This is a genomic window from Acetobacter okinawensis (genome assembly GCF_002153655.1).
Lineage (GTDB): Bacteria > Pseudomonadota > Alphaproteobacteria > Acetobacterales > Acetobacteraceae > Acetobacter > Acetobacter okinawensis_A.
Genome location: NZ_JOPJ01000006.1, coordinates 396337 through 452981 on the forward strand (window position 1 = coordinate 396337; position 56645 = coordinate 452981).

The 56645-nt window shown below is 56.8% G+C and carries 55 protein-coding genes and 1 tRNA gene (2 of these 56 only partly in view); 19 read left to right on the forward strand and 37 right to left on the reverse strand.

Going from position 1 to position 56645, the window contains the following annotated elements; genetic code table 11:
* On the reverse strand, positions 1-546 hold the 5' portion of the coding sequence (gene metC / locus HK26_RS04630; protein WP_086638656.1) for a cystathionine beta-lyase. 669 nt of this gene lie to the left of the window's left edge; only the first 546 of its 1215 coding nucleotides appear in the window; its start codon is at positions 544-546; its stop codon lies off the left edge, out of view.
* Positions 539-1390 (reverse strand): sulfurtransferase, encoded by an 852-nt coding sequence (locus tag HK26_RS04635; protein WP_086638657.1) that lies wholly within the window; start codon positions 1388-1390, stop codon positions 539-541. The genes metC and HK26_RS04635 overlap by 8 nt, the downstream gene beginning before the upstream one ends.
* A gap of 218 nt (positions 1391-1608) precedes the next feature.
* Here HK26_RS04635 and HK26_RS04640 point away from each other — a divergent pair, with 218 nt between their 5' ends.
* Both HK26_RS04640 and HK26_RS04645 read left to right on the forward strand, forming a co-directional pair.
* Entirely contained in the window at positions 1609-2697 is a 1089-nt protein-coding gene (locus tag HK26_RS04640; RefSeq protein WP_086638658.1) for an AI-2E family transporter, read from the forward strand.
* Entirely contained in the window at positions 2694-3401 is a 708-nt protein-coding gene (locus HK26_RS04645) for an endonuclease/exonuclease/phosphatase family protein (protein ID WP_086638659.1), read from the forward strand. The genes HK26_RS04640 and HK26_RS04645 overlap by 4 nt, the downstream gene beginning before the upstream one ends.
* On the opposite strand, the gene cls is transcribed toward HK26_RS04645, so the two are convergent.
* Complete coding sequence (gene cls, locus HK26_RS04650; protein ID WP_086638660.1) at positions 3392-4819, reverse strand: cardiolipin synthase; 1428 nt, start codon at positions 4817-4819, stop codon at positions 3392-3394. The genes HK26_RS04645 and cls overlap by 10 nt on opposite strands.
* Positions 4820-4829: 10 nt before the next feature.
* On the opposite strand from cls, the gene HK26_RS04655 reads away from it, so the two are divergent.
* The gene (locus HK26_RS04655) at positions 4830-5270 is read left to right on the forward strand and encodes a YraN family protein (RefSeq protein WP_257640849.1); all 441 of its coding nucleotides are present in this window, start codon (positions 4830-4832) and stop codon (positions 5268-5270) included.
* 46 nt (positions 5271-5316) lie between these two features.
* Here the strand turns inward: HK26_RS04655 and HK26_RS04660 are convergent, their stop codons facing one another.
* The 9 genes from HK26_RS04660 to purB all read right to left on the reverse strand — a co-directional run bounded on the left by HK26_RS04660 (position 5317) and on the right by purB (position 12133).
* Positions 5317-5634 (reverse strand): hypothetical protein, encoded by a 318-nt coding sequence (locus tag HK26_RS04660; RefSeq protein WP_086638662.1) that lies wholly within the window; start codon positions 5632-5634, stop codon positions 5317-5319.
* A gap of 71 nt (positions 5635-5705) precedes the next feature.
* On the reverse strand, positions 5706-6044 hold the full coding sequence (gene grxD, locus HK26_RS04665) for a Grx4 family monothiol glutaredoxin (protein WP_086638663.1): 339 nt from the start codon (positions 6042-6044) through the stop codon (positions 5706-5708).
* 37 nt (positions 6045-6081) lie between these two features.
* Complete coding sequence (locus HK26_RS04670; RefSeq protein WP_086638664.1) at positions 6082-6312, reverse strand: BolA/IbaG family iron-sulfur metabolism protein; 231 nt, start codon at positions 6310-6312, stop codon at positions 6082-6084.
* 17 nt (positions 6313-6329) lie between these two features.
* The gene (gene purL, locus HK26_RS04675; RefSeq protein WP_086638665.1) at positions 6330-8534 is read right to left on the reverse strand and encodes a phosphoribosylformylglycinamidine synthase subunit PurL; all 2205 of its coding nucleotides are present in this window, start codon (positions 8532-8534) and stop codon (positions 6330-6332) included.
* Positions 8531-9232, reverse strand: a complete 702-nt coding sequence (purQ, locus tag HK26_RS04680) for a phosphoribosylformylglycinamidine synthase subunit PurQ (RefSeq protein ID WP_025825211.1) — start codon at positions 9230-9232, stop codon at positions 8531-8533. The genes purL and purQ overlap by 4 nt, the downstream gene beginning before the upstream one ends.
* Positions 9229-9600, reverse strand: a complete 372-nt coding sequence (locus HK26_RS04685) for a Rap1a/Tai family immunity protein (RefSeq protein ID WP_086638666.1) — start codon at positions 9598-9600, stop codon at positions 9229-9231. The genes purQ and HK26_RS04685 overlap by 4 nt, the downstream gene beginning before the upstream one ends.
* A complete protein-coding gene (purS, locus tag HK26_RS04690; RefSeq protein ID WP_025825212.1) occupies positions 9597-9839 on the reverse strand; it encodes a phosphoribosylformylglycinamidine synthase subunit PurS in 243 nt (80 codons plus the stop codon). Before purS ends, HK26_RS04685 begins: the two co-directional genes overlap by 4 nt.
* A gap of 28 nt (positions 9840-9867) precedes the next feature.
* A complete protein-coding gene (gene purC, locus HK26_RS04695; RefSeq protein WP_025825214.1) occupies positions 9868-10635 on the reverse strand; it encodes a phosphoribosylaminoimidazolesuccinocarboxamide synthase in 768 nt (255 codons plus the stop codon).
* A 148-nt stretch (positions 10636-10783) separates the two neighbouring features.
* A complete protein-coding gene (gene purB / locus HK26_RS04700; RefSeq protein ID WP_086638667.1) occupies positions 10784-12133 on the reverse strand; it encodes an adenylosuccinate lyase in 1350 nt (449 codons plus the stop codon).
* 164 nt (positions 12134-12297) lie between these two features.
* Between purB and HK26_RS04705 the strand changes: the two genes are divergently transcribed.
* From HK26_RS04705 to HK26_RS04720, 4 genes are read left to right on the forward strand one after another with little or no spacing between them, the layout of a single operon-like run.
* Positions 12298-12906, forward strand: coding sequence for a YjbE family putative metal transport protein (locus HK26_RS04705; RefSeq protein WP_086638668.1), 609 nt, complete (start codon positions 12298-12300; stop codon positions 12904-12906).
* Positions 12888-14960 carry a lytic transglycosylase domain-containing protein gene (locus HK26_RS04710; protein ID WP_257640850.1) on the forward strand — a complete coding sequence of 691 codons (2073 nt, stop codon included), beginning with the start codon at positions 12888-12890 and terminating at the stop codon, positions 14958-14960. Before HK26_RS04705 ends, HK26_RS04710 begins: the two co-directional genes overlap by 19 nt.
* Positions 14960-15442 (forward strand): phosphatidylglycerophosphatase A family protein, encoded by a 483-nt coding sequence (locus tag HK26_RS04715; RefSeq protein ID WP_086638670.1) that lies wholly within the window; start codon positions 14960-14962, stop codon positions 15440-15442. The genes HK26_RS04710 and HK26_RS04715 overlap by 1 nt, the downstream gene beginning before the upstream one ends.
* A gap of 15 nt (positions 15443-15457) precedes the next feature.
* Positions 15458-15973, forward strand: a complete 516-nt coding sequence (locus HK26_RS04720) for a CinA family protein (protein ID WP_086638671.1) — start codon at positions 15458-15460, stop codon at positions 15971-15973.
* A gap of 8 nt (positions 15974-15981) precedes the next feature.
* Here HK26_RS04720 and HK26_RS04725 read toward each other — a convergent pair whose 3' ends face one another.
* The 13 genes from HK26_RS04725 to HK26_RS04785 form a co-directional block, all read right to left on the reverse strand.
* Entirely contained in the window at positions 15982-16272 is a 291-nt protein-coding gene (locus HK26_RS04725; protein WP_086638672.1) for a hypothetical protein, read from the reverse strand.
* 50 nt (positions 16273-16322) lie between these two features.
* Positions 16323-16808 carry a type II toxin-antitoxin system RatA family toxin gene (locus HK26_RS04730; protein ID WP_025825224.1) on the reverse strand — a complete coding sequence of 162 codons (486 nt, stop codon included), beginning with the start codon at positions 16806-16808 and terminating at the stop codon, positions 16323-16325.
* Positions 16808-17782: a lipoyl synthase gene (gene lipA, locus HK26_RS04735; RefSeq protein ID WP_086638673.1), complete on the reverse strand. Its 975-nt coding sequence runs from the start codon at positions 17780-17782 to the stop codon at positions 16808-16810. Before lipA ends, HK26_RS04730 begins: the two co-directional genes overlap by 1 nt.
* A 139-nt stretch (positions 17783-17921) precedes the next feature.
* Positions 17922-19334 (reverse strand): dihydrolipoyl dehydrogenase, encoded by a 1413-nt coding sequence (gene lpdA / locus HK26_RS04740; protein ID WP_086638674.1) that lies wholly within the window; start codon positions 19332-19334, stop codon positions 17922-17924.
* A 30-nt stretch (positions 19335-19364) separates the two neighbouring features.
* Positions 19365-20621 (reverse strand): pyruvate dehydrogenase complex dihydrolipoamide acetyltransferase, encoded by a 1257-nt coding sequence (locus HK26_RS04745; protein ID WP_086638675.1) that lies wholly within the window; start codon positions 20619-20621, stop codon positions 19365-19367.
* Positions 20622-20633: 12 nt separating this feature from the next.
* On the reverse strand, positions 20634-21989 hold the full coding sequence (locus HK26_RS04750; RefSeq protein ID WP_086638676.1) for a pyruvate dehydrogenase complex E1 component subunit beta: 1356 nt from the start codon (positions 21987-21989) through the stop codon (positions 20634-20636).
* 6 nt (positions 21990-21995) lie between these two features.
* Entirely contained in the window at positions 21996-23006 is a 1011-nt protein-coding gene (gene pdhA / locus HK26_RS04755; RefSeq protein WP_086638677.1) for a pyruvate dehydrogenase (acetyl-transferring) E1 component subunit alpha, read from the reverse strand.
* Between the two features lie 128 nt (positions 23007-23134).
* Positions 23135-23611, reverse strand: a complete 477-nt coding sequence (moaC, locus tag HK26_RS04760) for a cyclic pyranopterin monophosphate synthase MoaC (RefSeq protein WP_086638678.1) — start codon at positions 23609-23611, stop codon at positions 23135-23137.
* Positions 23612-23614: 3 nt separating this feature from the next.
* The gene (gene trpC, locus HK26_RS04765; RefSeq protein ID WP_086638679.1) at positions 23615-24481 is read right to left on the reverse strand and encodes an indole-3-glycerol phosphate synthase TrpC; all 867 of its coding nucleotides are present in this window, start codon (positions 24479-24481) and stop codon (positions 23615-23617) included.
* Positions 24482-24498: 17 nt separating this feature from the next.
* A complete protein-coding gene (gene trpD / locus HK26_RS04770) occupies positions 24499-25608 on the reverse strand; it encodes an anthranilate phosphoribosyltransferase (RefSeq protein WP_086638680.1) in 1110 nt (369 codons plus the stop codon).
* A complete protein-coding gene (locus HK26_RS04775; protein ID WP_086638681.1) occupies positions 25601-26197 on the reverse strand; it encodes an anthranilate synthase component II in 597 nt (198 codons plus the stop codon). The genes trpD and HK26_RS04775 overlap by 8 nt, the downstream gene beginning before the upstream one ends.
* Positions 26198-26254: 57 nt before the next feature.
* Positions 26255-27787, reverse strand: coding sequence for an anthranilate synthase component I (trpE, locus tag HK26_RS04780; protein ID WP_086638682.1), 1533 nt, complete (start codon positions 27785-27787; stop codon positions 26255-26257).
* 8 nt (positions 27788-27795) lie between these two features.
* Positions 27796-29712 (reverse strand): SurA N-terminal domain-containing protein, encoded by a 1917-nt coding sequence (locus HK26_RS04785; protein ID WP_086638683.1) that lies wholly within the window; start codon positions 29710-29712, stop codon positions 27796-27798.
* A gap of 234 nt (positions 29713-29946) precedes the next feature.
* Here HK26_RS04785 and tpiA point away from each other — a divergent pair, with 234 nt between their 5' ends.
* The 4 genes from tpiA (at position 29947) to kdsA (ending at position 33670) form a co-directional block, all read left to right on the forward strand.
* Positions 29947-30687 carry a triose-phosphate isomerase gene (gene tpiA, locus HK26_RS04790; RefSeq protein ID WP_086638684.1) on the forward strand — a complete coding sequence of 247 codons (741 nt, stop codon included), beginning with the start codon at positions 29947-29949 and terminating at the stop codon, positions 30685-30687.
* Positions 30688-30714: 27 nt separating this feature from the next.
* The gene (gene secG / locus HK26_RS04795) at positions 30715-31059 is read left to right on the forward strand and encodes a preprotein translocase subunit SecG (RefSeq protein WP_086638685.1); all 345 of its coding nucleotides are present in this window, start codon (positions 30715-30717) and stop codon (positions 31057-31059) included.
* Positions 31060-31202: 143 nt separating this feature from the next.
* A complete protein-coding gene (locus HK26_RS04800; RefSeq protein WP_086638749.1) occupies positions 31203-32837 on the forward strand; it encodes a CTP synthase in 1635 nt (544 codons plus the stop codon).
* Complete coding sequence (gene kdsA / locus HK26_RS04805; protein ID WP_086638686.1) at positions 32834-33670, forward strand: 3-deoxy-8-phosphooctulonate synthase; 837 nt, start codon at positions 32834-32836, stop codon at positions 33668-33670. The genes HK26_RS04800 and kdsA overlap by 4 nt, the downstream gene beginning before the upstream one ends.
* Positions 33671-33761: 91 nt before the next feature.
* Here the strand turns inward: kdsA and gyrB are convergent, their stop codons facing one another.
* The 6 genes from gyrB to mutM form a co-directional block, all read right to left on the reverse strand.
* Positions 33762-36200: a DNA topoisomerase (ATP-hydrolyzing) subunit B gene (gene gyrB / locus HK26_RS04810; RefSeq protein WP_086638687.1), complete on the reverse strand. Its 2439-nt coding sequence runs from the start codon at positions 36198-36200 to the stop codon at positions 33762-33764.
* Between the two features lie 92 nt (positions 36201-36292).
* On the reverse strand, positions 36293-37441 hold the full coding sequence (recF, locus tag HK26_RS04815; RefSeq protein ID WP_374188218.1) for a DNA replication/repair protein RecF: 1149 nt from the start codon (positions 37439-37441) through the stop codon (positions 36293-36295).
* Positions 37442-37476: 35 nt separating this feature from the next.
* Positions 37477-38601, reverse strand: a complete 1125-nt coding sequence (dnaN, locus tag HK26_RS04820; protein WP_086638688.1) for a DNA polymerase III subunit beta — start codon at positions 38599-38601, stop codon at positions 37477-37479.
* A 118-nt stretch (positions 38602-38719) separates the two neighbouring features.
* On the reverse strand, positions 38720-40156 hold the full coding sequence (gene dnaA / locus HK26_RS04825; RefSeq protein ID WP_086638689.1) for a chromosomal replication initiator protein DnaA: 1437 nt from the start codon (positions 40154-40156) through the stop codon (positions 38720-38722).
* A 342-nt stretch (positions 40157-40498) separates the two neighbouring features.
* Positions 40499-40768, reverse strand: a complete 270-nt coding sequence (gene rpsT, locus HK26_RS04830; protein WP_025825259.1) for a 30S ribosomal protein S20 — start codon at positions 40766-40768, stop codon at positions 40499-40501.
* 107 nt (positions 40769-40875) lie between these two features.
* On the reverse strand, positions 40876-41745 hold the full coding sequence (gene mutM, locus HK26_RS04835) for a bifunctional DNA-formamidopyrimidine glycosylase/DNA-(apurinic or apyrimidinic site) lyase (protein WP_086638690.1): 870 nt from the start codon (positions 41743-41745) through the stop codon (positions 40876-40878).
* Between the two features lie 29 nt (positions 41746-41774).
* Here mutM and HK26_RS04840 point away from each other — a divergent pair, with 29 nt between their 5' ends.
* Genes HK26_RS04840 through HK26_RS04860 form a run of 5 tightly spaced genes read left to right on the forward strand, consistent with a single transcriptional unit; the run spans position 41775 to position 47426 of the window.
* Positions 41775-42557, forward strand: a complete 783-nt coding sequence (locus HK26_RS04840) for a class I SAM-dependent methyltransferase (RefSeq protein WP_025825263.1) — start codon at positions 41775-41777, stop codon at positions 42555-42557.
* A gap of 6 nt (positions 42558-42563) precedes the next feature.
* Positions 42564-43790, forward strand: coding sequence for a bifunctional phosphopantothenoylcysteine decarboxylase/phosphopantothenate--cysteine ligase CoaBC (gene coaBC / locus HK26_RS04845; protein WP_086638691.1), 1227 nt, complete (start codon positions 42564-42566; stop codon positions 43788-43790).
* A 40-nt stretch (positions 43791-43830) separates the two neighbouring features.
* The gene (gene dut, locus HK26_RS04850) at positions 43831-44310 is read left to right on the forward strand and encodes a dUTP diphosphatase (protein WP_086638692.1); all 480 of its coding nucleotides are present in this window, start codon (positions 43831-43833) and stop codon (positions 44308-44310) included.
* Complete coding sequence (locus HK26_RS04855; RefSeq protein WP_086638693.1) at positions 44307-46052, forward strand: ABC transporter permease subunit; 1746 nt, start codon at positions 44307-44309, stop codon at positions 46050-46052. Before dut ends, HK26_RS04855 begins: the two co-directional genes overlap by 4 nt.
* Positions 46053-46067: 15 nt before the next feature.
* Positions 46068-47426: an ABC transporter ATP-binding protein gene (locus HK26_RS04860; RefSeq protein WP_086638694.1), complete on the forward strand. Its 1359-nt coding sequence runs from the start codon at positions 46068-46070 to the stop codon at positions 47424-47426.
* Here the strand turns inward: HK26_RS04860 and msrA are convergent, their stop codons facing one another.
* From msrA to HK26_RS04885, 5 genes are all read right to left on the reverse strand, one after another.
* Positions 47427-47966 (reverse strand): peptide-methionine (S)-S-oxide reductase MsrA, encoded by a 540-nt coding sequence (msrA, locus tag HK26_RS04865; protein WP_086638751.1) that lies wholly within the window; start codon positions 47964-47966, stop codon positions 47427-47429. It abuts the gene before it with no gap.
* A gap of 56 nt (positions 47967-48022) precedes the next feature.
* Positions 48023-50719 (reverse strand): valine--tRNA ligase, encoded by a 2697-nt coding sequence (locus tag HK26_RS04870; RefSeq protein WP_086638752.1) that lies wholly within the window; start codon positions 50717-50719, stop codon positions 48023-48025.
* 135 nt (positions 50720-50854) lie between these two features.
* The gene (locus HK26_RS04875) at positions 50855-51475 is read right to left on the reverse strand and encodes a DUF2497 domain-containing protein (protein WP_086638695.1); all 621 of its coding nucleotides are present in this window, start codon (positions 51473-51475) and stop codon (positions 50855-50857) included.
* Between the two features lie 30 nt (positions 51476-51505).
* A complete protein-coding gene (locus tag HK26_RS04880) occupies positions 51506-52945 on the reverse strand; it encodes a TolC family outer membrane protein (protein WP_086638696.1) in 1440 nt (479 codons plus the stop codon).
* Positions 52946-53064: 119 nt separating this feature from the next.
* A complete protein-coding gene (locus tag HK26_RS04885) occupies positions 53065-53769 on the reverse strand; it encodes a protein-L-isoaspartate O-methyltransferase family protein (protein WP_257640851.1) in 705 nt (234 codons plus the stop codon).
* 148 nt (positions 53770-53917) lie between these two features.
* Between HK26_RS04885 and HK26_RS04890 the strand changes: the two genes are divergently transcribed.
* Positions 53918-53991: transfer RNA gene (locus HK26_RS04890), tRNA-Cys, on the forward strand.
* Between the two features lie 166 nt (positions 53992-54157).
* Positions 54158-55360, forward strand: a complete 1203-nt coding sequence (locus tag HK26_RS04895; protein ID WP_086638697.1) for a tyrosine-type recombinase/integrase — start codon at positions 54158-54160, stop codon at positions 55358-55360.
* An 8-nt stretch (positions 55361-55368) separates the two neighbouring features.
* On the opposite strand, the gene HK26_RS04900 is transcribed toward HK26_RS04895, so the two are convergent.
* Positions 55369-56184 carry a DNA adenine methylase gene (locus HK26_RS04900; protein ID WP_086638754.1) on the reverse strand — a complete coding sequence of 272 codons (816 nt, stop codon included), beginning with the start codon at positions 56182-56184 and terminating at the stop codon, positions 55369-55371.
* An 86-nt stretch (positions 56185-56270) separates the two neighbouring features.
* On the opposite strand from HK26_RS04900, the gene HK26_RS04905 reads away from it, so the two are divergent.
* Positions 56271-56645, forward strand: partial view of a LexA family protein gene (locus HK26_RS04905; RefSeq protein ID WP_086638698.1) — the 5' portion only. The gene runs 9 nt beyond the window's last position; 375 of the gene's 384 nt are visible here — the first part of the coding sequence; its start codon is at positions 56271-56273; its stop codon lies off the right edge, out of view.

Sequence of the window (56645 nt, forward strand, 5' to 3'; positions counted from 1 at the left end):
GACATCTGCCAGCATGGGAATGTCTTGCACTTCAAAGGTATGGCTACCCGGACTTTCCGTAAAAATGATGCGGGTATTGGGTTGAACATACTCCTCAACCTCGGCTCTGCTGGCGCAGGGCGGGAAGTAGGAAATATCCACCCCAAACCGCCTGAGCATATTCTCGGCAAAACGTCGGGTCGGGCCATAGATGCTGTCTACCAGCAGGCAGTGATCCCCGGCTTTTAAAAAGGCGAGTAAGGGGGTTGTGCACGCAGCAAGGCCGGAGCTGACAATCTGGCAGTCCGTGCCGCCCTCAATCTGTGCAATCAGTTTTTCCAGCTCATGCTGGGTGGGGGAGCCCATGGCGCCGTAGATGCTGGTGTGGTCATAGCGCTCCAGCCCCTTGCGGTTCATGCTCTGGATGGAGGGGAACAGAACAGTAGAGCCGCGCTCTACCGGCAGGTTGACGTAAGTCCCCGCTTCCGGTGCTTTTGCGCGGCCCGCATGGGTCAGGGATGTACCAAGTTTTTGCCATCCGGCATCCACGTTACGGCGGTCAGTCATGGCTTGTGTCCGTTGTTATGGGCGTATTGGGTGTGCTGCCCCATTCGGCCCAGGAGCCGTCATACAGGGCGTTGGAGGTAAAACCAGCCAGTTCCAGAGCAACGCTCAGCACGGCGGCAGTCATGCCGGACCCGCAGGTGGTGATGGGGTGCGTAGTGGCGCTTACACCCGCGTGCAAAAACAGGGTTTCAAGCTGTGCAGCGGGTAGAAAAAAGCCATTTTCATCCATAACCGTTTTATAGGGTATGTTGCGAGCACCGGGCATATGGCCCGATTTTACACCTGCGCGTGGTTCTGGGGCCATGCCGTAAAAGCGGTCTGCACTGCGTGCATCCAGTATGGGGCGGTTTTGCAGCCTGACATGCTCAAGCATGTCTCCAAGCCCAGCTATGCGGGAATATTCTGTTCTGGGGTGGTAGGTCTGTGGTGCATGTTCTGCTCCAGCCCCCTGCTCGACCGGCAGGTTCTGCTGCTGCCATGCGCGAAGGCCGCCATGAATGATCTGCGTTTTTTCGTGCCCGAACAGTTTTGTCATCCACCACGCCCGGCAGGCGGAGGCCACATTGCCCTGATCGTAAAATACGACATGGGTTTCGGGCGTAATGCCCAGTGCGCCAAAAAGATGGGCAAAGCGTGCAGCAGATGGAACTGTATGCGGTAAGCTGCTTTGCGGGTCGGAAAAAACATCTATGTCAAAATACTGGCTGCCCGGAATATGACAGGCATGAAATCTTTCCAGCGGGTTGAAGGTCTCTCCCGGCAAGGTTGTCGTGGCATCCAGAAAACGGATGGAGGTATCCTTGGCAAGAGTATGCAGAAAACTGCCGGAAATAAGAGGAGACATGTTTATTAAGCCCCATAATGTTTTTAACGCAGGTCAAGGACGATCACATAGTCTGCGGCAACAGGCAAACGTGTTTGTGCTAAGGGGCATGCGCCAACACAGAGCATTTATCTGAACCGACTGGAAAGTCGGGGCGGAATGCGCCATATCATAAAGCCGATATGCCATGTTCTTGTGAGAGCATACAAAATTAAGGCGTTCCGTGGTTTATTGCGCGCATGACTGATGGTCACACATTAACGGCTGAACGCATTCTCCGGTTTTTGTTGCTGGTGGGGATCGCGTATGGCTGCATAGCCGTACTGGTGCCGTTTTCTTCCGCCCTGCTCTGGGCGGGGGTGCTGACGTACACGACATGGCCCCTGTTCCAGTATCTGCGGCGGAGTATGGGAGCCAACGCCGCCAGCCTGATCATGACCGTGCTGTGCGCCGTGTGTGTGGTGTTTCCGCTGGCTTTGCTTGCCTCTGCCTGCGTTGCCTCCGGTCCGCGTTGGGCGCTCCAGTTGACAACCCTGTTTGGGCAGGTCAACCAGTTGCCCCCCCTGCCCCACTGGCTGGATAATCTGCCGGTTTTTGGCCCGGATATTCATCACAGATGGGCATTGTGGAGCCATAATCTGGAACTCGCGGCTGCGGAATTACGGCCTTATGCGGGAGGGATTATCCAGTCGGTGCTGAGTGTGCTGATGCAGATGGCCAATGGTGCGCTCCACCTTGTTACGGCCTTGTTTATTTCCTTTTTCTTCTGGATTAGTGGCTCCATCCTGTGGGACACGTTGCAGGCCGTTATGTTGCGCATTGCTGGGCCACAGGCTGGGCGGCACCTCTCCATTATTGCCAGTACGGTACGTGGCACGGTCTATGGTATTCTTGGCACCGCCATTATTCAGGGTATTCTGACCGGGCTTGGTTTGTGGATGTTTGGTGTGGCTGAGGCGGTTATTCTGGGCGGTGTTGCTGCGTTTTTGGCCGTTTTTCCTGTCGGGGCACCGTTGGTGTGGATCCCTGCGGCTGTGTGGCTGTTTGTAACACACCATCAGCTCAAAGGGATTTTGCTTATCCTGTATGGTGTTATTTTCATTTCCGGGGCGGATCATCTGATTCGTCCGCTATTTATTGCGCGCGGCTCCAAGCTACCTTACCTGTTGACCGTACTCGGGGTTATTGGCGGGTTGCTGGCATTTGGTGGTGTGGGTATTTTTCTGGGGCCGGTCCTGCTTGCAATCGGTTTTACGCTGACCATGGAATTTGCCCAAGGTGAGCCAGCGCGGACCGCACTGGATGAAACAAGGACCATGGGGCCATGAAGCGTCGTCTGTCCCGTTTTGTAGAGCTGGCTGCCCGCGGGCGGCGCAGGCATGCTGTGGCTAACGATACGCCGGGTGTTAAGGTTATCAGTTGGAACCTGCTGCGCCGTACGGGCGCGACAGTGCATGATGTTGCTGCCCTGATTGAGGCAGAGCAGCCTGATATTCTGCTGATGCAGGAAGCCACGGTGGAAATTGATATTCTACCAGATGTTATTGGCGGACATTACGCCCGCTCCCCCCTGCCGGGGCGTATTCATGGTGTGGCATGCTGGAGCCGCCTGCCCTTTGCGCGTCCGCCGCGAGCGTGCACCATACCTTCTGGGCCAATTGTTAAACGGCATGCCCAGATCATAGAATACGCACAGTTTTCTCTGGCGAACGTCCATCTCTCTCATGGGCAGATGTTAAACCGCCGGCAGTTGCGCCGGATTGCATCCCTCCTCTCCGCACCATGTGCCATTTTGGGAGATTTCAATCTGGTAGGACCAACTCTTGTGCCGGGGTTTGCTGATGTGGGGCCAAAAGCGCCGACCCACCGCATGGTCGATTTGCTGCCAATCCGGCTTGACCGCTGTCTGGTGGAAGGCATGGTCTGTTCGGAGGCACGGGTGCTCCCTGTTTTTGCTTCTGACCATCGGCCGATAGCCGTAACCCTTCAACCAGAGGTTGGTTTGAAGCCGGCCGTTTTTGCTTACAGGTAAGGCATGAACAATCTGGCGAATGAATCGCGGATGCGTGTCAGGCTGTTGCGCTTGTCCAGATCATAATGTGTGAGCCGGTGGTTGCGGTGCTGGCATATAAAGTCATCGATAATCTGAGCCATGGCCACATCATATGTTTCCATGTTGATCTCAAAATTCAGACGTAGGCTGCGAATATCCAAGTTGGAGCTGCCTACAAACGACCACGCTTTGTCCACGACCATCAGCTTGGAATGGTTAAAAGGCGGGTTTGCGTGCCACACCCGTACCCCTGTATCCAGCAATGGCGAAATATTGGCAGCACATGCCCAGTCCAGCGGGCGATGATTACTGCGCAGTGGGATAATAATATCCACCTGCACCCCCCGCAGAGCGGCTAGTCCCAACTCGGATAGAAAACGCGCACCGGGCAAAAAATACGGGGTCATGAGCCGTATGCTTTTGCGCGAGAGCGTGATGGCCTGCAACATGGTGTATTCGATTTTTTCCAGATCCGTGTCCGGGCCAGCAGTTACAATACGGGCGAGAGACGCGCCATGACCGGCATGTTCTTGTAAAAAAAGGTCATGGTTTAACTGCTCACCAGTTGTAAAATACCAGTCCCACGCGGCAACCTGTGCAAGTTGATGCACAACCGGCCCTTCAATCTGGAAATGGGTGTCCGACACGGGGGTGCGGGGTTTGCGCGTGACCAGATTATCGTCGGCAATATTGAGCCCGCCCATAAAGCCGGTGCAGCCGTCCACAACCAGAATTTTGCGATGGTTCCTCAGGTTCAGAAAAGGCATGCGCCACGGGAGGAGTGAATGCATAAAGCGCGCGCAAGGAACCCCCGCGCGCTTAAGGTAACGATAGGTGGGAGACAGGAAGTAGCCGCTGCCAATACCATCAACCAGTACGCGCACATGGACCCCTCTTTTGTGCGCGGCAATCAGTTTGTCTGCAAAAAGTTGGCCGCAGGTATCATGCCGGAAAATATAGGAGCACAGGAAAATGCTTTTTGTGGCGTTTTCAATGGCATTAAGCATATGTGGGTAAGCGCCGTCCCCATCATGCAGGCAGGTTATGCTGTTGTTGCCCACAACAGGGCGGGTTGTCAGTTTGCCGACCATTAAAGCCAAGGGTGCAAACTGGCCATCAAGCTCCCTGTTCCAAGAGGAGAGGTCAGCTCCATCCTGCCGATGGGCTGTTCTGTCTCCAACCAGTTTTTTGGCAAGTCGCGTGACGCGGTTAATACCAAACATAAGGTACAGCACAGTGCCCAAAAATGGCATAAGAACACACACACCAATCCACCCAATGGCGGATGATGTGTTTCGTTTTGTCAGAAGAATATGCAGGCTGACACTGGTAACCAGGGCCAGACGCATACACGCAACAACAAAAGCTGTTGTGGAAAACTGAAGGTCAAAAAGCATGGTGGAGAGAATGCTTTCACAACAAGCGGCTGGCGTCCACAGCATAGCGCATAAGTGTTCTCCAAAACAGGCTGGCCCTGTTGCTGCACGGCGCGCAAGAGGTACTGCAGCCTACCAGAGCGGGCTGGCTGCGGAAGATGCGGTTTGCCAGAAACTGCGCAATGCTGGTTGGCAGATTTTATTGCAGCGCGCCAGAACACGTCGGGGAGAAATTGATATTGTTGCGCAAAAAGGCGCGCTTATCAGCTTTGTAGAGGTCAAACAACGCCAGACTTTACGCGGTGCGGCAGAGTGTCTTTCTGCGACCCAGTCCAGAAGATTGTATAGAGCGGCTGAGTGTTTGTTACAGAGCCACCCGCACTGGCAGTATGAGGAACTGCGCTTTGACCTGTTTATGCTGGATGCTCAAGGCAACATCGAATGGCTGGAGGATATCATCCGCCAGATGTAGCCCTAATAAGCAGCCCAAAAGAGCCGGTATTGGCTTTGGTGACTTATCAGGTACGGTGGTGGTGTTTACTGGCATGCAGCACGGTATGCGCGCTCTGGTGGTAGCTGACCAGATGCACCATTTTGCCGTGTTGGGCAGAAGCCAGAATAACCTTGTGGCCTGCATGCGCATTGGCAGCTACGCGGCGTACCATATGGTGTGCATGGATGACAGGTGGTGGAGCAGTCAGGGAGGCAAAGGTTAGTTTGCTAGCTTCCAGATCGGAAAGAACGCGCTCCGCATGCACTGAAGAACTGGTGGCCATTACACTCAAGCCAATACCGGCCAGAGCAAAAAGCCCGCGTACAAACGGAACTCGCGTCATTAACCTTAGCCCCCTGATCTTATGTCTGCCTGAAACTATACAAAGCAATTTCAGGCTGACAACCTAATATTTCAGGCAGACGCGTTGCAGGCGATATTTTTTTCTGCAAGCAATTTCTGGAGTTCACCTGTCTGGTACATTTCGGTCACAATGTCGCAGCCACCGATGAACTCACCCTTGACGTAAAGCTGGGGAATGGTCGGCCAGTTGGAATAGTCCTTAATGCCCTGACGCAGCGTGGAATCTGCCAGAACATTGGCTGTTTTGAACGGTACGCCAACATGCTGGAGAATCTGCACTACACGGGCAGAAAAGCCACACTGTGGGAAATCAGCATCCCCTTTCATGAAAAGCATGACGGGGTTGGAATCAATATCCTGCTGGATGGTCTGTTTGATGGAATCAGTCATGATCTGTGGTCCTTGAACGTGTGAAAAACGGTTCTGGTCAGGGTGCGGACGTACGGAGGGCCAGCGCATGCAGCTTGCCCCCCATGTGCCCTTCGAGCGCATTATAAACAAGCTGATGCTGCCTGACGCGCGGAACATCACGGAAGGCTTCACTAACGATTGAGCAGAAGTAATGGTCTCCATCTCCTGCCAGATCGTCAATTTTAATCTGGGCGTCCGGGAACGCCTTTAGAATGTAAGCTTCAAGTTCTGTGGCGGACATGGCCATGATGCTGTGCCTTTTTCCTATTTATCCATCAACGCAGGAAAAAAGCTTTCATGCGCAAACTGGAGACGTGCAGCAGATATGGTAACCCCGCTGGGCAGAATCAACTCATTCCCACCTGAACGGCCCATCAGGCGTGCGGGCACCCCAGCCTGTGCTGCACGGGCACAGAAAGCCTGAGCATCGTTCACGCATACAAGGTAGCGTGCCTGATCCTCACCAAACCAGAAAGCTTCTGGCCGGATACCGGAATCCGGGCTTTCCAGCTCACAGCCAATGCCGGTTGCCATAACCATTTCGGCCGCAGCGACCAGAATGCCACCATCGGCAATGTCATGGCATGCGGTAATCCGGCCCGCCTGAATTTCAGCCCGGACAAAGTCCCCGTTCTGTTTTTCTGCCGCCAGATCAACAGCCGGTGGCGCACCCTCTTCCCGACCCAGAATTTCACGCAGCCAGATGGACTGACCCAGTTCACCTCTGGTTGCGCCAATCAGCACCAGATCCTTGTCGGCCTGCATGCCAAGACCAATGGCGGTGGATACGTCATCAAGAACGCCAAGCCCGCCAATGGCTGGCGTGGGCAGGATGGCCTGTGTTGTGCCATCGGGCATCCGCGTTTCGTTGTAGAGCGATACGTTGCCACTAACGATGGGGAAGTCGAGAACCTTGCAGGCTTCACCCATCCCCTCAAGAGCGGCAATGAATTGCCCCATGATTTCGGGTTTTTCTGGGTTGCCAAAGTTCAGGTTGTCCGTCACCGCCAGCGGGCGTGCGCCAGTTGCGGTGATGTTGCGCCATGCTTCGGCCACAGCCTGTGCCCCGCCTGTGCGTGGGTCAGCCTGACAGTAGCGTGGTGTGCAGTCCGTCGTCAGTGCAAGGCCGATCTGTGTGTCGTCCACTTTAACAATGGCTGCATCTGCGGCACCCGGACGGCGGACAGTCTGCCCACCCACCGTGCTGTCATACTGGTTCCACACCCATGCACGCGACGCCAGATCGGGCGAGGCCACAAGCTGGAGCAGCATGGCATCAAGGGAGAGAGGAGCATGCACATTGCCAAGTGCGGCAGGTGCCGTAGGGGCGATGGATGGACGGTCATAGACCGGGGCTTCGTCCGCCAGAGGTTCGAGCGGAATATCGGCCTCAAGCGCCCCTTTGTGCTTGATGACAATATGCCCGGTTTCGGTCAGGTGACCGATAATGGCAAAGTCCAGTTCCCACTTTTCAAAAATCTTGCGTGCGAGTTCCGTCCGGTCAGGGCGGAGAACCATGAGCATGCGTTCCTGACTTTCGGAAAGCATCATCTCATACGCGGTCATATTGGGTTCGCGCTGGGGTACGGCGTCCAGATCAAGCTCAATACCCACCCCGCCTTTTCCAGCCATTTCCACGGCGGAAGAGGTCAGGCCTGCAGCACCCATGTCCTGAATGGCGACAATGGCGTCCGTGGCCATCAGCTCCAGGCAGGCTTCGATCAGCAGTTTTTCAATGAAGGGGTCGCCGACCTGCACGGTGGGGCGCTTGGAAAGCGCATCCTCATCAAACTCGGCGGAGGACATGGTCGCACCATGAATCCCGTCCCGCCCTGTGCGTGAACCCACATAAACAACAGGATTGCCAACACCGGCGGCGGCAGAAAGGAAGATGCGATCCTGCCGTGCAATGCCCACGGTCATGGCGTTAACCAGCGGGTTACCGTCATACGCCGGGTGGAAGTTGATCTCCCCCCCAACGGTTGGCACGCCAACACAGTTACCGTAACCGCCAATACCGCGCACCACACCATCCACAATGCGGCGGGTTACCGGGTTTTCCGGGCTACCAAAGCGCAGGGCGTTCAGGTTGGCTACCGGGCGGGCACCCATGGTAAACACGTCACGCAGAATGCCACCAACACCCGTGGCCGCACCCTGATAGGGCTCGATAAAGGAGGGGTGGTTGTGGCTTTCCATCTTGAAGATGGCAGCATAACCCTGGCCAATATCCACCACACCTGCGTTTTCGCCCGGACCATGGATAACCCAAGGTGCTTTGGTGGGCAGGCCGCGCAGCCATTTGCGGGACGATTTGTAGGAGCAGTGCTCCGACCACATGACGGAGAACACACCCAGTTCCGTCAGGCTGGGCGTGCGGCCCATGATAGACAGAACACGACCGTATTCCTCGGCTGTTAAGCCGAATTCACGCGCAAGGGATTCATCAACGGTTACAGGCTTATTCACCGGACAAGAGCCTCCACCAGACCTTCAAACAGAGGCAGACCATCCTCACCGCCCATAAGAGGATCAACCAGATCCTCGGGGTGGGGCATCATGCCGCAGATACGTTTGTTTTCGCTTAGAACACCGGCAATGCTGTTCACGCTGCCGTTCGGGTTGGAGCCGGCATCATCCGCCTGCACGCGGCCTTTGGCATCGGCATAGCGGAAGGCCACTCGTCCCTCGCCTTCAAGCACTGCAAGTGCTTCGGCATCGGCGGTATAGTTGCCATCCCCATGGGCCAGAGGTGTGCGAAAGACGTCACCCTTTTTCCAGCGTCGGGTAAAGGGAGTGTTCTCGACCTCGACACGCAGATAGCAGTCCTGTGAGAGGAACCGCAGGTTTGCATTGCGCAGCAGTGCGCCGGGCAGCAGGTTGCTTTCGGTCAGGATCTGGAAGCCATTGCACACGCCAAGGATATGGCCGCCTTTGGCTGCAAAGTCGCGCACAGCACCCATGATGGGGGAGTGCGCGGCCATGGCGCCACAGCGCAGATAATCGCCGTAGCTGAAGCCGCCGGGCAGAACAACCAGATCAATACCGCTCAGATCTGTCTCATGGTGCCAGATCATGCGAGGGGCCTGCCCGGTCACGCGCCGCAGGGCAATGGCCATATCACGTTCCCGGTTCGTGCCGGGGAATACGACAATCGCTGCTTTCATTTTTTAACGTCACACGGATAAGAGTCATGCAGGGCGGTAAACACGCTCTCGCCCACCGGCTTGGCCAGAGAGTCGGGGTGCGCCTTCAGCCAGGAGAGCACCTTGGCGCGCATGGCGGCAATGTCTTCGCTCGCGGGAACGCAAAAGCCCGTGGGGGCTGCGGCATCGCCACTGTTATGGGCTTTGATCTGGGCAAGGGTTACGCCATCCGTCAGCCCGCTCAGATATGCATCACATGCGGTGCGTGTGGAGGTGGTGGAGCACATTTTGCCCAGCGCGCCCGCCTTCATGGGGGCCAGACGCTGTGCCTGAGCCAGAGCGGGGACTGCCAGCGCTCCGGCTAGGGCGATCAGGGCGAGGCGCTTCATGCCACAACCTCGACCGAGTAATCCTCGATGACCAGATTGGCCAGCAGGTTGCGTGCCATTTCGCCTGCTTTTTCGTGTGCTTCTTCAGCCTTCACGCCATGCAGGTCCAGCTCTATGACCTTGCCGACGCGCACATCCTGCACGCCTTCAAAGCCCAGTGTGTGCAGTGCGTGACCAATGGCCTTTCCCTGCGGGTCCAGAACGCCGTCTTTCAGCATGACGGTTACACGTACTTTCATTCTCAAACTCCCAAAGTACCCGTAGGGGTTACTGAACTGTTTCTGGGCCCTTCATGTCGCCCCCTGCGCCGTTTTCGGGCAGAATGCCCATGCGCCGCGCTACTTCCTGATACGCTTCCTTCACGTTGCCCAGATCGCGGCGGAAGCGGTCCTTGTCGAGCTTTTCGTTCGTGTGGAGGTCCCACAGGCGGCAGTTATCGGGCGAAATTTCGTCGGCCAGAACAATGCGCATGTCCTCACCTTCCCAGCAGCGGCCGAATTCGAGCTTGAAATCCACCAACTGGATGCCGATACCGCTGAACAGACCACACAAAAAGTCGTTCACGCGCATGGCCATGCCGGTCATGTCTTCCAGATCATGCGGGCAGGCCCAGCCAAATGCGATGATATGATCTTCCGATACCAACGGGTCGCCCAGTTCGTCGTTCTTGTAATAGAACTCGACAATCGGGCGTGGCAGGCGCTGGCCTTCGGGGATGTTGAAGCGCTTGGAAATGCTGCCAGCAGCAACATTGCGGATCACCACTTCAAGCGGGATAATCTCCACTTCCTTGACCAGCTGCTCACGCATGTTGATCCGGCGGATAAAGTGGGTTGGAATGCCAATTTCCTGCAAGCGGAGCATCAGATGCTCGCTAATGCGGTTGTTAAGCACGCCCTTACCGGTGATCACACCGCTTTTGGCGCCATTGCCAGCCGTGGCATCGTCCTTGAAGTATTGCACAAGGGTACCGGGCTCCGGACCTTCAAAGAGGATTTTGGCTTTACCTTCATAAAGCTGGCGGCGACGGGCCATGATGATCCTTACCTGTCGAAAGTGTGCGGGCGGTTGGGACACCGCCCCAAAAGCGGGGAGGCCACGCTGGCGGCTTTCCCCTTTATTCATCCCATGTTCATAGCAGGCTTCCCGCGTGGAGGATACAGCCTGTAAAACGGATGGGCTGTTACTGGGCGGGGCCTGCCTCGCCGAAGATTTTTTCAAACTGGAAGTCAATTGCCTTCAGGTGCTGGCGGCTATCCATGGCGGCATCCAGCACATCGGCGGGAATACGGCCAGAAATTTCGGTGTCATCTGCCAGATTTTCACGGAACGTCCGGCCTTCGGGTGTGCCCAGCTTGGTCCATGTGGCCATCGCGTTGCGCTGGACAATGCGGTAAGCATCCTCGCGCGAGAGGCCAGCTTTGGCCAGCGCGAGCAGCACTTCACCAGAGTGGACGACACCGCCCAGACTTTCGATATTGGCGGCCATGCGGTCGGGGTAGACAACCAGCTTGGAGATCATGCCCGACAGACGGGCAAGGGCAAAGTCCAGCCCAATGGTGGCATCAGGGCAGATGTTGCGTTCAACCGAAGAATGGCTGATGTCGCGCTCATGCCACAGTGCCACGTTTTCCAGAGCAGGAATAACGGCAGCGCGGACAAGACGGGCAAGGCCTGTCAGGTTTTCGGTCAGCACCGGGTTACGCTTGTGCGGCATGGCAGAAGAGCCCTTCTGCCCCGGGTGGAAGAATTCCTCCGCTTCGCGCACTTCCGAGCGCTGGAGATGGCGGACTTCTGTTGCCAGCCGCTCAATGCCGCTTGCAATGACTGCCAGCGCACAGAAGAACGCAGCATGCCGGTCACGCGGGATAACCTGAGTGGAAACCGTCTCGGCCTGCAAGCCAAGACGCTCGGCTACATAAGCTTCCACGCGGGGGTCAAGGTGGGCGTAGGTGCCGACCGCGCCGGAAATGGCACAGGTGGCAATTTCTGCCCGTGCGGCTTCAAGCCGGGTTTTGTTGCGGGCGAACTCGGCATAATGACCGGCGATCTTGAGCCCGAAGGATGTTGGCTCGGCATGGATGCCGTGGCTGCGGCCAATGGTCAGGGTGTGTTTGTGTTCAAACGCACGCGCCTTCAGGGCGGCCAGTGTGTCGTCCAGGTCTTTGAGCAGCAGGTCCGTTGCCTGCACAAGCTGCACGGCAAGGCATGTGTCCAGTACGTCCGAGGATGTCATGCCAAGGTGGACAAAGCGGCTTTCAGGCCCCACTTTTTCTGCCAGCCATGTCAGGAACGCAATGACGTCATGCCGGGTTTCGGCTTCGATCTCGTCAATTCTGGCAAGGTCGGCATCGGAGAAGGCAGCCATGGCGGCATTGCCTTTTTCACGCACCACTTTGGCCGCTTCCTTGGGGACTGTTCCGTACTCGGCCATAGCCTCGCAGGCCAGTGCCTCGATCTCGAACCAGATTCGATAGCGGTTTTCGGGGGACCAGATTGCGGCCATGACGGGGCGGGTATAGCGCGGCACCATAACGCGGATTTCCTTAACCAGAACAGTTTGAATGTCAGAACAGGTGGCGTCTCTCTAGCGGATTTCGTGCATGTCGTCTGCCCGCAATACAGAAAACTTTGACATTTTCTGTCGCGTGCCAGAAATTCCGCCCACTTCATGCGTGTTCTGGAATCGGAGTTACTGTGGCCAGCCTATTTGATTCTGCCAGTTTTCCGGCAATAGCTGCTCTTTTGCAGGTTGTGCTGATCGACGTTACTCTGGCTGGAGACAACGCAGTTGTCATTGGCATGGCAGTACGCTCCCTAAGTGGTGCGCAACGGCGTAAGGCCATATGGGCCGGTGTGGGGCTGGCTGCGGTTATCAGGGTGCTGCTTGCTCTTGTTGCGGTCAAACTGCTTGCCATTGTCGGGCTGACACTGGCTGGCGGCCTGCTGTTGCTATGGGTCTGCTGGCGCATGTACCGCGAGATGCAGCACGGCTCTGCGGAAGGTGATGGTGGGGCGAGTGCTCCGGGCAGTCTGCGTTCGGCTATTATCAAAATCCTGATCGCAGATTTGTCCATGAGTCTGGATAACGTGCTGGCGGTTGCCGGGGCTGCGCGTGAACACCCGGGTATTCTGGTCATGGGGCTTGCGCTGTCTGTTGTGCTTATGGGGCTTGCGGCCTCCCTGATTGCGCGCTTGCTGGAGCGTTATAAATGGATCTCCTGGGTTGGGCTGCTGGTTGTTCTGGCTGTCGCCGTGGAGCTGATTGTCAGTGGTGGCGGAGAGGTGTGGGGCCACTTGTCCTGAGCTTGACGCAGGCGTGGCTGGCAGGCGTATGGCGCACGACAAAAGAGCTTGCCATTTGTAACAAACCCGTTGAATCCTCGGGTATGATCCGCTCCTATTCTTCATGGCGGCGCCAGCTTGCCGCCGCAGTATCACTGGTCGGGTTTTCCCTGACTGCCTGTTCTGGCCCCTCTGCGCAGCCGGTATCTGCTCCGGCGGACAGTGCGGGCTCTGGTGCGCCATCTGTGCAGGGGCATGCGTTATCCGGCAGTCTGAATGACCGGCTGGATACATGGCTCCGTCTTGTCGGCCCCACCCATGCCAGTGCTCAGGATTATGCGGATTTTCTGCAATCTGGTGGAATATGGCCACGCTGGTCCTTGCTAGTGCTGCGCATGCAGCAGGCTCTGGCGAACGAGACGGATACTCAGGTGCTCGCGCGCCTGTGCCATAGCCAGAAGCTGACCTACGCACCCGCCCTTGTGCAATGCGCCACACAACTGGGGGATGACCGGCCACTCCAGAAGCAACTGGCGTCTCAGGCCGTGATAGCCTGGACGGATGGGAACGATTCACCCGCCGCAGCCAGCGCCCTGACCAGCACATTCGGGGCAGTTCTAACCTCCCGGAGTTCATGGCTGCGCTTTGACCGGGAGGAACGGACAGGCCAACTCAGCGCTGCCCAGCAGACACTACCTTACCTGTCCGCCAGCCAGCTCGCTCAGGCGCAGGCACGGCTGGCATTAAGGAATAACGATGTCACCGCGCAGTCTTTGCTGGATGCCCTGCCCTCCTCCGCGCGTACCGACCCATGGCTTGTGCTGGATCAGGCCCGATGGCTGCGCAAACAGCAGCGTTATGATGAAGCGGTCGCGTTGTGGAAAGCGGCTGGCGTTGAGGCTGAGAGAGCCGCCCGTTCCAAGCTGTTCTGGCGTGAGCGCGATGCTCTTGCGCGTGAACTGATACAGCAGAATCGGGCAACGGACGCCTTTGCCGTGGCGAATGACACGGTCACCGATGGTGAGAGCAGGCTGGATGCGGTGTTCCTGAGCGGCTGGATCACCCTGCGCATGCAGCATGATACGGCTACGGCGGAAGACTTCTTTCGCCAGTTAACGCTCTCTCCCTCCCTTATCACGCGCAGCCGTGGGTTTTACTGGCTCGGTCGCGCGCGTGCTGCGGGTGGGAATACGGTCTCTGCGCAGGCAGACTGGCAGCGGGCCGCAACCTCCCCCGGCACTTATTATGGTCAGATGGCCGCAGCAACTCTGGCGGGCCAAGGCAATGCCCTGCTGGCTCCCGGGCAGGTTCCGGATATGATCGTACAGTCTTTGAAGGAGATGGACAGCGCAACGCCACATATCTCTGAAGATGTGCTGCCAACGGGGAATGACCTGCTTCTGGCCGCACTCCGCCTTGCGTCCATGGGGGACAGGGAGCATACGCGCGACTTTTTAAGTCTGTTTGAAAAACAGGTGACCGATACGCCACAACGGCAGGCCCTTGCATCCATGGCGTTGCGTTTGGGCGTGCCAGATGTTGCCGTGACCATAGCGCGGCATGCCGGGCGGGATGGTGTGTTTATGCTGCGTTCTGGCTGGCCCCTGCCCTATACACCGCCACAAAGCACTTTGCCGCAGGGGTTCGTGCTTGGCCTGATGCGCCAGGAAAGCAGCTTCAACCCCGATGCCATCAGTCCGTCCAATGCTATTGGTCTTATGCAGATCAAACCGTCCACAGCAGCGGATATGGTGCGCGCTGCGGGTGTGCCGCCATCTGCGGCTACGGCTGTCGGGCTGCATAATCCGCAAAACAACATGCAACTGGGTACGGCTTACCTGCTGCATATTCAGGACCGTTTTGGCCCAGTCGTGCCCTATCTGGCGGCAGCGTATAATGGTGGGCCAACCCGACTGGCCAAATGGCTGGCGACAGCAGGCGATCCAACGCGCAGCGGGGCAGACATGGAACAGATGATCGACTGGGTAGAAAACATACCCTATGCCGAAACACGGAATTATGTGCAGCGTGTATGGGAAAATATGACAGTTTACAAAGCACTGGGAACCCCCTGATGACCCCTGCCCGTCTGATAGCAACATTTGGTGGCTGCGGCCTTGCCCCCCGTGCTCCGGGCACGGTTGGTTCTTTTGCTGCTCTGTTGGTGGGTTTGCCCCTGCTGCGGCGACCCCGTGCGCTGCTATGTGCAGGAGTTGCAGCAACACTGGTGGGCTGGTGGGCGACCAGCCGGGCCGGAGAAGGCGAAGACCACAGCTGGATCGTGATTGATGAAGTAGCCGGAATGTGGATTGCCCTGCTGGCATGCCTGCCCGATAACCAGCAGAATGGACCCTGCCCCAAGGCCACGCAGCGTTTGTTGTGGCCTATTGTAGCGTTTGGGCTGTTCCGTCTGTTCGATATTACCAAGCCCGGCCCCATTGGTACGCTGGATAAGCGGCGCGATGCTCTGGGTGTTATGGGGGATGACGTGCTGGCAGGTGTTGCCAGTGCGGGCTGTGTTCTGGCCTTACGCAGGGTGTTGGCACGCAGGGCATGAGCAGAGGAGCTGGATATGACGGATAAACCTGTGGTTTTCAGTCATGCGCTTTTAGCCCGAACCACAGATGTTGTGGACGCGCTGCGCCGCGCTGGTTTGCGGGTTGTCACGGCAGAAAGCTGCACGGGCGGGCTTTTGGCCGGTGCCCTGACACATTTTTCAGGCTCATCCGATGTGACTGAAGGCGGCTTTGTAACCTATTCCAACGCCATGAAGCAGGCAGTGCTGGGTGTGCAGGCAGACACATTGGCAACCCATGGTGCTGTGAGCGCCCAGACTGTGGAGCAAATGGCTGAAGGCGCACTACATGCCTGTGCCACAGCGGACATCGCCGTTTCCATTTCCGGCATTGCTGGTCCCGGTGGTGGCAGTGCAGATAAACCCGTTGGACTGGTCTGGTTTGCAACAGCCCTGCGTGGTGCGGCTACCCGTACAAACCAGCAGATATTCGCAGGTGAGCGCGCAGATGTGCGTGAGCAGGCCGTATTCCATGCTCTTGAACTTGTGGCAGAGCGGCTGAACTCTTTGTAGGGGAACTCTCAGCGCTTGTCGGTTGGGTTATAAACGGGCGCTTCCAGCAGTTCGGGGGCCAGAACACCAGTTCCTCTGGCTATTGTTCCATCCGGTAGTGCTGCCAGGGGTACTGGTGGTGCGACCGGTATAAGCCGTTGTGCATTGGCCAGACTTTGCATGTTCAGCATTTCTGTTGTCGGGCCAGTATGCACTACTGCTGGTGCTGTGCGTGTGTGTGCTTTTGGGGGGTGCTCTGCCGCATGAGCAGCATTCCCCACAAGACTTCCCAGTAGAAGCAGACAAAACAGTCTGGGCATTCTGGTCTCCCTTTTGTTTGTGGTCTGGCTGCTACTGGTGTTGTGTTGTTTCAGCCTGCGTGGTTTTGGCCGGACAGGGCAACCGTGGAACCCGCCAGAGGCACTGGTGGCCCATAAACCTCTTTGGCCCGCTTGATAAAGGCGGAGACCATCAGACGTGTGGCCTCAGTAAACACCACCCCAATTGCCGCCTGAAGAATGCGGGAATTGAATTCGAAATCGACAAAAAAATCGACCTGACAGCCGCCCGCATGGGGCATGAACTTCCACACATTGCGCAGGTAGCGGAAAGGGCCTCGCTCATAGCGCACGGTAATGGTGGTCGGGCGCTCCAGTGTGACACGCGACGTAAAACTTTCCCGGAACGGGCCAAACCCGATGGTCAGGTCAGCCACCAGCTCAGTTTCGGTGCGTGTGCGCAAGCGTGCGGCAACGCACCAGGGTAAAAAAGCCGGGTAGTGTGCAACGTCCGCAACCAGATCAAAAATCTGGTCTGGACGATAGGGCAGAACACGCGTCTCTGCGTGTTTGGGCATTACTGAGCCTCCTTCAGGCGTTTGTTCCGTGCTTCGCGCAGTTGGGCAAAGTCTGTATCGGCATGGTAGGAAGAGCGGGTAAGAGGGCTGGCGCTGACCTGCAGAAAACCTTTTACGCGTGCCATGGTGCCGTAGTCCTCAAACTCTTCGGGTGTGACAAAGCGCGCAACGGCGGCGTGCTTGACCGTGGGCTGCAGATACTGCCCCATTGTAATAAAATCCACATCTGCAATGCGCAGATCATCCATGACCTGAGCGAGCTCCATTTTTTCTTCTCCTAAGCCCAGCATCACACCGGATTTGGTAAAAATCGAAGGATCAAGCTGCTTTACACGGTCTAGCAGGCGCATGGACTGGTAGTAGCGTGCACCCGGACGGATGGTGGGGTACAGGCGTGGCACGGTTTCCAGATTATGGTTGAACACGTCCGGTCGGGCCTTGACCACAACCTCCAGTGCTTTGTCTTTGCGCAGGAAATCCGGTGTCAGGATTTCAATGGTTGTGGTGGGGGATGTGGCCCGTATGGCCTGAATGACATGGGCAAAGTGTAAAGCCCCACCATCGCTAAGGTCATCGCGGTCAACAGAGGTAATCACCACATGGCGCAGGCCCAGCTTGGCTACGGCCTCGGCCACACGTGCGGGTTCTCCCTCGTCCAGCGGTTTGGGCAGGCCGGTGCTGACATTGCAGAACGCACAGGCACGGGTGCAGACCTCCCCCATAATCATCATGGTGGCGTGGCGTTGTGACCAGCACTCCCCAATGTTCGGGCAGGCAGCTTCCTCACAGACCGTGACAAGTTTGTTGTCACGCATGAGCGCGCGGGTTTCGTGGTATGTCGGGTGGTTGGGCGCTTTAACGCGGATCCATTCCGGCTTACGGGCAATGGGGTTGTCCGGCCGATGAACTTTTTCCGGGTGCCTTATCCGGCTTGTACCACCTTTGCGATGATCGATCTCGACACGAGTAGACATGACTTCGCCCATTTTTACCCCAAGAGTTCAGATAGAACTGGAATGTCCCCGCAGACACGTCAAGGCGTGAAGAGGCTCTATAGGAGGGAAGGTACATCACACCATGGAGATTGATGCCCTTCCCTATTCCAAACAGAGGCTAGAAGTGCAAAGCGCCATCATAAGCGGCAAGAACAGCCTCGTGCATGGATTCAGAAATGGTCGGATGCGGGAAAATGGTTTCCGCCAGTTCTGCCTCGGTCAACTCGCCTGTGCGGGCGATGACATACCCCTGAATCATTTCCGTCACTTCGGCGCCAATCATGTGTGCGCCAAGGAGTTCGCCTGTCTGGGCGTCAAATACCGTTTTGATCAGCCCATCCGGTTCGCCCATGGCCAGCGCCTTGCCATTGGCAAGGAGCGGGAACCTGCCAACACGTACCTTATAGCCAGCTTCCTTGGCTTTTGCTTCCGTGTAACCAACAGAGGCAATCTGGGGGCGGCAATAGGTGCAGCCGGGTACTTTTGTCGGGTCAATGGGGTGGACTGTTTTGCCGGCTATGGCCTCCACACACATGACAGCTTCATGGCTGGCTTTGTGCGCCAGCCATGGCGCTCCGGCCAGATCCCCGATGGCGTAAACGCCGGGTTCACCTGTGCGGCACAGGGCGTCTGTGACCACGTGTGTCCGGTCGACCTGAATTTTTGTGCCTTCCAGCCCGATGTTTTCTACATTGCCGACAATACCCACGGCAGAGATCACCCGGTCAGCCACCAGTGTTTCAGTCTTGTCGCCAAGCGTGACAGGGATGTGGACCTCGGTTGCCGTTTTTTGCAGCGTGCCAACCTGAGCGCCGGTCAGGACGCGTATGCCCTGTTTTTCAAAGGCTTTGCGGGCAAGCTGGCTTATTTCCTCGTCTTCTACGGGCAGAATACGTTGTGCCACTTCCACCAGTGTCACATCCGCACCCATATTGCGGTAAAAGGATGCAAACTCGGTGCCAATGGCGCCAGAACCAATAACAACAAGGCGTTTGGGCATCTCTTCTGGCACAAGGGCTTCCTTGTAGGACCAGATGAATTTGCCATCAGGTTCCAGCCCGGGCAGGACGCGCGCGCGCGCGCCGGTGGCCAGAATAACGTGCTGGGCAGTCAGGGTGGTCGGAGCCGCGCCGTCCTGGCTGACAAGCACCTTGCGCCTGCCATTGGCCTGCGTACCATCCAGCTTGCCATAGCCATTAAAAACCGGAACCTTGGCCTTTTTCAGCAGATGGGCAACACCAGCTGACAACTGCTTGGATACGGCGCGCGAGCGGGCAATGATTTTTTTAAAATCAAAGCTTACCCCTTCGGCCTTGAAGCCATAGGCTGGCAGGTCATGCAGAAGGTGGTTGATCTCCGATGCGCGGAGGAGCGCCTTGGTCGGGATACATCCCCAGTTCAGGCAGATACCACCAAGGTGCTGGGCTTCAACCACGGCTACGGAGAGCTTAAGCTGGGCAGCGCGCAGGGCGGCAACATAGCCGCCCGGCCCACCACCAATGACAATAACGTCAAAATCTGTCTGGCTCATGATGCCAAATTTCTCCCGCAAGAGGCTGCGTTACAGAACAAGAGCCAGAGGCGACTGCACAATGGAACGGAACGCCGAGAGCCATTTGGCCGCCGTAGCGCCATCTACCGCGCGGTGATCGACCGAGAGCGTAACAGTCATGACTGTTGCTATCCTGATCTCATCGCCACTCACAACAGGCTGGCGTTTGCCTGCGGCAATGGCCAGAATGGCGGCCTGAGGCGGGTTTACAATGGCAGCAAATTCCTTGACGCCAAACATACCCATGTTGGAAATGGAGAATGTTCCGCCCTGGAACTCTTCTGGCTTGAGCTTGCCAGCCCTTGCGCGCGAGACGAGGGATTTGGCTTCCTGGCTGATCTGCTTCAGGCTTTTGCGCTCGGCAGCCCGGACGATGGGGGTTATCAACCCGTCATTGAGGGAGACTGCGACCGAAATATCCGCATCGTCGTGCAAGATCATGGCGTCTTCTGTGAACGAGGCGTTCACTTCTGGCACCTGTTTGAGTGCCAGAGCCGCAGCCTTGATCAGCATGTCATTGACTGACAGCTTGAAGGAATCCTGCCCTTCATCACTGGAGAGAGCGTTCAGTTGCGCGCGCAGCGCCATCAGAGCATCCAGCTCCACATCCATGGAAACATAGAAGTGGGGAATGGTTGCCTTGGATTCACTCAGGCGGCGGGCAATGACCTTGCGCATGGTGGTGTGCGGCACCGAGCGGCTGCCGCCACCAGATACGGGGGCAGCAGCTTGCGCGCGGGAAGGAAGAGAGGCACTGGCTTTGCTCTCTGCCGCTTCCACGTCCCGCTTGACAATCCGGCCATGCGGACCAGTCCCCTTGATGGAGGCAAGGTCCACGCCTTTTGATGCGGCAATCCGGCGCGCCAGAGGGGAGGCAACAATACGGTTGGTCGGACGTGCCACCTGTGGTGTGGTTGCAGGTGCAGAGGCGGGCGCGCTGGCAGTCACCGCGGCGTTGGCAACTGCAGCAGGTGCCACAGTCGCAGCAGCCGTAGCGGGCGTGGGAGCGGCTGGTACAGCCTCCCCTTCCTCTACGACAATGGCGATGGGGGTGTTGACTGCAACGCCCTCGGTCCCTTCGGGGACGAGGATGCGGCCAAAAATGCCCTCTTCAATGGCTTCTACTTCCATTGTGGCCTTGTCGGTTTCGATCTCGGCCAGAACATCGCCACTATTGACCGTATCTCCCTCCTTTTTCAGCCAGCGGGCAATTTTGCCCTCTGTCATGGTGGGAGAGAGGGCGGGCATCAGAATTTCAATTGCCATCTTTACAGCACCTCAGATCAGGCTGCGCACGGCTTTGACCACGTGCTCAGGCTGCGGCAGAGCCAGTTTTTCCAGATTGGCGGCAAACGGCATGGGCACATCTTCACCGGCTACGCGAACTGGGGGCGCATCCAGCCAGTCAAAAGCATGTTCGATAACCTGCATGGCCACTTCCGCGCCAATGCCAGCAAAGGGCCAGCCTTCTTCCACTGTAACAAGGCGGCTGGTTTTTTTAACACTGTTGATAATCGTTGCCGTATCCAGCGGACGAATGCTGCGCAGGTTGATCACCTCGGCTTCAATGCCCTGTTTAGCAAGCTCTGCGGCTGCATCCAGAGCGGTCCCGACAGCAATAGAAAACGCAACAATAGTTACATCTGTGCCTGCGCGTTCGATTTTGGCCTTGCCAATAGGCAGGATGAAATCCTCATCAACCGGGCAAGGGAATTTCTGCCCGTAAAGAATTTCATTTTCCAGCACGATAACCGGATTAGGGTCACGGATTGCCGCGCGGAGCAGACCCTTGGCATCTGCCGCAGACCAGGGTGCAACCACCTTAAGCCCCGGTACGTGCCCATACCAGCTTGCATAACACTGCGAATGCTGTGCTCCAACGCGCGCAGCAGCCCCATTGGGGCCACGGAAGACAATGGGGCAACCCATCTGTCCGCCAGACATATAAAGCGTTTTGGCGGCGGAGTTGATGATGTGGTCAATGGCCTGCATGGCAAAGTTCATGGTCATGAACTCGACAATCGGCTTAAGCCCGGTCAGTGCCGCCCCTACGGCCATGCCTGTAAAGCCATGCTCGGTAATGGGCATGTCCAGCACACGCTTGGGACCAAACTCCTGCAACAGCCCCTGCGAGATCTTGTAGGCACCCTGATAGTCTGCAACTTCTTCCCCGAGCAGAAAAACATCCTCATCTCGGCGCAGTTCGGCTGCCATGGCGTCGCGCAGGGCCTCACGCACAGTGATCTCGCGCGTTTCGCCCCATTCTCGTTCGGGCTCAGGGGCTGTGTCCAGCACAGGCGCGGCAGGTGTGCTGGCGGGGGCCTGAGGTGCCGTTGCGGCTTGTGGCGCAGGTGCTGCGGGCTGGCTGGCTACGCTGTCCGGCACGCTCTCGCCATCTTCCACCACAATGGCGATGGGGGTGTTAACGGCAACGCCCTCAACCCCTTCTCCAATCAGGATACGGCCTAGAATACCTTCTTCAATGGCTTCAATTTCCATTGTGGCCTTATCGGTTTCGATCTCGGCCAGAACATCGCCAGCCGCAATCATGTCCCCTTCCTTTTTCAGCCAGCGGGCAATTTTGCCTTCTGTCATGGTGGGGGAAAGGGCGGGCATTAAAATTTCAGTCGCCATAATTGCTCAGGCCTCCAGCACAACGTCCGTATAGAGTTCAGAAGGATCAGGTTCCGGGCTCGTCTGTGCGAATTCGGCTGAGTCGTTCACGACGGCTTTGATTTCGGTTTCCATGGCTTTGAGCGTGGCTTCTTCCACGCCTGCGTCAAGGAGGATGTGTTTGACATGCTCGATTGGGTCGCGTGTCTTGCGGACCTGATCGACCTCTTCACGCGTACGGTATTTTGCCGGGTCGGACATGGAATGACCACGGTAACGGTAGGTCATCATTTCCAGAATGTAAGGGCCTTTGCCTGCCCGGCAGTGCGCTACGGCTTCAGCCGCTGCGGCATGCACGGCGGCAACATCCATGCCGTCAACCTGCCGTCCAGGAATGCCCCAGGGTTCGCCATTCTTGTACAGATCATGCGAGGCGGAGGCGCGCTCGATTGCCGTGCCCATGCCGTATTTGTTGTTTTCGATAACAAAAATACACGGCAGCTTGTGTAATGCTGCCAGATTGAAGCTTTCGTAAACCTGCCCCTGCCCTGCGGCACCATCGCCAAAATATGCAACGGCGACTTCGTCCGTACCGCGATACTTGTTGGCAAAGGCCAGCCCTATGCCAAGAGCAACCTGCGCGCCGACAATGCCATGTCCGCCATAGAAGTTCTTCTCGCGCGAGAACATGTGCATGGAACCGCCCTTGCCGTGCGAATAGCCTGTGGCCCGACCCGTCAGTTCCGCCATAACGCCGCGCGGGGTCATGCCAGCAACCAGCATCTGCCCATGATCGCGGTATGATGTGATGAGTTTGTCACCATCCTTGAGGCACATCTGAAGGCCCACCACAACGGCTTCCTGACCGATGTAAAGATGGCAGAAACCACCGATCAGACCCATGCCGTAAAGCTGACCTGCTTTTTCCTCAAATCGGCGGATCAGCAGCATATCGTGGTAAGCGCTCAGGAACTGCTCTCGGGTCAGGGATGGGCCGTTGCCCCCCGCTGCGCCAACCTGCTCAGATGTTGTTTCCATGTATGGACCCTCTACGATACATAGGTAAATGCGTCTTGACGTAATGTTTTGGCCACCAGAGAACTGGTCGGTTCGAACATTTTATCCTGTTTTTGTATAAAAAATGCCATTTGGTCAGGGTGTTTTGATTATGTGGCGTTATATTCTCCTGACCGGCCACCACTTTTGTGTCGGAGCCGGGTGTTGTTAATGCGCATGCCACGATCAACGGCCTTGCACATGTCATAGAGTGTGAGTGCCGCGGCAGACACCGCAGTCAACGCCTCCATTTCCACCCCGGTTGCGTCTTTTGTTGTAACAGTCGCCGTGATCTCGATTTTGTCATCGCTGGCGACCAGATCAACCGCAACAGATGTCAGGCGCAGTGGATGACAGAGGGGGATAATGTCAGCCGTTTTTTTGGCGGCCATAATCCCCGCGATCCGCGCCGTTGCCAGAACATCCCCTTTTGGCATGGAGCCGGAAACAATAAGCTCCAGCGTGCTTGGGTGCATATGCACGTCCGCTACAGCCACGGCCTTGCGGAATGTTTCATCCTTGTCGGAGACGTCCACCATCCGGGCATGCCCGGATGAGTCCAAATGGGTCAGGGGCTGTTCGCTCACGGCTTACTTCAGCCCCAGCAGCGTGCGGGCTGCGGCACCGGGGTCTGGCTGGCGCAGCAGGGTCTCCCCGACTAAAAAGCCGGTTACGCCAATGGCGGCAAGCTGGTCAATTTCCGCGTGGGTTTTAATGCCACTTTCGGAGATAATAATCCGGTCCGGTGGCACAAGCGGGGCAAGCTGGCTGGTGGTGTTGATGTCGGTGGTGAGTGTTTTGAGGTTACGGTTGTTAATCCCGATCAAAAACGTATCCAGCGCCAGAGCGCGGTTCAGCTCGTCCTCATCATGCACTTCAACCAGCACGTCCATGTCCAGCCCTTTGGCATGGTCGACCAGTTCCAGCGCCATCTCATCGGTCAGAATGGACATGATGAGCAGAATGCAGTCTGCACCAATCATCCGGCTTTCATAGACCTGCCATGGGTCAAGAATAAAATCCTTACGCAGGATAGGCAAAGAACAGGCTGCCCGCGCGCTCGCCAGATCCTCGTTTGCGCCATGGAAGCATGAGCTTTCGGTCAGCACGGAAATGCACGCGGCCCCGGCCTGCTCGTATGCAAGGGCAATCCGTGCGGGATTGTAGTCTTCTTGCAAAATACCAGCCGAAGGAGATGCTTTTTTAATTTCGGCAATCAGGCCTACGGCGCGGTCGGCAGCCTTTTCCTTTAACGCACGACCAAATCCGCGTGGCGCTTCCTTGGTTTCCTGCGCCTTTGCGACAACTTCTTTAAGGGGGTGCAGGGTGGAGCGATGTTCCACTTCCAGCCGTGTCCGCGCACAGATGCGGGAGAGAACATCTGGGAGTTCGTCCGCCTTGCAGTCAGGTATGGCGGCGGAGGCAGCTACAGTAGACGTGGAAGATGGATCGTTCATGATTGTCCTGTCATGTCTCAGGCGTGTGCATCGGAAGAAGATGCACGTAAACCGTTGAGCACTGCAAAGGCAGTACCGTTGTCGAGTGAGCGTGCAGCAGTTGCCACACTGTCCCTAAGTGCGGCCGGGTCTATCCGGCCATTGTGCAAAACAGTCTGCCGACCGGCGACATGCAGCGCAAAAGCCGCGTTCAGCAGAACAGTATCACGGTATGCACCGTGTGCGCCACGCAGGAGTGCCTCTAGCGCTTGCGCATTATGCCGGGCATCCCCGCCTTGAATGGCGGATACAGGGGCATAGGGCAAACCCGCCATTTCGGATTCAATCTGGTAAGACTGGATTTGCCCATTTTCAAGTGCCACGGCCTGTGTCGGGCCCGCCAGCGTAATTTCGTCTATGCCCCCCTGCCCGTCCTGCGGCAGACCACAGACCGTCCAGACGCATTCCGAACCAAGACGGGCCAGAACTTCTGTTACGGGTCTGAGCCATTGGGGGTCAAAAACTCCCATAAGCTGCCGCCGGACACCCGCAGGATTAACCATTGGCCCGACCAGATTGAACAATGTGGGCAGTGCCAGCGCCTTCCGCACGCCCGCAGCATGGCGCATGGCCGGGTGGTGGTGTGGTGCGGCCATAAACACCACATGGTGTTGCGCTAGCTGTCTGGCAAGAACCGCCGCATCGGAAGAAAGAGGGACGCTCAGGGCCGCCAGCACATCTGATGCGCCAGAAAGGGAGGAAACAGCCCGGTTGCCATGTTTGGCCACGGGCACCCCAAGAGCTGCCAGAACAAAGGCAACTGCGGTGGAAACATTGAGGGTGCCATATTTATCGCCCCCTGTTCCACACACATCAATTGTGCCGGGTGGAGTATTGGGCACCGGGTGCATGCGCTGGCGCAGGGCCGTAACTGCGCCCAACAGTTCGTCCTGCGTCTCTCCGCGCACACGCAAAGCCATCAGAAAAGCGGCAATGCGTTCGGGGGGCACATTGCCATCCATAATGCTGCCAAAGGCGGCTTCGGCCTGTGCGGTACTCAACTGCTTGCGCTGGGCAAGGTCCGCCAGAATGGCAGAAAAAAAATCCGTATCCTGAGTGCTGGCAGCCGTAATCGTGGGATCAGGCATGGACCCGGTCCGCTTTCCATTCCCGTGCATGGGTCAGAAAATTGCGCAGCAGATCATGTCCATGGTCCGAGGCAATGCTCTCGGGGTGGAACTGCACGCCCGATATGGGGTGAACCTTATGCCGCACGCCCATAATAACGCCATCTGCTGTCCATGCAGTCACTTCCAGATCGTCCGGTATGCTGGAAGGCTCCAGAGTCAGGCTGTGGTAGCGGGTTGCATTGAACGGGCTTGCAAGCCCGGCAAACACATCCGTTCCATTGTGGAAGACGGGGCTGATCTTGCCATGCATGGGGGTGGGGGCGCGCACAACCTGTGCTCCAAACACCTGACCAATGGACTGATGACCAAGGCAGACGCCAAACACCGGCACCTTGCCTGCGGCTGCGGCAATCAGGTCGCAGCAGATTCCCGCCTCGTTGGGGGAGCGCGGGCCGGGGGAGAGCACAATGGCGTCGGGGGCCAAAGCCAGGGCTTCGTCCACGCTTAATGCGTCGTTACGCCGCACATCGCACACCTCTCCCAGTTCACCCAGATAGTGAACAAGGTTGAAGGTGAAGCTATCATAATTGTCGATCAGTAGGATCATGGCGGAATGATGACCTTTTCGCGCGCACGGGTCAAATGACGTGAAGGAAAGGCGGGCTTATGCCCGCCCTGCCCGCGCCATTATCAGCGCTTCCTCGGCTGCGCGGAAGACAGCGCGTGCCTTGTGCTGTGTTTCTTCATATTCGGCTTCAGGCACACTGTCCGCGACAACGCCGCAGCCCGCCTGAACATGCATTGTGCCGTTTTTGACCACTGCCATGCGCAGGCCAATGCAGGTATCCATGTCGCCCCCTGCACCAAAGTAGCCAATGCAGCCTGCGTAGGTGGCCCTGCGGGTGCGCTCGACCTCGTCAATAATTTCCATGGCGCGGATTTTGGGCGCACCTGTCAGGGTCCCGGCGGGAAAAGCCGCGACCAGAGCGTCCAGCGCCTCCAGCTCAGGCTTGAGCGTGCCTTCCACATTGGAGGAAATATGCATGACGTGACTAAAACGCTCTATGACAAACCGCTCTGTCACTTTGACCGATCCGGGAATGCTGACACGCCCTACATCGTTGCGGCCCAGATCAATCAGCATCAGATGTTCGGCAATTTCCTTCTGGTCGGCCAGAAGGTCTTTTTCCAGCGCCAGATCTTCCTCCGGGGTCTTGCCCCGTGGGCGGGTTCCCGCCAGTGGTCGGACGGTCATTTTGCCGTCCCTGAGCCGGACAAGAATTTCTGGCGATGACCCGACCAGAGAAAACGCCCCAAAATCCAGATGGAACAGGAATGGGGCCGGGTTGATACGCCTGAGCGCGCGATAAAGGGAGAGTGATGGCAGAGGAAATGCTGTGGAAAAACGCTGGCTGGGCACGACCTGAAAAGCATCGCCCGCTGCAATATAATCCTGAATACGGCTTACGGCCGCGCAGAAATCCTGATGACTGAATGTGGATGTGGGCTCCACAAAAGCAGGGATGTCTGCTGGGGTTGAGGCGTGCGGGAGTGCGCCGCTCAGGCAGGTTCTGGCGCGCTCGAGGAGTGCATGTGCGCTGCTCCATGCCTCTGCCGCCGTGGTGGCGGTCGTGGGGCGAATGGGGGCTGCCAGAATAAGTTCGTCCGTAACCGTATCAAATACGGCAAACAGGCCGGGACGCATGAGAATGGATTCAGGCAGGTTCAGATCGTCCGGTGGAGCATCAGGCAGATGTTCCATCTGACGCACCATATCGTACCCCAGATAGCCAAACAGGCCTCCGATCATGGGGGGAAGCTCGGCGGGCAGATCCATGCGAGAGTCATGGATCAGGGCGCGCAGGCTTGCCAGAGGTGCTGCTGCATCGGGTATTGCAGCCCCCAGTTGTCCGTCGTGCGTGGTGCTGCGGCTGACCTTACCGTTATGGCAGGTCCAGACCAGATCGGGTTTAAGGGCAATTACGGAGTAGCGACCCCGTGTGGTGCCGCCTTCCACACTTTCCAGCAACAGGGTGTGCTGACCTGTGCTGCCATCCATCTGAGCCAGCCGCATATAAGCGGATACCGGGGTCAGCAGATCGGCAGGTTCAACGGAATAGACAATGCTGCCCCTGCCCGCTTCCCATGCAGCAGCGCAGGTCTGCTGGTCGGGGGAGGATGCGGTATGGGCCTTCATGCCGTGGCTCACTGTGCGCCTCCCCCAAATCCGGCGGCGGAGAGAGCTGCCTGAATGGCGGCATTGTTGATATGAGCGGGAACCCGTTTGCTGAGGTCCTGCACATAGCTGGCTGCCAGATCATCTCCGTAAGCCTGTGCCATATTGTTCTTCAGTTTTTGCAGAACATCAGCAGGTGCTGGTGGGGCGGGTATGAAAACTCTGGTGACAACGGCCACAAAAAACGTATCCGCATTTTCCGCCATAACGGCCTGCCCTGCCTTCATGCGCGGGAGGTAGCTCGCAATTTCTGGCGGCAGTGCTTTAGCAGGGTTGGCAAGGGAGAATGGAATATCCCGAACAATCTGCACACCGGGAACATTCTGCGGTGCGATGCTGCCTTTCTGGCGGGCGGCAAGGAACAGTGCAGTTGCCTGCTGGTCGGCAGCATGGTGGCGGGCATCCGCCTGCCATGCAGTGATGACATCAGCTTTGGCTTGCTCAAACGTGCGCGGAGTGGCCGGAGTAATGGAATCAACCACCACGGCGAACCAGCTATTGTCCGGCCCATCGATCAGTGTCGGGTTGTCGCCCGTATTCTGGGTGAAAATCTGGTGGATAATGGCGTCACGCAGCTTGCCGGATGCTGGAATCGGGGCAGGCTGCTTGTCCGCCGTGTTGCCCTGTGCATCCAACGACCCGGCAATGGCAGCTGCCCCAACGGTATCGGGGATGGCGTCCAGCCCTTTGCCTGCAATGGCATCCTGCAACTGACGGCGGCGCTCGGTGACAACAGAGGGCGCCATGGCTGCACGATACTGCTTGAGGATATCCTGCTTTGCATCAGCAAAGGATGTGCTGTGTGCGGGTAGAATTTTGGTTACGCGGAATACAGCCCAGCCCATTTCGGTTTTAACTGGCCCGATGACCTGCCCCTGAGGCGCCTGAAAAAGAGCCTGTTTGAGGATGTCCGAAGGAATTGTGGCCGGGCGTGCGCCGGGCATGTCCACTGATGCTGCGCCTTTGACAGCATTTTGCGCATTCTGCCAGTCGCCATTCTGCTTCCAAGAGTCGGCAATTTTGCGTGCATCGGCTTCAGTGGACGCTGTAATAAGCTGGATATCGCGGGTTTGTGGCACGTTGTAGCGGCTGCTCTGCTCATCATAAAAATGTTTGAGCTGCGCGTCATCCACAGCAATGCTGTCAGCAACAGTCTGAGCGGAGAGCACAACAATACGGGCATGCCGGAGTTCGGGGGTGCCAAACTGCCATAGGTGGTTCTTATAATAGCGCTGCAATGTTGCGTTGTCCGGTGTCGGCACGGTCGGCTGTGCCGCTACGGGAATGCTGATCAGGTCAACCAGTCGAGTGCGTGCGCCGTAATTGACCAGCGTATCCAGCAGAGTGGTGGATACGGAGGCTCCCTGCGCCATAGGCTGGAGCAACGCGCGTACGGTCAGGTCATCGCGGATCATGTCCAGTACCTGCTGTTCGCTCAGCCCCTGCGCACTCAGGCGCTGGTTAAAGACAGTTCTGTCAAACTGCCCTGTCGGTCCCTTGAAGTACGGGAGGGAGAACACTTCCTCCCGGATGGCGGAATCGGGGACAATAATCTTGAGATTGCGCGCAGCTTCAAGCAGTTCGGCCTGTGCAATCAGGCGTTGCAGAATCTGGCGTGCCATCTGCCCCTGCATGACGGGGGACATGGCAGAGGGATCCTTGACCCCCATCTGCTGGGTGAGTGTGGGCATTTCCGAGCGCAGGGCCATGGCTAGATCGCGCGTGGGAATGCGGTGCTGGCCTACCCGCGCCACTACGTCGGTCTCCTCGCTCATGAAGCCAATAACGTCACCAATGCCCCAGCCGACAAAGGCCAGAAACACAACAATGGCAACAACGCGGCCCAGCCACGATTCAACAAGTACTCGGCGCAGGTAGGAAATCATGACCCTATGGATCCACAGCTCATCATAAATGGGTTATGCTGGTTGCAGCACATCTTGGGGCGGCACCATAAGCGGAGGTGTGCCGCTTGACCAGACTTAACCGTTGTGGGGCAGCAATAAGGTATTAACCCTCTCTTGCCCCATGGTGTGCGTATATGGTTTAGCCTGTTGCCAATCGCGCCATGGCAGGCACGACAGTGCAGTGCATGGCCGCACAGGATCGGGAGGAAGGGTATGAGCAGACAGATTATTGTCGGCAATTGGAAAATGAATGGCACCCGCCAGGACACGCAGGTGCTGGTGCAGGCCCTTGTCGGTGGTTTGCCTGCATCCGCGCCGGATGTGGTCATTTGCCCACCCTTTACGCAACTGGCCCTTGTGGAGCCTGCTTTGGCTGCATCCCCCATTGGTCTGGGTGCGCAGGATTGTCACAAGGATGTATCCGGTGCGCACACGGGCGATATTTCTCCCCTCATGCTGGCGGATATTGGGGTCTCGCACGTGATTCTCGGGCATTCGGAACGGCGTCAGGAGCATGGCGAGCTGGATGAAACCGTGCGCGAAAAAGCCGTGGCGGCAACAAAAGCGGGCCTGACACCGATTGTCTGCATTGGCGAGACGGAAGAGCAGCGCGAAAGCGGAGAATATGAGGATGTGCTCGGCTGGCAGATCAAGGGCTCGCTTCCCGATGGATTTGCCGGTATTGTGGCGTACGAACCCATCTGGGCCATAGGAACGGGGCTTGCCGCCACGACCGACCAGATAGCTCAGACCATGTCTTTCTTGCGTGCGGAATTGGTCCGACAGTTTGGAGAGGCTGGAAAAGCTATCAAAATCCTGTATGGAGGGTCCGTAAACGCTGGTAACGCTGTTTCCGTTCTTTCCATTCCCGAGGTCGCGGGCGCACTGGTTGGCGGCGCGAGCCTTAAGGCGGATGCATTTCTTTCTATTGTCAACGCAGCCTCCGCTGCCTGACACTGCTGCTTTGATCTGGAACCCGACATGACGACAGCCCTGCTGATCCTGCATTTCTGTGTCACCATTGCTCTGATTGGCGTTGTGCTGATCCAGCGGAGCGAGGGTGGCGGCCTTGGTATTGGTAACAGTCAGGGTATGGGGGCCTTCATGTCCGGTCGCGGGACAGCAAACCTGCTGACCCGCACAACTGCCGTGCTGGCAGGGCTGTTCATGCTGCTCTCGCTCCTGCTTGCCATGCTTTACAAAGGCGGCGTGACAGGTGCCGGGCATGATATTCTGGCCCAACCCCCGGTCGAAACCGCACCCGTTGCGGCATCTGCCCCGCCTGCGGTGCAGACTCAGGCGCCTCCTGCGGCTTCCAAGCCCTGAAAAATGCATTCGTTCTTCTCTGATACCGTTTTGGTGCACAGGGAAGACTATGAGTTTTTGTCCCCCGCATGCAGCAATGCATGCGGTGGATTGTGTTTGTTTATCCCTCTCCGCCCGCTCCAGTCCGTGTAGGAATTCTGCTCATGACACGCTTTGTCTTTATTACTGGTGGTGTGGTGTCCTCTCTTGGCAAGGGCATTGCTTCAGCCGCTCTCGCAGCGCTTTTGCAGGCGCGCGGCTATAAGGTCCGCCTGCGCAAGCTGGACCCCTACCTGAACGTGGACCCCGGCACCATGAGCCCTTACCAGCATGGGGAGGTGTTTGTAACGGATGACGGAGCGGAGACAGACCTCGACCTGGGCCACTATGAGCGCTTTACAGGTGTAAATGCGAGCAAGGAGGATAATGCGACAACAGGGCGCATTTACTCCGATGTGATCGTGCGTGAGCGGCGGGGAGACTACCTTGGCGCTACGGTTCAGGTCATTCCGCATATTACCGACGCCATCAAGGATGTGGTGGTTGCCAATACGGATGATCTGGACTTTGTTCTGGTCGAAATTGGCGGCACGGTTGGGGATATTGAGAGCCTGCCCTTCCTTGAGGCCATTCGTCAGTTACGCAATGATCTGGGTATGGACCAGACCATGGTGGTTCATCTGACCCTTCTGCCGTGGATCCCTTCTGCTGGGGAACTGAAAACAAAACCGACCCAGCATTCCGTCAAGGAACTGCAGAATGTTGGTATTCAGCCGCAAATTCTGCTCTGCCGGTGTGACCGCCCTATTCCGCCGACCGAGCGGCGCAAGATTGCCAATTTTTGTAACGTGCGCCCAGAGGCGGTTATTGCCGCGCGGGATGTGGACACGATTTATGCCTGCCCGCTCTCTTACCATGCAGAAGGTATGGACACCGAAGTACTGCGCTACTTTGGCCTGCCCTATACGGAAGAACCGGACCTGACCAACTGGCAGAATATTGTGGACGCCCTGCGCCACCCCACTGCTGAAGTGCGCGTGGCCGTGGTTGGCAAATATACGGCTCTGCTGGATAGCTACAAATCCCTGAACGAGGCCTTGCTTCATGGCGGCATTGCCCACCGCGTGAAGGTCAAGCTCGACTGGATTGATTCGGAGCAGTTCGAAAAAAATCCGGCTACGCTGGAAGAAAAACTGGGTAGTGCAGACGCTATTCTGGTTCCGGGTGGTTTTGGTGAGCGTGGCTCGCAAGGCAAGATCGAGGCTATTCGCTACGCGCGTGAAAAAGGTATTCCATTCCTTGGCATATGCTTTGGCATGCAGATGGCTGTTATCGAGTGCGCACGTAACCTTGCCGGGCTGGCAGATGCATCCTCCACCGAATTTGGCCGGACCGAGGAACCGCTTGTTGGTCTGATGACGGAATGGGCGCGTGGCAATGAGCGCCTGCGCCGGAGTGAAGGGGGGGAACTGGGCGGCACTATGCGTCTTGGGGCGTACCCCGCGACACTGGCAGCAGGCTCACGCGTGGCGGATGCTTATGGGGCAACCAGCATCCGTGAACGTCATAGGCACCGGTATGAAGTGAATATTCACTACAAGGACCAGTTGGAAAAAGCAGGGCTGCGTTTTTCCGGTTTGTCACCAGACGGGATTTTGCCAGAAGTCGTGGAATATCCTGACCACCCCTGGTTTATTGCCGTGCAGTATCATCCAGAACTCAAGTCCCGCCCATTTGCGCCGCATCCGTTGTTTGCCGGGTTTGTTGGTGCGGCCCTTGCCAAGGCAAAACAGGCATGACCATTCTTTCCGGCGCGCCGGTTCAGATCGGAGGTCTGGAGATCGGGAACGATCTTCCTTTCGTTCTGATAGCCGGTCCATGCCAGATTGAATCAGCTGCTCACGCGCTGGAAACAGCAGCGGCCTTAAAGGAAATCTGCCAGCGTGCTGGTGTGGGGCTGATTTATAAGAGCTCTTTTGACAAGGCTAACCGTACCAGTCTTTCCAGCACACGCGGTGTTGGATTGCAGGAGGGCATCGCCATTCTGGCGGATGTGCGCCAGACATATGACCTGCCAGTGCTGACTGATGTGCACACGGCAGAGCAATGCGCCCCCGTTGCTGAGGCTGTGGATGTGTTGCAAATCCCCGCCTTTTTATGCCGTCAGACAGATTTGCTGCTGGCTGCGGGCAGAACCGGGGCCGCAGTCAATGTAAAAAAGGGGCAGTTCCTTGCCCCGTGGGATATGCAGCATGTCGCCGCCAAAATTGCCTCAACAGGCAATCAGCGCGTTATGCTATGCGAACGCGGGACAAGCTTTGGGTATAATACGCTGGTTAATGACATGCGTGGGTTGCCCATTATGGCTCAGACGGGTTGCCCCGTTGTGTTTGATGCCACACACTCTGTGCAACAGCCCGGCGGGTTAGGCGGAGCCAGTGGGGGGCAGCGTGAGTTTGCTCCCATTCTCTCACGCGCTGCATTAGCTATTGGTGTGGCAGCATTGTTTGTGGAAACGCATGAAGACCCAGACAGCGCGCCAAGTGATGGCCCCAATATGTTGCCAATAAGTAGTCTGCCTGCCCTGCTGGAACAGTTCCGGGCAATAGATGCTCTGATTAAAGGCCGTTAATCAGCTCGTTTTTAATGACGATGCGTCGCATATAAAAAAGACGCCATGGATATTTTCCATGGCGTCTTTTTTTGTCGGTATGATGTTGAATTTACACGTCCAGATTAGCCACTTTGAGCGCATTGCCCACAATAAAGTCGCGGCGGGGTTCAACTACGTCACCCATCAGTGTTGTAAAGACATCCCCTGCTTCTTCCACGTCACCAACACGGACCTGCAAGAGCGTACGCATGGCCGGGTCGAGCGTTGTTTCCCACAACTGCGCATCGTTCATTTCGCCAAGACCTTTAAAGCGGTTGATGGCAAGCCCTCTGCGACCTTGCGCAAGCAGGCGTGTGAACAGATCAGAGGGGCCGTTCAGGCGGTGCTCCACGGCGTCAAACTTCAACACAACGCCTGTGTCAAAGTCCTTTTGCAGGCGAGTAAGCTGGGACGTCAGCCAGCGTGCATCAGCACCAGCCAGAGTTGTGGGGTCAATACGGTAGACTTCCCCTACCCCACGCACGTTGCGTGCTAGTTCCACGCCGTCCACACTTGCCACTGCTTTCCAGCCTCGTTCTGTGGCGGGGGATGCAGCATCCAGTCGCTGTTGCAGTGCGGGCATCCGCTGCTGCAACTGCTCAAGATCGGCACTTAGAGCACCTGCAAGTGCTACCTGCTCAACAATCCATGCAGGAATACGCGTGGAAATGCGCGAGATCGCCTGACAGGCCTGCCGGATGAAGGGCAGATCGGCTTCCAGTTCCATGGTGCTGACCGTACGACCGTCGGTATAGACAAAGCTTGCGTTGTTGAGTGCTTTGTCTAGCAGATATTGCTCCAGCGCGGCGTCATCCTTCAGGTATGTTTCCTCATTGCCGCGTTTGGCCCGGTAGAGGGGGGGCTGGGCGATGTAGAGGTAGCCGCGCTCGATCAGTTCTGGCATCTGCCGGAAGAAGAAGGTCAACAGCAACGTACGGATATGGGAGCCGTCCACGTCAGCGTCAGTCATGATGACAATGCGATGGTAACGGAGCTTGTCTATGGAAAATCCGCCCTGATCAACCTCGCCACGCCCGATACCCGTGCCCAGTGCGGTAATCAGTGTTCCAATTTCTGCCGAGCCGAGCATACGGTCAAAGCGTGCGCGCTCTACGTTCAGGATTTTACCCTTGAGTGGCAAAATAGCCTGAAAACGCCTGTCCCTGCCCTGTTTTGCTGTTCCTCCGGCGGAATCCCCTTCCACAATGAACAGTTCAGCTTTAGCCGGGTCACGCGCCTGACAGTCTGCCAGTTTACCAGGGAGGGAGGAGACGTCCAGAATACCCTTGCGGCGTGTTAACTCACGCGCTTTGCGGGCAGCCTCACGCGCGGAGGCAGCATCCAGAACCTTGGAAATAACTGCCTTTGCTTCCTTGGGGTGTGTTTCAAACCAGTGGGCAATAATGTCGGCCGCAGCCGCATGCACAACGGGCTGTACTTCGGAGGAAACAAGCTTGTCCTTGGTCTGGGACGAAAATTTGGGGTCCGGTACTTTAACTGACAGCACGGCTGTCAGACCTTCGCGCATATCTTCGCCCTGCAGGGACTGTGCGTCTTTTTTGGCAATGCTTTCTGCATATTTGCCAACAACGCGGGTCAATGCCTGACGGAAACCTGCCAGATGCGCACCACCATCACGTTGTGGAATGTTGTTGGTGAAGCAGAGCATGGTTTCATGGAAGCTGTCGTTCCAACTGAGTGCGAACTCCACCTTGATCCCGTTATCCGGGTTCTCCAGAGAACCGGTAATGGGGGGGGTAATCAGGGAGGTGCGGGAGCGGTCAAGCCAGTTTACAAAGGCTTCAAGCCCACCTTCGTAATGGAATTTCTCTTCACGGAGTGGTGTTGTGCGGGCATCGCGCAGCACAATTTCCAGCCCGGAGTTAAGGAATGCCAGTTCACGCAACCTGCGTTCGAGAATGGTAAAGTCGAACTCAATCCGGGGGAAGGTTTGCAGGCTCGGCTTGAAGGTAACCTGTGTTCCTGCTTCTTCCGCAGAAGGCCCCACAACTTCCAGCGGCGCATCGCGCTCGCCATCATGGAAGCTGATGCGGTGCTCGGTACCATTGCGCCAGATACGGACTTCCATCCACTCGGAAAGTGCGTTGACAACGGCAGCCCCCACGCCGTGCAGACCACCAGAAACCTTGTAGGAGTTCTGGTTGAACTTGCCGCCAGCGTGCAGGCGTGTCAGCACCACTTCTGCGGCACTTATGCCCTCTTCTTGGTGCATGTCGGTTGGAATGCCGCGCCCATTGTCACGGACAGTCACGCTGCCGTCTGCATTGAGGGTGAGAACACAGCGCGATGCAAACCCGGCCTGTGCCTCGTCCACCGCGTTATCAATGATCTCGAATGCCATGTGGTGCAGGCCGGAACCATCATCAGTATCACCGATGTACATTCCGGGCCGTTTGCGGACAGCATCAAGCCCCTTCAGCACAGAGATAGACGCGGCATCATACTCGTCGGTACCAGCAGATGGCGTAGGCTGAGAGAGGTCTGTCATAAGAATGCTGCACTCCGCAAAAAAAGAATGGAAGCCATACCGGTCTTATACTCTGCCCATGGCATTGCGACCAGCGTGGAAGGCGCGTTTTGTCAGCAGATCGACAAAAAAGACCCCTGTCGGATGCTGGCAAACTGGGCATGACCCTGCAATGGCGCAAATGGGGCGGAATCCGTGCCTGTTATCAGCACCGTGCTTTGAAAATTTTGCAGAATTTTTTGCAAGGATATCCGACGTTGCTCGTCCAGATGCACAAGGGGTTCATCAAGCAACAGCAGGGGGGCTGTTCCCCTGTGATCCCGGACCAGTCGGGCGTGCGCCAGAATAAGCCCGATGAGCAAAGACTTCTGCTGGCCGGTGCTGGCCAGTGCTGCGGGGAGTTTTTTTTTCAGGTCCATGAGTTGGAAGTCTGTTTTGTGCACCCCAAGACCTGAGCGACCTTTCTCCCGGTCTACCGTGCGTGTGGCAAAAAGTTTTTCCTTAAGCCAGTCTTCCACATGTAGCGCAGGTGCTGCGTCCAGTCGGTCTGCTATTGCACAGTCCAGCTTAATCTGTACGGCGGGAAAAGCATCCATATCCTGCTGGGCGTACAGGTTGATCTGGCGCACAGTCTCATTCCGGGCCGCGGCAACGGACACGCCATGGCGGGCCATGGCACCTTCCAGCCCGGAGAGCCACACCTGCTCGTTGGCACGTGTTTGCAACAGGCGGTTTCTTTGTGTCATGGCGCGGTCATAGGCCGCCAGTTCGCGGGCATGGTGGGGATAGGCGGCCATAACCAGCCGGTCCAGAAAACGGCGTCGGCCAGAGGTGCTCTCGCTGAACAGCCGGTCCATCTGAGGGGTCAGCCAGACGGCTGCGAGGGGATTTTCCCAAGTGTTCTGGTTACGAAGTGGTCTGCCGTTTAACAGAAAAATCCGCCGTGGCGTTTCTGTGCCGGGTTGTAGGCCGGTGCCAAGGTCAATGGGATGGCCATCTACCAGAATATGGGAGGCAACACCCCAATGTGCGCTGCCGTTCTGACCAAAATGGCTTAGGGGAGCGCCGCGTAGCCCACGGCCGGGGGTCAGGAGAGAGACAGCTTCGAGCAGATTGGTTTTGCCGCTGCCATTCTCGCCAGTCAGCACAACAATGGGTGCTTGTGGACTGAGGGTAAGCTGGTCGTAATTACGGAAGCGGCAAAGAGAGAGCCGGCTGAGTTGCAGCTTTGTGGAAGGCAGCCCCTCCCTGCTGGTGAACAGGTGTGGGGCTGCGTGATGGTGTGACGCGGATGTTGTCACACCCGCATCGGCATCAGGACATAGAGAGCGGATGGGCTATCCACATCGCGGACGATGGTGGGGGATGCACTGTCCGCAAAACAGAACTCGACTTCTTTTTCCACCTGATCGGTAATGTCGTTCAGGTAGCGGGCCTGAAAACCGATTTCGAGCGCTTCGGAATCATAGGAAATGCGGTTGTCATCCAGCTCTTCCTTGGCTGTTCCCTGCTCGGCACTGCTGGCGGAGAGGGTGAGCAAGCCGGGTTCCAGCATCAGTTTGACCGGGCGTGAGCGCTCCTGACTAATGGCCGCCACACGCGCTACGGCATCGGAAAAATCTTTTTTTCCTACGCGCAGAATGCGGGTGTTGTTGCGGGGGATAACGCGTTCATATTCAGGAAACGTGCCATCAATCAGCTTGGATGTCAGCGTGATCGGGCCAACCGTGAACTGAATCCGTGTTTCGGAAAGAGCAACGGAGATTTCTTCTGGCGCTTCGTCTATCAGCTTGCGCAGTTCTGCCACCGTTTTGCGCGGAATGATAACGCCCGGCATACCGGCAGCACCTGCCGGCATTTCTGCCTCCACCCGCGCCAGACGATGACCATCGGTTGCTACTGCGCGCAGGAGCGGTTTGCCGTCGATGTCCGCAGCATGCAGGTAGATACCGTTCAGGTAGTACCGGGTTTCTTCCGTGGAAATGGCAAAACGTGTCCGGTCGATCAGTGAGCGCAGGATGGTGCCATTCAGGTGGAAACGATGCGGGAAGTCCCCTGCCCCCATGGACGGAAAGTCATCCACACTCAGCACGTTCAGATGCGTTGCATAACGGCCTGCGCGCAGGTGGAGTTGGCCATCGCTGTCTGTCTGGTCAAGCTCCACTTCAACGCCATCTGGCAGCTTACGCACGATTTCGTACAGTACAGAAGCAGGTGCAGTGGTCGCCCCTTCCCGCGTGATGGTGGCGGGAACGGTCTCAACGACCTCGATTTCCATGTCCGTGGCCTTCAGGCAAAGTTGCCCGTTTGTGGCCTGCATGAGCACGTTGGCGAGAATGGGAATGGTATTGCGTTTTTCCGCCACGCTCTGGATATGAGCCAACGCCTTGAGCAGCGTTGCGCGCTCTGCCGAAAATTTCATTGATCCCTCTTTCCTGCACAGCAAATTCCATACTCCTGAGTGGAGCAGGAACCCGGCTTGTCCGTTGTAAAACTAACAGGCCGCGTTGATCCGTCAATCCTTTTGAATAGCTGGCTTTTTAGCTCTCCAGCATGCGGCGCATCAGTTCCACATCTTCGGCAAAAGCTGCGTCACGCTCCATCAGTTCCGTTACGCGGTTGACTGCATGCATGACTGTTGTGTGGTCACGGTTGCCAAACTTGCGGCCGATTTCGGGTAGGGAGCGGCTGGTGAGCTGCTTGGCCAGATACATAGCTACCTGCCGGGGACGGGCTACATTGCGGGCGCGGCGGGCAGAGGACATGTCAGTCAGGCGGATATTCCAGTGTTCCGCGACTTTTTTCTGGATTTCCTCAATGGTGACGCGCCGGTCATGGGCCTTGAGAATGTCGTGCAGTACATCCTGCGTGGCTTCCAGCGTGACCGGGCGGCCAAAAAGGTTGGCGTGAGCAATCAGTCGGTTCAGGGCGCCTTCAAGCTCACGCACGTTGGATGTGATCTTGTGCGCTAGAAATTCCAGAACCTTTGCGGGCACCACAACTCCGGAGGCAGCAGCCTTGGCCTCCAGAATGGAAATGCGCAGCTCAAAAGTCGTGGCATGAATATCGGCGACCATACCACACCCCAGACGGGTACGGAGCCTGTCCTCCAGCCCTGAAAGGTCAGATGGAGATTTATCGGCCGAGACTACGATCTGGCGGCCCGCATCCACCAGCGCGTTAAATGTGTGGAAGAATTCTTCCTGCGTATTGTCCTTGCCGATCAGGAATTGCAGGTCGTCAATCATGAGAACATCGACCGAGCGGAGCTGTTCCTTGAACTCGATGGTGGACTGGGAGCGGATGGCGGCAATAAAGCGGTACATGAATTTTTCGGCAGACATATAAGCTACCGAGACGTTGCCACTCCTCACCAGTTCCGCGCCTATGGCGTGCATGAGGTGCGTTTTACCCAAGCCAACGCCACCATACAGGAAAAGCGGGTTAAAGCCGACGCTGGAGGGTTTTTCCGCCACGCGGCGGGCGCAGGCATAGGCAAATTCATTGGGTTTGCCGACCACGAATGTATCAAACGTAAAGCGGCTGTCCAGCGCGGTAACAAGGTCACTGCGCACTTCGGCAACGGGTTTGGTGGCGGGGTTCTGCTCTTCTGGTGCAGAGGGGCTGCCTGCTGGCGGCGTTGCAGCTTCGGCCAACTGGAGCGGAGCCGGATCACCCGGTCTTGCGACCTGTAGCTCAACACGCCGGAGTGCTGGCACCTCATTGTGCCACAGCTCATTCAGGCGGTCCCCGTACTGGCTGCGAACCCAGTCGCGCAGGAAGCGTGTGGGGAGGAGGAGCGTAATTTCGTCCCCGTCAATCGGGCCGAGGGCAATCTGGGTCAGCCATGTGCGGTATTCAACCTCACCGACCTCGCCCTTCAGGCGGCCACAGATACGCAGCCACGATTCCGCAAGCCCTTTGTTGTCTTCCAGTCGGGAAAAGGCGCTTTCGTCATCGTCCACTCCGATTGTCATTTTTGCTCCCGAGCGGTCATATAAAGGCGCATGTCGTGCGCAAAAAACTCAACGGGACCAAATGCTTTTGGCTGTGTGTCCCGGTATGGATCTGTTTTGATGCGTGCCTTGCCTCAGCGCGACCGTAAAGACTCTTGCGGGTCAAGCCTGCTCAAGGGGCACTCTAACCAGAATAAAGCAGTGTCATGCCTGCGGGCAACGAAAAAGCTTTTCCCTGATCGGATTGCACGGTTGCGGTGGCATCGGCCCCGCACAAAAAGCAAAGCCGAACCATCGGCATGATGATTCGGCTTTGCTGCAAACAATCATGCTGGCAACTGCGGGAGTTGCCTGACTGCTTGATTATGCGGTTGCCAGTGCCTTGATGCGGGCAGACAGGCGAGAAATCTTACGCGCAATCGTGTTGTGGTGTGCAACGCCCTTGCTGGCTGCGCGCTGGATTTCCGGCTGTGCAACGCGCAGAGCTTCACGAGCGGCTGCCTGATCCCCGGATTCAATTGCGGTTTCCACTTTCTTGATGAAAGTGCGCATACGGGATTTGCGGGCCGTGTTACGGGCAGTCCGCTTTGCGGTCTGCCGGATGCGCTTACGCGCCGAAGCGATATTCGCCATGAGTTTCTATTCTGTCCAGCACTAAGAAAAAAGTAAGGTGCCAACGCGCCGTATGGCCCGTCAGCACAAAGAGTAAGCGGTGCTGTAATGCACGCATGCGCTTTCAGTCAAGCGCGTTCCGCCCCTGACACCCCTATTTTACCCGTTTTCTGATGTTGCGGGCAGAAAAAAGTGGTGCGTCCGGCCTGTGTCATATGCTGCACGCCCGGACATGCGGGAGCCCCCGGACACTTGGGGCAAGGCTGGTTTTTTTTGCCGTAAACCTGCCATGCATGCTGGAAGTAGCCCAGCCCACCCTCTGGGCGGACATAATCTTTCAGGCTTGATCCTCCTGCGGCAATGGCGTCCTGCAATACGGAGCGGATGGCGCGCACCAGAGCGTTGGCTTTGCGGGGAGTCAGTGCACAGGCAGGTATGGTGGGAGCAATGGCTGCGCGGAACAGCGCTTCGCACACATAAATATTGCCAAGCCCGGCGACCACATGCTGGTCTAGCAAAAACGGCTTGATGGGAGTGCGGCGGCCTTTGCTGGCGTCTATCAGTGTCTGTGCGCTAAAGCCGTTGCCCAGAGGCTCGGGGCCCATGTCGGCAAATGCGCGGTAGCTGTTTTCTTCTGATGTGGGGACAAGGTCCAGCATGCCAAAACGGCGGGGATCTATATAACCACATCGTTTGCCGTCATCCGTCACGAACACCACGTGTTCATGACGTTGTGGAGGTTCGGGAGAATCGAGGACCACCCGCCCGGACATGCCCAGATGGAGAATAATCGACTGGCCACAGGACAGGCGGATAAGAATATATTTGCCACGCCGATAAAAGCCCAGAATTCTGGCTCCGGTCACCTGCGTGGAAAAATCGGCAGGAATCTGCCATCGCAGGTCGTGCCGACGGATGATTGTCTGCACAATGGTGCGATCTTGCAGGGCTATCTGCATACCGCGCATCACGGTTTCTACTTCGGGGAGTTCCGGCATGGCTATAAAGCAGGGTATAGAGGAAACCCATGACCGACAACTCTTTTGCGCCCTCCCCCGCTCCTTCTGACGTAACAGTGGAAGAAACGGATTTTGGCTTCCGTTCCGTCAGGAAGGAAGAAAAGAAAAACCTCGTCCGCGGCGTGTTTGACAGCGTGGCAGGACAGTACGATGTGATGAATGACATCATGTCGCTCGGGATCCATCGAATATGGAAGCGCATATTCGTCACGGAACTTGGGCCCCAGCCCGGCCTGACCCTGCTCGACCTTGCCGGGGGTACGGGGGACATTTCATTCGGCTGGCTTAAAGCTGGTGGTGGCCCCGTTGTCATGACCGACATCAACCGCAGCATGCTTTCTGTCGGCCGTGACCGCGCACTCAACCGGGGTCTGGTGTCCGACCTGTCCTTCTGTGTGGTCGATGCCGAGGCCATTCCCGTGCGCGATATGTCCGTGGATCGTGTCTCCATCGCTTTTGGCCTGCGCAACTGCACGGACAAGCTGGCGGTCATTCGGGAAGCACGGCGTGTGCTCAAACCCGGTGGACGGTTTTTGTGCCTTGAATTCTCCCGCGTGCAGGTTGCAGCCTTGGCGCCAATTTATGATGCATGGTCCTTCAAGGTTCTGCCTGCCATGGGCGGGATCGTGGCCAAAGACCGGGAGAGCTACCAGTATCTGGCCGAGAGCATTCGCATGTTCCCCGATCAGGAGACGCTGGCGGACATGTTCCGGGAGGCAGGTTTATCCCACGTCCGCTACCAGTCCCTCTCGGGGGGGATTGCGGCCATCCACTCTGGCTGGCGTATCTGATCTGGTATGTCTGTTGCCCCTCCTCCCCGCTCGGTCCTGCTGATTGTCGGCGGCAGCATAGCTGCCTGCAAAATGCCCGAACTGGTCCGTCTTCTTCTGGCGGAAGGCATACAGGTCCGGTGTGTTGTGACAGAGGGAGGGAGGCAATTTGTGACACCTCTAACGTTGCAGGCACTGAGTGGGCAGCCGGTTTATACGGACCTGTTCTCCCTGACCGCAGAGCAGGAAATGGGCCATATTGCTCTCTCCCGCTGGGCGGACCTGGTGCTGGTCTGCCCAGCATCGGCTAACCTGCTGGCACGCATGGCCTCCGGGCTGGCGGATGATCTGGCGGGGGCGCTACTGCTTGCGACTGATGCGCCCGTCATGGCCGTACCTGCCATGAACGTAAGAATGTGGGAGCACCCGGCAACACAGGCCAATGTGACCTTGCTTGGTGAGCGGGGCGTGCAAATTATCCCTCCTGCGTGTGGCCCCATGGCCTGTGGCGAGTTTGGTCCGGGGCGCATGCCAGAGCCTGTAACAATCAGGGATGCCGTGCTGGCTTTTTATCGCCAGCAGCAAGCGTCAACTGGCCCTCTGGCCGGGTGTCGCGCCATGGTGACGGCAGGCCCCACGCATGAGCCGATTGACCCTGTACGTTACCTTGCCAACCGTTCGTCTGGCCAGCAGGGCTTTGCTATTGCCGCAGCGTTGGCTGACATGGGGGCTGATGTAACGCTTGTCAGCGGTCCTGTTCATCTGTCTCCCCCCGCTGGAGTAACCTATCTGGCATGCGAGACCGCGCGGGAGATGCACGCACTCGTTATGGGGAGTGGGCAGTTTGACGTGGCTGTCTGCACAGCCGCCGTGGCGGATTGGCGGCCCGAGCACGAAGCCGCACAAAAAATGAAAAAAACGGGCCTGCAGGATGTCCCCCCCGCCATAAAGCTGGTGCCCAACCCAGATATTCTGGCGGAACTTTCGGCAACTGGCTCCACCAGACCAAAGCTGGTTATCGGTTTTGCGGCCGAGACCGAAAATATGGTTGCTCACGCCATAGCCAAAAGGCAGCGCAAGCAGTGTGACTGGATCGTGGCGAACGATGTCAGCCCTGCTACGGGTATTATGGGCGGACAGGACAACCAGATTGTGCTGATAACACCTGACCGTGTTGAACCATGGCCAAAAATGAACAAAACCGAGGTGGCAAAACAGCTCGCCGCGCGTATAACGGTCTGGTTTTCTGAATAGCGTTAATACAGAACCTGTGTGAAATACTAAGGAGCCGTGCATGTCCGCCTATGAAAAACCGACCGATACCGTGGGCATCAAGGTTCGGCGACTTTCTCATGGACAGGACCTGCCTCTGCCAGCGTATGCAACCCGTGGGGCTGCTGGCATGGATCTATTGGCTGCTCTGGCTGCCCCTTTGCGGCTGGAACCCGGGCAACGGGGGCTGGTGCCAACGGGGCTGAGCATTGCCCTGCCCGCTGGCTACGAGTTGCAGGTGCGCCCCCGTTCAGGTCTGGCCCTCAAACACGGCATTGTTCTACCCAATGCACCAGGCACCATTGATGAGGATTACCGGGGCGAAATTGGCGTAATAGTCATGAATGCCGGGCAGGAAGCCTTTGTCATAGAGCCGGGAATGCGGATTGCGCAGGCTGTAATTGCTCCGGTTGTCCGCGCGACATGGATTGAATGTGACGATCTGGACACAACCGAGCGCGGTGCGGGAGGGTTTGGTAGTACGGGAACGGGAGCGTCATGAACGACACAAGGCAGAGCTTCTCTTTCTCACCAGAGTTATGTTCCTCGCTCCCTGCTCCATGCCGGAAGCGTAATGGGGGCTGGCTGGCCGGATTGATCGTTTTTTCTGTCATTCTGCTGTGTGTTGCTTCTCTTCAACCTACGGTGCCGGTTTTATCTGGTTTGGATGGCGTGCAACCGCTGGATGTGATGCGTCTGCCTGAATATGCGGTGCAGAGCATGGGCCGTATGGTGGTGGGGCTGGTTTGTTCCTTGCTGTCGGCTTTGGTGTGTGTAGCACTTATATTCAGGAGCCGGTGGGCGGCAACATGCCTGTTGCCTCTGCTCGCAGTTGGGCAGTCTTTTCCTGTTCTGGCCATTCCATTACTGCTGCTCCCCTTTGTACATACCCAGATTTCCGCGCATGTTATTGGTGCGGATAGTGTGGTTGTCATGACAATATGGTGCAGCCAGTTCTGGGGTATGGTGCAGGTGCTGTGCCAGCGCTTTTATGGCGTTCCGAGTGATCTGGAAGATGTGGTCTGCTGCTTTGGCCTGACAACATGGCAGAAGTTCTGGCAACTGGAAGTGCCCTTTGCCATTCCTGCTCTGGTGCGCAAGACCATGCTTTCCATGGGGGGGAGTTGGTTTGCCGCACTTTATGCAGAAAGTGTGGTGCTGGATGGCCACAACTGGTTCTTAATCGGGTTAGGTTCTTATGTGCGGCAGGCGGCTGTTGCACAGAATGTGGGCGCACTTCTTGCGGCCCTTGTGTGTATGCTGGCTGTTCTTGTATTTTTTGACCAGTTCCTGTTTCGCCCGCTTTCTGTGTGGGCTGTGCGTTTTCAACCCGGAAAAGTGGGGGATATCCCGCTTGTGGAACCTTGGTTTCTCAAGCTGTTGCGGCGCACGCATGTTTTTCGCCTTTGTGTCCTGTTTTGTGTGGGGGCATGGCACAGGCTCAGCCGATTGCCGTTTGGCGCACGTTATGTGCAGGAACAGAAGCTGGACGAGGGGCGTGCGCAATATGGCTGGGTTGCTTCGGGCATCGGTCTTGCCGTAGCGGTACTTGCTGCGGTGTTGGCATGGCCATATCTGCACGTAGGGTATGAGTTATCCGTTCTCGGGACGGTTGTTCTACGTGGCGGCATGACGGGGCTGCGTGTGTTTGTTATGGTCGGTCTTGCCTCGCTGGTATGGATACCGCTTGGGGTCTGGCTGGGTCTGCGCTCATCCCATGCCGGGCGTGCGCGCAGGCTTGTGCAGTATTGTACTATCTTCCCTGCCAATCTGTTTTTTCCTCTTGGCGCTGCGGGGTTGGCAGTCTGCCCATTTGTTCCAGCATATTGGCAGTCCCTCCTGATCGTACTGGGGGCGCAGTGGTTTATTGCCTTGGGGGTACTGGCCGGAGCAAGTGCTTACCCCCCAGACCTGCTGGAGGCGGCACGTAATCTGAACGTCCGTGGCGGCCTGTGGTGGCGCAAGGTTCTACTGCCCGGTATTCTGCCGTATTATCTGGCGGGGCTTGTTGCCGCAACCAGCAGTGCCTGGAATGCGGCTATTGCTGCAGAATGGCTTGTATGGGGCCAGAAAACCCTGAGTGTGCCCGGTCTTGGCAGCTTTATGGCGGATGCCTCGGCCCATGGGAATGTGAGTGCTGTGGTACTTGGGGCGGTGGGCATGTGCCTATTTATGATGTTTTTGAACGCTTTTTTATGGCGTCCTCTGTCTGACTATGTTTCTCGCCGTCTAAAACTGAATTGAACGGATAAACCTGAAATGGTGTTCCCTCCCCAACCGGGGCGCAATGCGTCACAGCAGACAGTTCTGGCTGAATTGCGCCATGTGCGGCAGTTCTATCATAAAGACAGCACGGCAGATGTGCAGGTGCTTGATGATGTGAATCTGAGCATTCATGCGGGTGAGATCGTGGGTCTGCTGGGGCGCTCCGGCTCTGGCAAATCGACACTTTTGCGAATTATTGCAGGGTTGTTGCCCCCCACATCGGGGGATGTCTTGTGGAAAGGGGAGCCGCTTAAGGGGCCAACGCCGGATGTGGCGGTTGTTTTTCAGTCTTTCGCCCTGTTCCCTTGGATGACGGTTGAAGAAAACGTAGCCCTTGGTCTGGACGCCAAGGGCGTGCCCGCAGCAGAGCGCGACACGCTCGTGGAAAGTGCCATAGAGTTAATTGGGCTCGGCGGGTATGAAAACGCGTGGCCCAAGGAGCTGTCAGGCGGTATGCAGCAGCGTGTGGGGCTGGCGCGGGCGCTGGTGGTTAATCCGTCTTTACTGCTGATGGACGAACCGTTTTCTGCCCTTGATGTACTGACGGCGGAAAACCTGAGAACCGATCTGGTGGAGTTGTGGGCGGATAATAAACTGCCCGTGCAGAGCATGCTGATTGTGACACACAACATCGAAGAAGCGGTGTTGATGTGTGATCGCATTGTTATCGCATCATCCAACCCCGGGCGGATAGCACATGTGCTGCCTGTTCCCTTCCCTCACCCACGCAATCGCGAGGACGCGGCTTTCCGCCAGTTGGTGGACCACATCTACGCGCTAATGACGCAGCGTGCGCCCATTGTCTCCGAAGCGGATATGATGAGCCGCTCCACAGTCGCAGCCACATCCGTAGCCCCTGCCTTTAGAGCACTGGTTCCTGTCTCCATCACCATGATGATCGGGATGATGGAAGCACTGGCGGCACCGCCCTTGAACGGTCGGGCAGATTTGCCGGTTCTGGCTGAAAAACTTCAGCTTGAGCTTGATGACCTGTTCCCATTAGGGGAATCTCTGGAATTGCTCGCTCTGGCGGAACTGGAGGATGGGGACATCCTGCTGACCAACGAAGGTGTGCATTTTGTATTAAGTGACCTGGAGGAGCGCAAAGCCATTATGGGGCATGCGCTCAGGCACCATGTGCCTTTGGTCAAGATGATCTGCGCCTTGCTGGATGAGCGTCCAACCCACAACGTCAAGGCCGAGCGCTTTCGGGACGAGCTGGAAGCCTGCATGTCCCCCGATTATGCACGGCAGACGTTACAGACCATTATTGGCTGGACCCGCTTTGCCGAACTGTTTGACTATGATGAAGAGAGCGACCGCTTTTTTCTGCCAGATGACAGTCGCGAATAATCAGGGAGCCGGGTGCAACAGGGTACCCAGCGCCTTGCGGGCCTTGGCAAGTTTGGGCGCTATAACTGCCTGACAATACCCCGCGTGGGGGTGTTTGGCATAATAATTATGATGTTCTACTTCTGCTGGCCAGAATGTATCCAGTGCGCAAAGCTGCGTGACAAGTGGGGCTCCCCACAGGTGGCTATCGGTGACGCCCTGAATAACCTCCTTGGCAATTTCGCATTGCTGGGCAGAGGTATAAAAAATAACCGACCGATACTGGCTTCCAACATCATGCCCCTGTCTGTTCAGGGTTGTCGGGTCATGCAGGACGAAGAAGCATTGCAGGATCTGCCGATAATCCAGAACCGCCGGGTCCCATTCCAGTTTAACAACCTCGGCATGGCCGGTCAGCCCTGAGCACACCTGTTTATAGGTCGGGTGCAGAACTGCGCCACCCGCATAGCCGGGCATAACAGAGGTTATGCCCCGCATCTGGCGATACACGGCTTCCAGACACCAGAAACAACCACCACCAAGTATTGCTGTTTCTGCCATGAGGGTGTTCCTTTGCAGTTGGTTGGCCCCGCCCTGTTCAGGCGGAGCCGGGGTGTTCAGGCAATGCGGGAGAGAGCTGCTTTCAGCCGTGCGCATTCGCCTTGCTGGTTTTCCAGACGTTCACGCATTTCCTGCACAATTTCAGGCTTGGCGCGGCTGACAAAGTTTTCATTCCCGAGTTTTTTTTCTGTCTTGCTGACTTCATCTTCGGCCTTGGAGAGTTCCTTTTTCAGGCGCTCACGCTCGACAGCCAGATCAATCAGCCCCTCCAATGGAATAATCACAGTGGCTTCGTCCACCACTGCCTGCGCCGAGCCCTTGGGAATATCGCCAGAGAGTGCGCTGGTCTGTGTAACGCGGGCCATCCGGCAGATTGCCTCCTGCCAGCGGCCAATGCGTTCCAGTGTTATTGCCGCAGCGTCCTTGAGGAGCACTGGTGCTGTCTGGGATGGGGGCACATTCATTTCGGCCCGTACCGTGCGGATTTCCGTAATCAGGCGGATAATCTGTTCGCACTCAGCCACGGCTTCTTCCGCCCCTGTGGGGGAGACGGGGAGTGGCCACTGTGCGGCTATCAGGCTGCCCTCTTCGCCAAAACCAAACTCATGCCAGAGCGTGTCGGTGACAAAAGGCACGACAGGCTGGAGCAGGCGCAGGATAACCCCCAGAACATGCCCGGCAACGGCCCGGATTTCCGACGCTTCCTGGTCGTTTTGGGAATTGAAGACGGGCTTGGCAAATTCCAAGAACCAGTCGCAGAAGCGGTTCCATACAAAACGGTAGCAGGTCAGCGCGTACTCATCAAAACGGTAGGCATCCAGCGCGCGGGTTGCATCGGCAATGGCTGTGGCGGCTTCTGCCAAAATCCAGCGCCCCAGTGGAGACTGAACCTGCTCAGGGTTAAAGTCTACTGGTGCGCGTACGCCATTCATTTCGCAAAAGCGTGCGGCATTCCAGAGTTTGGTAATGAAGGAACGGTAGTCCTCCACCCGTTTACGGCCGAGTTTAACGTCCCGCCCGATCCCGGTCAGCGCGCAAATGGTAAAGCGCATGGCATCTGCGCCGTATTCCTCGATCAGTTCGAGCGGGTCAATGCCATTCCCTTTGCTTTTAGACATTTTCTGCCCGTGCTCGTCGCGCACCAGACCATGGATGAAAATGTTACGGAAAGGGACATCCTGCATGAAGTGCTGGCCCATCATCATCATTCTGGCAACCCAGAAGAAAATGATATCAAAGCCTGTTACCAGCACATCGGTCGGGTAGTAGCGGTCCAGCTCGGGTGTTTTGTCGGGCCAGCCAAGTGTGGAGAACGGCCACAGGGCAGAGGAGAACCATGTGTCCAGCACATCCTCGTCCTGAGTAAGAGGTTCGGCCTTGCCGTAATGGGCCAGTGCCTGTTTTTGCGCATCTTCCCCATCATGCGCGACAAAGACGTGCCCATCCGGGCCGTACCACGCAGGAATACGATGCCCCCACCAGAGCTGACGGGAAATGCACCAAGGCTGGATGTCACGCATCCAGGCAAAAAAGGTGTTTTCCCACTGCTTGGGTATAAAGCTGGCCCGACCGGATGTAATGGCCTCAATGGCTGGCCCAGCAAGCTTGCCCGCGTCACAGTACCATTGCGTGGTCAGGCGCGGTTCAATAACAGCCCCGCCCCGCTCCGCATGTGGCACCTGATGGCGGTGGGGTTCAATTTTTTCCAGCCAGCCGGTTTCTTCCAGCTTGGCGACAATGGCCTTACGTGCCTCCTCGCGTGAGGAACCGGCAAGGGACCGTACAAACGCGGGGTCAGCCAGTCCTTCGTGCGCGCTGAGTTCACCTTCTATCTCGTCCAGCACAATCCGGGCCTGTTCGTCCAGAATGCTGAGCATGGGGAGCTGGTGGCGCCGCCCGACTTCAAAGTCGTTAAAATCATGGGCGGGGGTAATTTTGACCGCACCCGTCCCTTTTTCCGGGTCGGAGTGTTCGTCCGCCACAATAGGAATCAGTCGGCCAGTCAGGGGAAGGCGCACAAATTTGCCAATCAGGTCCCTGTAGCGCTCGTCCTCGGGGTGGACTGCTACGGCTGTGTCACCCAGCATGGTTTCGGGTCGGGTTGTGGCCACTGTAATGCTGGCATCGCCCGCGCCGTCAACCGGGTAGCGGATATACCACAGATTGCCAGCAACATCCTTGCTTTCCACCTCCAGGTCGGAAATGGCTGAGCGAAAAGCCGGGTCCCAGTTGACCAGCCGCCTGTCACGGTAAATCAGACCGTCTTTGTAGAGAGAGACAAAGACTTCCTTAACCGCGCGGGACAGGCCCTCGTCCATGGTAAAGCGTTCACGCGGCCAGTCCAGCGATGCGCCAAGTCGGCGCAACTGGCGGGTAATGCCGCCGCCTGATTCTTCTTTCCATTGCCATACACGCTCGATAAAGGCGTCACGCCCCATGTCCTGACGTGTTGTTGTGCCTTCTGCCGCTAGGGTGCGTTCCACAACCATCTGCGTGGCAATGCCTGCGTGGTCCGTGCCGGGCTGCCATAGCGTGTCAAGCCCCTGCATGCGCTTCCAGCGGATAAGGGTGTCCTGCAATGTCATGGTCAGCGCGTGGCCCATGTGGAGCGTGCCGGTAACATTGGGTGGTGGGATCATGATGGTAAAAGGTTTTTTGTCGCTTGCAGGCTGTGCAGAAAAAGCCTTTTTGCTTTCCCATAAGGCGTACAGCCGGTTTTCTGTTTGTGCAGGCTCAAAAGTCTTGTTCAGCATATTTATCCAACCACGCCACGTAAAAAAGGCGGAAGGCATCTAGCCCCCGCCTTTGCAGAGCAATTAACAGACCACAGGGGCCTTTCCACCCATCTGCCCGCACTGAGGCAGTTGACGGTGGAAAGGAAGAAAATCTTACAGGCCGCGCTGCGTCAGGCGTTCCACTTCCTTGCGGACGGCAGCCTGAACAATGCCTGCCAGATGGGCATCAAGCCATTTTTTGAGGAAAACGCGCACTTCCTGGCGCACGATGTCTTCAACCGTCAGAGACCCTTCATGCGTGACAGCCACTTTTCTCTCCTCATGTTCTCTAAGATATTTTTCCTGCAGGTTTTTCTGCAAAACAGCAAATGAATTAGCGGTGTCGGAAACCGTTTCGTCATTCAGGGGGATGGGCAATGGACCAGACATGGTATGTTCAGCCTTTTTGTTGAGTTCGATCTGCCTAAGATCCGTTACAGATAATACTTCATCATCATGGCCCACGGCCTGCGGTTGCACAAGATTGGCTTTGCGACCTGCTTTGCCAGCCCCCTTGCTGGAAGTGGGAACCTCTTTTTTTTCCGGTGGCGCAGAGTCCATCATGGATGGGGAGAGGATGAGCACGTCATCATCATCGTCCTGATCATCATCTGGCTTTGGGGTTCGCCCGACTGTGGCCGCAAGGTGCTCATCAGGCAGTATTTTGCGAACGGAAGACGGGGTATTCGCTGCTGATTTACCCGTCTTTCCAGATGAGTCCTGAGGCGACACCATACAAACATCCCTGCCACTTCTGGCTTAACATTATCGACCCGGTTGGTTGAGCGCGTAATCGTTCAACCCCCATAACCGATCCTTTACCGCGTTATAGTATGCTTTGTCATCATAAAGGGGAACATTCAGCTTCAGATCAGAAGCGGTCAGGCGTCCAATGGCTGCTGCTACATTGTAAGAGGCAATGACCATGCTGCTCAGGCTTTGCACAAGAGCCACCTGTGCCTGCAGGAGTGTCTGTTGTTGCTGCAGCACGGCAAGCGTGGTGCTTGTGCCGACCATGGCCTGCCGCTCCACCCCGTCCAGCGCAACGGTGCCTGCCTTGATGGCGATCCGGTCGCTGGCGATGGACGCCTGATAGGTAACCAGTTTCTGCCAGTTGGAGACGGCATCCTGCGCTGCGGCCCGGCGCTGGATATCTACCTCGCGGTGGGCTTCCTGCGCCAGTTGCCGCGCCTGCCTGACCGCAGCATATTCCGACCCGCCCTGATAAATGGGAACATTAAAATTAAGAGCTGCGTATTTGCTGTCGTTTATCTGGTTGTTTAAGGCCTGATTGACCTGATGCTGGTAGCCCAGAACTGCCGATACCTTGGGCATGATGGAAGACATGGCAACCCCGACCGAATCCTTGTGGGATGCTTCGGTAAAAAGTGCGTGAATAACATCAGGGTTGTTCCGGACCGCCATGGCGGCGGCGGTCTGCTCGTTTTTAACCGGGAGGACCAGAGGCTGTGGTGGTACCAGATTGGGTGGGGCGGCCATGCCCACGATCTGCATATAGGTTGCCTGAGCCGTTTGCAGTGTGCCTTCGGATTGCTGACGCGTTGCTTGTGCGGAGGCATAGGCTGCTTCGGCCTGAGCAACATCGGTGCGTGTGATTTCCCCAACCCGGAAGCGTTCATTTGTAGCGCGTAGCTGCTGCTGTAGAACCTGTTCGTTGTTCACGTTCAGTTGCAGCAGCTGTTCGTCCTCAATAACGCCCACATAAGCGCTAACCACCTGTTTAAAGACCTGTTGCTCAACTGAGATAAGATGCGCACGTGCTGCCATGACCTGATTAACGGCTTCGTGCGTGGCAGCCGTGGTTTTGCCGCCACTATAAATGGGCTGGTCCAGAGCCACACCAGCGGAATACCCGGGCGTATTGTAACGTCGCAGGTTCTCATGCGTGCGGGGGTGACCCACCCCTTCGTAATCGTTGATCCCGTTGTAATACGAAAGTCCAACCTGCCCGGTTATTGTCGGGTGCCATCCCGCCAGTGCGGTGGGCACCTTCTCATCCGTGGCGCGGAGTGTCGCGCGGGCTGCTTGCAGGGTCGGGTTTGTAAGGTACGCGGCAGACAGTGCTTCTTGCAATGTGTGCGGGATAAACGAGGGGGAGCCGCTGCCATCGTATTTTTGCGCCCATGCTGTGCTCCCGCACAGAATGACGGCCAGACTCAGGCCGGTTTCGCAAATACGCCGCATGAGGCTGCTCCTGCTTGCCAGTGACCGCAATATGGTTGCGGCCACGTTCAATGCCACGATGTGAGTTTAAATTCCAATTTATAGTTTGTGCGCCGTAAAAAACAGAGACCTCCCATGTTTTAAAAGGAGAAGGTTCGCTCGGGCGCCATGCCGGGTAGCAGGGGTGCCTGTGCCTCGAACAGAAACGTTATTCGGAATGGCTTTGAATACCCCGGCTCCCGGACGGCGCTAAAGGCTTCGGGGAGGGCTGCGTTGGATTGCAGCAGTCCCACAATACGCCCTTGGGGAGTAAGCTGACGGTCGCAGAAGTCAGGCAAAGTTGTTATGCAGCCATCAAAATAGATCAGGTCATAAGGAGCCAATGCGGCTACGCCCTCGCTCAGGGTAGCCTGTTGCCAGACAACATCCGGAGCGTGGCTGTTGCAGAACGACTGCCCGATTTGCATGAGCGTTGCATCCGATTCGAGTGCCGTTACGCGCAGGCCCAGGTAGGCAAAAAGAGCCGCTGTGTAACCCGTTGCGGCCCCCACAACCAGAACATGCTGCCCGGCAGATGGCATGGCGGCCTGCACCAGACGTGCCGTGAGCAATGGTTGCGGTAACACGCGGCCCTGAGACAATGGCAGACTTGTGTCTGCGTAGGCGGCGTTGCGCAACTCCGGGCGCACGCAGAGTTCACGCGGGAGGGTGCGCATGCCCTCCAGAATGCGCGAATCGGTAATTTCAGAGGGGCGCAGCTGGTCATCCACCATCAGATGGCGTGCTTCAGCATACAGGGCTGCATCCATTGACTGTTTTCCTTGATGCGTGGCGGTGGCTGTCATGTTGCGTACTCTCCTGATTACCCCCTGCCCGGCCAATGCGCGCCATTCGTGGGTAAGGCATGTCTGACATACTGTTTTAAAATTGGCACAACACAACGTCTTGACCAATCTGATAGAAAAGGACATAAGACAACCACATTACACCGCTGGTCCGGTGGCAGAATGGTGATGTAGCGGACTGCAAATCCGCGTATGTGGGTTCGATTCCCGCCCGGACCTCCACTCCCCCTTGAAATCAAATGACATATATTGACATTCACCGCAGAAAACAGCGGTTTGTCATTCTGTGCCTTATGACATGGAATGATGCCGGAAGACGGGGAATGAAGGGTATTATGGGGGTATATTTGGGGGTAGCATCTTCAATCCGGGGGTATCGGGGGGATTTATGCTAACTGATGCGGCCGCGCGAAAAGCCAAACCACAAGACAAACCTTATAAACTGGCCGACTCTGAAGGCTTGTATTTGCTGGTTCAGCCTAATGGCAGCCGTCTGTGGAGAATGAAGTATCGTATCGGCGGAAAAGAGAAGCTTCTCTCCTTTGGAAAATACCCAGAAGTTTCGTTAGCTGGCGCCAGAAAAGCACGGGATGACGCAAAAGCAGAAATCCGCTTATCTCGAGACCCTTCCCTCACTCGCAAACAACGGCGGGCAGAAGCCGCCTGCGCTCAGAATCATTTGCAATCTGTGGGTGAAAGCTGGCTGAACATGAATCGCTCCAACTGGAGCAGCGTACATCTTGAGCAGGTTCAGAGAAGTCTAGAAAAGTTCATTTGGCCGTCTTTGGGTAGTATTCCCATTACAGAGATTACACCGCCAATGGTTTTGGCTGTCATTGAAGGTATTGAGCGCACCAATGCTAAAGAAACTGCGCGGCGCGTAAGGCAAAGACTCTCTGCTATTTTCACATATGGTATTGCCCGTGGCCTCGGTGCTTCAGACCCGGCGGCGGTAATTAAGGGAGCTTTAGCCCCCTTAAAAAAGGGCCGCATGCCAGCGATTACCAATTTGGCTGAGTTGCAAGAGATGCTGCGTATAGCTGAAAGTCAGCCTGCTCACCCAGTGACAGTCCTTGCAATGCGGTTTTTGGCTCTTACTGCAATCCGTCCTGGCGAAGTACACGGCATGCCTTGGACTGAGTTGGACGGAGATATCTGGACGATCCCGGCAGAAAGAATGAAAATGCGCCGCCCGCATGTAGTGCCTCTATCGCGTCAGGCACTGCAAGTTTTGGAAGCCGTAAAGACGCTGACTGGTCGTGGCCCCATGGTGTTCCCAAATGCACGGTGGGCTCATAGAGCTATGTCAGAGAATGCCTTGGGGTATCTTCTGAACCGAGCTGGTTATGCAGGTAGGCATGTGCCTCACGGCTTCAGATCTTCTTTCTCATCTATAATGAACGAACGACATCCAGAAGATCGTGCTGTTATTGATCAAATGCTTGCTCACACGTCACGAAATCAGGTTGAAGCGGCATATAACCGATCAGAGCATAGAGAAAGAAAACGGGATTTGGCTCAAGAGTGGGCCAATATCCTGTTTGATGGCTTCCCTGATCCAATGGTTTTATTGAATAAAAGTCGGCGCTGAGCCTGCTTTTAATTCATGATAATCACCTCGCCCCGCTTCCCTCTCCCCTTCTCTGCCCTGCTGATCGAATAGTTTACCTCGACCGATTCTATATGGAACGCAGAGAATATCTCTCGCACTTCCGGCCGATCATTCAACGACAGCACAAAGCGGCCTTTTATCTGCGCCAGCTGGGCAGCCATGGCCAGAAACTCATCTCGCGCGAAGGGAGCGTTGTAGTCCTTCTCATTCCCGTAATAGGGTGGGTCCAGATAAAAAAGCGTATCAGGTCGGTCATACCGGTTGATGATATTGGCGTACGGAAGGCACTCCACCACAACGCGGCTCAACCTCTGGTGGGCCTCGTCCAATATCTGCCCCAGCTTGTGCACATCAAAGCGTGCGGGATTGATAGCCACCCCGAATGCCCCATTTACCCTCCCGCCAAAGGCCAGACGCTGAAGATAGAGAAAACGGGCCGCCTTATGCAGGTCTGTCAGCATGGCCGGATCGCTTTGCCGAAGACGTTCAAAATCTTCCCGGCTGGTGATCTGCCAGCGCAGCACATCCATGAGGGGCACGTAATGCCACTTCAGCACCCGGAACAGGTTGGCCACATCCCCATTCAGGTCATTGATGACCTCACAGGGGGATACAAAATTTCGACGGAAAAAGACCCCTCCCATTCCGACAAACGGCTCGACATATGCCCTGTGAGGAATACTTCTGAGCAAGGGGACAATCTTTTTAGCCAGCAGCTTTTTACCACCCAAATAGGGCGCGACAGGTGAGACTGGTGTGCAATTGATCAAGTCATCTTGCTGACCCGGAAAACTGCCCTTCATATGGTCCATTATGCGGCCCTCCTTCCAATAATCTTGACTCTTGCATGTTGCGCGTTCTCTATACGTTCTTATTGGAGGGTACAAGCATGAGCACACGCTATGCGGGAGATCGCACAACCGGCTTTGCTAGTCCGGCGTCCGATTCCGTTGAGGGGCCGATTGACCTTTCCCAGACTCTGGACCTGAAGAACCCCAGCCGTTACCCGGTGCGTGTGCGCGGGGCGACCTTTGCCGCGCGAGGCATTCTGGACGGGGATATTCTGATAGCTGATACAGCAGGCTCCCCACAGGCAGGCCAACTGGTCATTGCCTGGGCAGCAGGGCGTGTTCTGCTGGCAGAATTGCAAAAGCGGGGCAAAGCGTGGTGGCTTGTATCGGGCGACAACACGCATCCACCACTTGAGGTTGATCCTGCACGGGATGTGGAAATCTGGGCCAATGTCGCCTGTGTGGTGCGTGAG

What these genes read in the sequence shown, in the direction of transcription:
- HK26_RS04635 (WP_086638657.1), bottom strand. Translation starts at nt 1,390, where the DNA reads ATGTCTCCTCTTATTTCCGGCAGTTTTCTGCATACTCTTGCCAAGGAT.
- HK26_RS04640 (WP_086638658.1), top strand. Translation starts at nt 1,609, where the DNA reads ATGACTGATGGTCACACATTAACGGCTGAACGCATTCTCCGGTTTTTG.
- HK26_RS04645 (WP_086638659.1), top strand. Translation starts at nt 2,694, where the DNA reads ATGAAGCGTCGTCTGTCCCGTTTTGTAGAGCTGGCTGCCCGCGGGCGG.
- cls (WP_086638660.1), bottom strand. Translation starts at nt 4,819, where the DNA reads ATGCTTTTTGACCTTCAGTTTTCCACAACAGCTTTTGTTGTTGCGTGT.
- HK26_RS04655 (WP_257640849.1), top strand. Translation starts at nt 4,830, where the DNA reads ATGCTTTCACAACAAGCGGCTGGCGTCCACAGCATAGCGCATAAGTGT.
- HK26_RS04660 (WP_086638662.1), bottom strand. Translation starts at nt 5,634, where the DNA reads ATGACGCGAGTTCCGTTTGTACGCGGGCTTTTTGCTCTGGCCGGTATT.
- grxD (WP_086638663.1), bottom strand. Translation starts at nt 6,044, where the DNA reads ATGACTGATTCCATCAAACAGACCATCCAGCAGGATATTGATTCCAAC.
- HK26_RS04670 (WP_086638664.1), bottom strand. Translation starts at nt 6,312, where the DNA reads ATGGCCATGTCCGCCACAGAACTTGAAGCTTACATTCTAAAGGCGTTC.
- purQ (WP_025825211.1), bottom strand. Translation starts at nt 9,232, where the DNA reads ATGAAAGCAGCGATTGTCGTATTCCCCGGCACGAACCGGGAACGTGAT.
- HK26_RS04685 (WP_086638666.1), bottom strand. Translation starts at nt 9,600, where the DNA reads ATGAAGCGCCTCGCCCTGATCGCCCTAGCCGGAGCGCTGGCAGTCCCC.
- purS (WP_025825212.1), bottom strand. Translation starts at nt 9,839, where the DNA reads ATGAAAGTACGTGTAACCGTCATGCTGAAAGACGGCGTTCTGGACCCG.
- purC (WP_025825214.1), bottom strand. Translation starts at nt 10,635, where the DNA reads ATGGCCCGTCGCCGCCAGCTTTATGAAGGTAAAGCCAAAATCCTCTTT.
- purB (WP_086638667.1), bottom strand. Translation starts at nt 12,133, where the DNA reads ATGGTGCCGCGCTATACCCGCCCCGTCATGGCCGCAATCTGGTCCCCC.
- HK26_RS04715 (WP_086638670.1), top strand. Translation starts at nt 14,960, where the DNA reads ATGACCCCTGCCCGTCTGATAGCAACATTTGGTGGCTGCGGCCTTGCC.
- HK26_RS04720 (WP_086638671.1), top strand. Translation starts at nt 15,458, where the DNA reads ATGACGGATAAACCTGTGGTTTTCAGTCATGCGCTTTTAGCCCGAACC.
- HK26_RS04725 (WP_086638672.1), bottom strand. Translation starts at nt 16,272, where the DNA reads ATGCCCAGACTGTTTTGTCTGCTTCTACTGGGAAGTCTTGTGGGGAAT.
- HK26_RS04730 (WP_025825224.1), bottom strand. Translation starts at nt 16,808, where the DNA reads ATGCCCAAACACGCAGAGACGCGTGTTCTGCCCTATCGTCCAGACCAG.
- lipA (WP_086638673.1), bottom strand. Translation starts at nt 17,782, where the DNA reads ATGTCTACTCGTGTCGAGATCGATCATCGCAAAGGTGGTACAAGCCGG.
- lpdA (WP_086638674.1), bottom strand. Translation starts at nt 19,334, where the DNA reads ATGAGCCAGACAGATTTTGACGTTATTGTCATTGGTGGTGGGCCGGGC.
- HK26_RS04745 (WP_086638675.1), bottom strand. Translation starts at nt 20,621, where the DNA reads ATGGCAATTGAAATTCTGATGCCCGCCCTCTCTCCCACCATGACAGAG.
- HK26_RS04750 (WP_086638676.1), bottom strand. Translation starts at nt 21,989, where the DNA reads ATGGCGACTGAAATTTTAATGCCCGCCCTTTCCCCCACCATGACAGAA.
- pdhA (WP_086638677.1), bottom strand. Translation starts at nt 23,006, where the DNA reads ATGGAAACAACATCTGAGCAGGTTGGCGCAGCGGGGGGCAACGGCCCA.
- trpC (WP_086638679.1), bottom strand. Translation starts at nt 24,481, where the DNA reads ATGAACGATCCATCTTCCACGTCTACTGTAGCTGCCTCCGCCGCCATA.
- trpD (WP_086638680.1), bottom strand. Translation starts at nt 25,608, where the DNA reads ATGCCTGATCCCACGATTACGGCTGCCAGCACTCAGGATACGGATTTT.
- HK26_RS04775 (WP_086638681.1), bottom strand. Translation starts at nt 26,197, where the DNA reads ATGATCCTACTGATCGACAATTATGATAGCTTCACCTTCAACCTTGTT.
- trpE (WP_086638682.1), bottom strand. Translation starts at nt 27,787, where the DNA reads ATGAAGGCCCATACCGCATCCTCCCCCGACCAGCAGACCTGCGCTGCT.
- HK26_RS04785 (WP_086638683.1), bottom strand. Translation starts at nt 29,712, where the DNA reads ATGATTTCCTACCTGCGCCGAGTACTTGTTGAATCGTGGCTGGGCCGC.
- tpiA (WP_086638684.1), top strand. Translation starts at nt 29,947, where the DNA reads ATGAGCAGACAGATTATTGTCGGCAATTGGAAAATGAATGGCACCCGC.
- secG (WP_086638685.1), top strand. Translation starts at nt 30,715, where the DNA reads ATGACGACAGCCCTGCTGATCCTGCATTTCTGTGTCACCATTGCTCTG.
- HK26_RS04800 (WP_086638749.1), top strand. Translation starts at nt 31,203, where the DNA reads ATGACACGCTTTGTCTTTATTACTGGTGGTGTGGTGTCCTCTCTTGGC.
- kdsA (WP_086638686.1), top strand. Translation starts at nt 32,834, where the DNA reads ATGACCATTCTTTCCGGCGCGCCGGTTCAGATCGGAGGTCTGGAGATC.
- gyrB (WP_086638687.1), bottom strand. Translation starts at nt 36,200, where the DNA reads ATGACAGACCTCTCTCAGCCTACGCCATCTGCTGGTACCGACGAGTAT.
- dnaN (WP_086638688.1), bottom strand. Translation starts at nt 38,601, where the DNA reads ATGAAATTTTCGGCAGAGCGCGCAACGCTGCTCAAGGCGTTGGCTCAT.
- dnaA (WP_086638689.1), bottom strand. Translation starts at nt 40,156, where the DNA reads ATGACAATCGGAGTGGACGATGACGAAAGCGCCTTTTCCCGACTGGAA.
- rpsT (WP_025825259.1), bottom strand. Translation starts at nt 40,768, where the DNA reads ATGGCGAATATCGCTTCGGCGCGTAAGCGCATCCGGCAGACCGCAAAG.
- mutM (WP_086638690.1), bottom strand. Translation starts at nt 41,745, where the DNA reads ATGCCGGAACTCCCCGAAGTAGAAACCGTGATGCGCGGTATGCAGATA.
- HK26_RS04840 (WP_025825263.1), top strand. Translation starts at nt 41,775, where the DNA reads ATGACCGACAACTCTTTTGCGCCCTCCCCCGCTCCTTCTGACGTAACA.
- coaBC (WP_086638691.1), top strand. Translation starts at nt 42,564, where the DNA reads ATGTCTGTTGCCCCTCCTCCCCGCTCGGTCCTGCTGATTGTCGGCGGC.
- dut (WP_086638692.1), top strand. Translation starts at nt 43,831, where the DNA reads ATGTCCGCCTATGAAAAACCGACCGATACCGTGGGCATCAAGGTTCGG.
- HK26_RS04855 (WP_086638693.1), top strand. Translation starts at nt 44,307, where the DNA reads ATGAACGACACAAGGCAGAGCTTCTCTTTCTCACCAGAGTTATGTTCC.
- HK26_RS04860 (WP_086638694.1), top strand. Translation starts at nt 46,068, where the DNA reads ATGGTGTTCCCTCCCCAACCGGGGCGCAATGCGTCACAGCAGACAGTT.
- msrA (WP_086638751.1), bottom strand. Translation starts at nt 47,966, where the DNA reads ATGGCAGAAACAGCAATACTTGGTGGTGGTTGTTTCTGGTGTCTGGAA.
- HK26_RS04870 (WP_086638752.1), bottom strand. Translation starts at nt 50,719, where the DNA reads ATGCTGAACAAGACTTTTGAGCCTGCACAAACAGAAAACCGGCTGTAC.
- HK26_RS04875 (WP_086638695.1), bottom strand. Translation starts at nt 51,475, where the DNA reads ATGGTGTCGCCTCAGGACTCATCTGGAAAGACGGGTAAATCAGCAGCG.
- HK26_RS04880 (WP_086638696.1), bottom strand. Translation starts at nt 52,945, where the DNA reads ATGCGGCGTATTTGCGAAACCGGCCTGAGTCTGGCCGTCATTCTGTGC.
- HK26_RS04885 (WP_257640851.1), bottom strand. Translation starts at nt 53,769, where the DNA reads ATGACAGCCACCGCCACGCATCAAGGAAAACAGTCAATGGATGCAGCC.
- HK26_RS04895 (WP_086638697.1), top strand. Translation starts at nt 54,158, where the DNA reads ATGCTAACTGATGCGGCCGCGCGAAAAGCCAAACCACAAGACAAACCT.
- HK26_RS04900 (WP_086638754.1), bottom strand. Translation starts at nt 56,184, where the DNA reads ATGAAGGGCAGTTTTCCGGGTCAGCAAGATGACTTGATCAATTGCACA.